At 32.3% G+C, this 56,881-nt stretch carries 60 protein-coding genes (1 of these 60 cut by a window edge); 31 read left to right on the top strand and 29 right to left on the bottom strand.

What is annotated here, in order from left to right; translation table 11 throughout:
* Both B0A81_RS16395 and B0A81_RS16390 read right to left on the bottom strand, forming a co-directional pair.
* Positions 1 to 38, bottom strand: the beginning of a protein-coding gene (locus B0A81_RS16395) for a ZIP family metal transporter (protein ID WP_089059043.1). The gene continues 631 nt to the left of window position 1, outside the view; the window shows 38 of its 669 coding nt (coding positions 1-38); the start codon lies at positions 36 to 38; the stop codon falls past the left edge of the window.
* Positions 39 to 126: 88 nt separating this feature from the next.
* On the bottom strand, positions 127 to 891 hold the full coding sequence (locus B0A81_RS16390; protein ID WP_089059021.1) for a class I SAM-dependent methyltransferase: 765 nt from the start codon (positions 889 to 891) through the stop codon (positions 127 to 129).
* A 155-nt stretch (positions 892 to 1,046) separates the two neighbouring features.
* Here B0A81_RS16390 and B0A81_RS16385 point away from each other — a divergent pair, with 155 nt between their 5' ends.
* Positions 1,047 to 2,210 (top strand): THUMP domain-containing class I SAM-dependent RNA methyltransferase, encoded by a 1,164-nt coding sequence (locus B0A81_RS16385; RefSeq protein ID WP_089059020.1) that lies wholly within the window; start codon positions 1,047 to 1,049, stop codon positions 2,208 to 2,210.
* A gap of 202 nt (positions 2,211 to 2,412) precedes the next feature.
* Complete coding sequence (locus tag B0A81_RS16380; RefSeq protein ID WP_089059019.1) at positions 2,413 to 2,649, top strand: hypothetical protein; 237 nt, start codon at positions 2,413 to 2,415, stop codon at positions 2,647 to 2,649.
* A 122-nt stretch (positions 2,650 to 2,771) separates the two neighbouring features.
* Here B0A81_RS16380 and B0A81_RS16375 read toward each other — a convergent pair whose 3' ends face one another.
* The 3 genes from B0A81_RS16375 to rlmD are packed head-to-tail and all read right to left on the bottom strand — an operon-like array spanning position 2,772 to position 5,537.
* Entirely contained in the window at positions 2,772 to 3,581 is an 810-nt protein-coding gene (locus B0A81_RS16375; protein ID WP_089059018.1) for a DUF6048 family protein, read from the bottom strand.
* Positions 3,553 to 4,110 carry a DUF6452 family protein gene (locus B0A81_RS16370; protein ID WP_089059017.1) on the bottom strand — a complete coding sequence of 186 codons (558 nt, stop codon included), beginning with the start codon at positions 4,108 to 4,110 and terminating at the stop codon, positions 3,553 to 3,555. Before B0A81_RS16370 ends, B0A81_RS16375 begins: the two co-directional genes overlap by 29 nt.
* Positions 4,111 to 4,124: 14 nt before the next feature.
* Positions 4,125 to 5,537 carry a 23S rRNA (uracil(1939)-C(5))-methyltransferase RlmD gene (gene rlmD, locus B0A81_RS16365; protein WP_089059016.1) on the bottom strand — a complete coding sequence of 471 codons (1,413 nt, stop codon included), beginning with the start codon at positions 5,535 to 5,537 and terminating at the stop codon, positions 4,125 to 4,127.
* Between the two features lie 193 nt (positions 5,538 to 5,730).
* On the opposite strand from rlmD, the gene B0A81_RS16360 reads away from it, so the two are divergent.
* Positions 5,731 to 6,744, top strand: a complete 1,014-nt coding sequence (locus B0A81_RS16360) for a sensor histidine kinase (RefSeq protein ID WP_233207084.1) — start codon at positions 5,731 to 5,733, stop codon at positions 6,742 to 6,744.
* 102 nt (positions 6,745 to 6,846) lie between these two features.
* On the opposite strand, the gene B0A81_RS16355 is transcribed toward B0A81_RS16360, so the two are convergent.
* The 4 genes from B0A81_RS16355 to epsC form a co-directional block, all read right to left on the bottom strand.
* Complete coding sequence (locus B0A81_RS16355; protein WP_089059014.1) at positions 6,847 to 7,833, bottom strand: aldo/keto reductase; 987 nt, start codon at positions 7,831 to 7,833, stop codon at positions 6,847 to 6,849.
* 20 nt (positions 7,834 to 7,853) lie between these two features.
* Complete coding sequence (locus B0A81_RS16350; protein WP_089059013.1) at positions 7,854 to 8,393, bottom strand: hypothetical protein; 540 nt, start codon at positions 8,391 to 8,393, stop codon at positions 7,854 to 7,856.
* 104 nt (positions 8,394 to 8,497) lie between these two features.
* Positions 8,498 to 9,385 carry a cysteine synthase CysM gene (gene cysM, locus B0A81_RS16345; protein WP_089059012.1) on the bottom strand — a complete coding sequence of 296 codons (888 nt, stop codon included), beginning with the start codon at positions 9,383 to 9,385 and terminating at the stop codon, positions 8,498 to 8,500.
* 1 nt (position 9,386) lies between these two features.
* Entirely contained in the window at positions 9,387 to 10,178 is a 792-nt protein-coding gene (gene epsC, locus B0A81_RS16340) for a serine O-acetyltransferase EpsC (protein ID WP_089059011.1), read from the bottom strand.
* Between the two features lie 190 nt (positions 10,179 to 10,368).
* Between epsC and B0A81_RS16335 the strand changes: the two genes are divergently transcribed.
* Positions 10,369 to 11,070 carry a DUF1003 domain-containing protein gene (locus tag B0A81_RS16335; RefSeq protein WP_089059010.1) on the top strand — a complete coding sequence of 234 codons (702 nt, stop codon included), beginning with the start codon at positions 10,369 to 10,371 and terminating at the stop codon, positions 11,068 to 11,070.
* Between the two features lie 18 nt (positions 11,071 to 11,088).
* On the opposite strand, the gene B0A81_RS16330 is transcribed toward B0A81_RS16335, so the two are convergent.
* Entirely contained in the window at positions 11,089 to 11,343 is a 255-nt protein-coding gene (locus B0A81_RS16330) for a DUF2752 domain-containing protein (protein ID WP_317044423.1), read from the bottom strand.
* A 136-nt stretch (positions 11,344 to 11,479) separates the two neighbouring features.
* Here B0A81_RS16330 and B0A81_RS16325 point away from each other — a divergent pair, with 136 nt between their 5' ends.
* Both B0A81_RS16325 and B0A81_RS16320 read left to right on the top strand, forming a co-directional pair.
* On the top strand, positions 11,480 to 11,665 hold the full coding sequence (locus tag B0A81_RS16325; protein ID WP_089059008.1) for a hypothetical protein: 186 nt from the start codon (positions 11,480 to 11,482) through the stop codon (positions 11,663 to 11,665).
* On the top strand, positions 11,655 to 12,206 hold the full coding sequence (locus B0A81_RS16320) for a Smr/MutS family protein (RefSeq protein ID WP_089059007.1): 552 nt from the start codon (positions 11,655 to 11,657) through the stop codon (positions 12,204 to 12,206). Before B0A81_RS16325 ends, B0A81_RS16320 begins: the two co-directional genes overlap by 11 nt.
* A gap of 179 nt (positions 12,207 to 12,385) precedes the next feature.
* Here B0A81_RS16320 and B0A81_RS16315 read toward each other — a convergent pair whose 3' ends face one another.
* On the bottom strand, positions 12,386 to 13,360 hold the full coding sequence (locus tag B0A81_RS16315; RefSeq protein ID WP_089059006.1) for a hypothetical protein: 975 nt from the start codon (positions 13,358 to 13,360) through the stop codon (positions 12,386 to 12,388).
* A gap of 87 nt (positions 13,361 to 13,447) precedes the next feature.
* Here B0A81_RS16315 and B0A81_RS16310 point away from each other — a divergent pair, with 87 nt between their 5' ends.
* The gene (locus B0A81_RS16310) at positions 13,448 to 14,572 is read left to right on the top strand and encodes a cysteine desulfurase family protein (RefSeq protein WP_089059005.1); all 1,125 of its coding nucleotides are present in this window, start codon (positions 13,448 to 13,450) and stop codon (positions 14,570 to 14,572) included.
* A gap of 115 nt (positions 14,573 to 14,687) precedes the next feature.
* Here the strand turns inward: B0A81_RS16310 and B0A81_RS16305 are convergent, their stop codons facing one another.
* From B0A81_RS16305 to B0A81_RS16295, 3 genes are all read right to left on the bottom strand, one after another.
* Positions 14,688 to 15,248 (bottom strand): L-threonylcarbamoyladenylate synthase, encoded by a 561-nt coding sequence (locus B0A81_RS16305; protein ID WP_089059004.1) that lies wholly within the window; start codon positions 15,246 to 15,248, stop codon positions 14,688 to 14,690.
* Between the two features lie 100 nt (positions 15,249 to 15,348).
* The gene (locus B0A81_RS16300) at positions 15,349 to 16,500 is read right to left on the bottom strand and encodes an acyltransferase family protein (protein WP_089059003.1); all 1,152 of its coding nucleotides are present in this window, start codon (positions 16,498 to 16,500) and stop codon (positions 15,349 to 15,351) included.
* A gap of 235 nt (positions 16,501 to 16,735) precedes the next feature.
* Complete coding sequence (locus tag B0A81_RS16295; protein ID WP_089059002.1) at positions 16,736 to 17,698, bottom strand: CgeB family protein; 963 nt, start codon at positions 17,696 to 17,698, stop codon at positions 16,736 to 16,738.
* Positions 17,699 to 17,757: 59 nt separating this feature from the next.
* Between B0A81_RS16295 and B0A81_RS16290 the strand changes: the two genes are divergently transcribed.
* Complete coding sequence (locus B0A81_RS16290; protein ID WP_089059042.1) at positions 17,758 to 18,522, top strand: lipopolysaccharide kinase InaA family protein; 765 nt, start codon at positions 17,758 to 17,760, stop codon at positions 18,520 to 18,522.
* Here the strand turns inward: B0A81_RS16290 and B0A81_RS16285 are convergent.
* Positions 18,503 to 19,276, bottom strand: a complete 774-nt coding sequence (locus B0A81_RS16285) for a glycosyltransferase family 2 protein (RefSeq protein ID WP_089059001.1) — start codon at positions 19,274 to 19,276, stop codon at positions 18,503 to 18,505. The genes B0A81_RS16290 and B0A81_RS16285 overlap by 20 nt on opposite strands.
* A gap of 19 nt (positions 19,277 to 19,295) precedes the next feature.
* Complete coding sequence (locus B0A81_RS16280) at positions 19,296 to 20,360, bottom strand: glycosyltransferase family 9 protein (RefSeq protein WP_089059000.1); 1,065 nt, start codon at positions 20,358 to 20,360, stop codon at positions 19,296 to 19,298.
* Positions 20,361 to 20,486: 126 nt separating this feature from the next.
* Between B0A81_RS16280 and B0A81_RS16275 the strand changes: the two genes are divergently transcribed.
* From B0A81_RS16275 to B0A81_RS16265, 3 genes are all read left to right on the top strand, one after another.
* The gene (locus B0A81_RS16275; protein ID WP_089058999.1) at positions 20,487 to 21,233 is read left to right on the top strand and encodes a glycosyltransferase family 2 protein; all 747 of its coding nucleotides are present in this window, start codon (positions 20,487 to 20,489) and stop codon (positions 21,231 to 21,233) included.
* A gap of 275 nt (positions 21,234 to 21,508) precedes the next feature.
* On the top strand, positions 21,509 to 22,222 hold the full coding sequence (locus B0A81_RS16270; RefSeq protein ID WP_089058998.1) for a polysaccharide deacetylase family protein: 714 nt from the start codon (positions 21,509 to 21,511) through the stop codon (positions 22,220 to 22,222).
* A 4-nt stretch (positions 22,223 to 22,226) separates the two neighbouring features.
* The gene (locus tag B0A81_RS16265; RefSeq protein WP_089058997.1) at positions 22,227 to 22,985 is read left to right on the top strand and encodes a glycosyltransferase family 2 protein; all 759 of its coding nucleotides are present in this window, start codon (positions 22,227 to 22,229) and stop codon (positions 22,983 to 22,985) included.
* A gap of 61 nt (positions 22,986 to 23,046) precedes the next feature.
* Here the strand turns inward: B0A81_RS16265 and B0A81_RS16260 are convergent, their stop codons facing one another.
* Positions 23,047 to 23,862 (bottom strand): 2,3,4,5-tetrahydropyridine-2,6-dicarboxylate N-succinyltransferase, encoded by an 816-nt coding sequence (locus B0A81_RS16260; protein ID WP_089058996.1) that lies wholly within the window; start codon positions 23,860 to 23,862, stop codon positions 23,047 to 23,049.
* 288 nt (positions 23,863 to 24,150) lie between these two features.
* Between B0A81_RS16260 and B0A81_RS16255 the strand changes: the two genes are divergently transcribed.
* The 5 genes from B0A81_RS16255 to B0A81_RS16235 all read left to right on the top strand — a co-directional run bounded on the left by B0A81_RS16255 (position 24,151) and on the right by B0A81_RS16235 (position 27,503).
* Positions 24,151 to 24,789 (top strand): PAS domain-containing protein, encoded by a 639-nt coding sequence (locus tag B0A81_RS16255; protein ID WP_089052449.1) that lies wholly within the window; start codon positions 24,151 to 24,153, stop codon positions 24,787 to 24,789.
* A 134-nt stretch (positions 24,790 to 24,923) separates the two neighbouring features.
* Positions 24,924 to 25,169, top strand: a complete 246-nt coding sequence (locus B0A81_RS16250) for a hypothetical protein (protein ID WP_089058995.1) — start codon at positions 24,924 to 24,926, stop codon at positions 25,167 to 25,169.
* Positions 25,159 to 25,440 carry a type II toxin-antitoxin system RelE/ParE family toxin gene (locus B0A81_RS16245; RefSeq protein ID WP_089058994.1) on the top strand — a complete coding sequence of 94 codons (282 nt, stop codon included), beginning with the start codon at positions 25,159 to 25,161 and terminating at the stop codon, positions 25,438 to 25,440. The genes B0A81_RS16250 and B0A81_RS16245 overlap by 11 nt, the downstream gene beginning before the upstream one ends.
* 24 nt (positions 25,441 to 25,464) lie before the next feature.
* On the top strand, positions 25,465 to 25,881 hold the full coding sequence (gene ruvX / locus B0A81_RS16240) for a Holliday junction resolvase RuvX (RefSeq protein WP_089052378.1): 417 nt from the start codon (positions 25,465 to 25,467) through the stop codon (positions 25,879 to 25,881).
* A 125-nt stretch (positions 25,882 to 26,006) separates the two neighbouring features.
* A complete protein-coding gene (locus tag B0A81_RS16235; RefSeq protein WP_089058993.1) occupies positions 26,007 to 27,503 on the top strand; it encodes a malate:quinone oxidoreductase in 1,497 nt (498 codons plus the stop codon).
* Between the two features lie 38 nt (positions 27,504 to 27,541).
* On the opposite strand, the gene B0A81_RS16230 is transcribed toward B0A81_RS16235, so the two are convergent.
* Complete coding sequence (locus B0A81_RS16230; protein ID WP_089058992.1) at positions 27,542 to 29,764, bottom strand: FUSC family protein; 2,223 nt, start codon at positions 29,762 to 29,764, stop codon at positions 27,542 to 27,544.
* Positions 29,765 to 29,962: 198 nt separating this feature from the next.
* On the opposite strand from B0A81_RS16230, the gene def reads away from it, so the two are divergent.
* The 3 genes from def (at position 29,963) to mazG (ending at position 31,976) form a co-directional block, all read left to right on the top strand.
* A complete protein-coding gene (def, locus tag B0A81_RS16225) occupies positions 29,963 to 30,553 on the top strand; it encodes a peptide deformylase (RefSeq protein ID WP_089052375.1) in 591 nt (196 codons plus the stop codon).
* 65 nt (positions 30,554 to 30,618) lie between these two features.
* The gene (locus B0A81_RS16220) at positions 30,619 to 31,104 is read left to right on the top strand and encodes a DUF5606 family protein (RefSeq protein ID WP_089058991.1); all 486 of its coding nucleotides are present in this window, start codon (positions 30,619 to 30,621) and stop codon (positions 31,102 to 31,104) included.
* A gap of 101 nt (positions 31,105 to 31,205) precedes the next feature.
* Positions 31,206 to 31,976 (top strand): nucleoside triphosphate pyrophosphohydrolase, encoded by a 771-nt coding sequence (mazG, locus tag B0A81_RS16215; RefSeq protein ID WP_089058990.1) that lies wholly within the window; start codon positions 31,206 to 31,208, stop codon positions 31,974 to 31,976.
* 1 nt (position 31,977) lies between these two features.
* Here mazG and B0A81_RS16210 read toward each other — a convergent pair whose 3' ends face one another.
* Positions 31,978 to 32,658, bottom strand: coding sequence for a Crp/Fnr family transcriptional regulator (locus B0A81_RS16210; protein WP_089052372.1), 681 nt, complete (start codon positions 32,656 to 32,658; stop codon positions 31,978 to 31,980).
* A 202-nt stretch (positions 32,659 to 32,860) separates the two neighbouring features.
* On the opposite strand from B0A81_RS16210, the gene B0A81_RS16205 reads away from it, so the two are divergent.
* The 8 genes from B0A81_RS16205 (at position 32,861) to B0A81_RS16170 (ending at position 41,483) form a co-directional block, all read left to right on the top strand.
* The gene (locus tag B0A81_RS16205; RefSeq protein WP_089058989.1) at positions 32,861 to 35,248 is read left to right on the top strand and encodes a heavy metal translocating P-type ATPase; all 2,388 of its coding nucleotides are present in this window, start codon (positions 32,861 to 32,863) and stop codon (positions 35,246 to 35,248) included.
* 114 nt (positions 35,249 to 35,362) lie between these two features.
* Entirely contained in the window at positions 35,363 to 35,554 is a 192-nt protein-coding gene (ccoS, locus tag B0A81_RS16200) for a cbb3-type cytochrome oxidase assembly protein CcoS (protein ID WP_089052370.1), read from the top strand.
* A gap of 2 nt (positions 35,555 to 35,556) precedes the next feature.
* A complete protein-coding gene (ccoN, locus tag B0A81_RS16195; RefSeq protein WP_089058988.1) occupies positions 35,557 to 37,743 on the top strand; it encodes a cytochrome-c oxidase, cbb3-type subunit I in 2,187 nt (728 codons plus the stop codon).
* Positions 37,744 to 37,750: 7 nt separating this feature from the next.
* Entirely contained in the window at positions 37,751 to 37,939 is a 189-nt protein-coding gene (locus B0A81_RS16190) for a CcoQ/FixQ family Cbb3-type cytochrome c oxidase assembly chaperone (RefSeq protein WP_089052368.1), read from the top strand.
* A 1-nt stretch (position 37,940) separates the two neighbouring features.
* Positions 37,941 to 38,879, top strand: a complete 939-nt coding sequence (locus tag B0A81_RS16185; RefSeq protein ID WP_089058987.1) for a cbb3-type cytochrome c oxidase N-terminal domain-containing protein — start codon at positions 37,941 to 37,943, stop codon at positions 38,877 to 38,879.
* Positions 38,880 to 38,890: 11 nt separating this feature from the next.
* The gene (ccoG, locus tag B0A81_RS16180; RefSeq protein ID WP_089058986.1) at positions 38,891 to 40,309 is read left to right on the top strand and encodes a cytochrome c oxidase accessory protein CcoG; all 1,419 of its coding nucleotides are present in this window, start codon (positions 38,891 to 38,893) and stop codon (positions 40,307 to 40,309) included.
* A gap of 15 nt (positions 40,310 to 40,324) precedes the next feature.
* A complete protein-coding gene (locus tag B0A81_RS16175) occupies positions 40,325 to 40,774 on the top strand; it encodes a FixH family protein (protein ID WP_089058985.1) in 450 nt (149 codons plus the stop codon).
* A 7-nt stretch (positions 40,775 to 40,781) separates the two neighbouring features.
* Positions 40,782 to 41,483, top strand: coding sequence for a sulfite exporter TauE/SafE family protein (locus B0A81_RS16170; RefSeq protein ID WP_089058984.1), 702 nt, complete (start codon positions 40,782 to 40,784; stop codon positions 41,481 to 41,483).
* Positions 41,484 to 41,523: 40 nt separating this feature from the next.
* Here the strand turns inward: B0A81_RS16170 and hemN are convergent, their stop codons facing one another.
* From hemN to prfB, 8 genes are all read right to left on the bottom strand, one after another.
* Entirely contained in the window at positions 41,524 to 42,888 is a 1,365-nt protein-coding gene (hemN, locus tag B0A81_RS16165) for an oxygen-independent coproporphyrinogen III oxidase (protein ID WP_089058983.1), read from the bottom strand.
* 125 nt (positions 42,889 to 43,013) lie between these two features.
* Entirely contained in the window at positions 43,014 to 43,484 is a 471-nt protein-coding gene (locus tag B0A81_RS16160) for a hypothetical protein (protein ID WP_089058982.1), read from the bottom strand.
* A gap of 110 nt (positions 43,485 to 43,594) precedes the next feature.
* Positions 43,595 to 43,942: a hypothetical protein gene (locus B0A81_RS16155; RefSeq protein ID WP_089058981.1), complete on the bottom strand. Its 348-nt coding sequence runs from the start codon at positions 43,940 to 43,942 to the stop codon at positions 43,595 to 43,597.
* Positions 43,943 to 44,061: 119 nt separating this feature from the next.
* Positions 44,062 to 44,484, bottom strand: a complete 423-nt coding sequence (locus tag B0A81_RS16150; RefSeq protein WP_089058980.1) for a DoxX family protein — start codon at positions 44,482 to 44,484, stop codon at positions 44,062 to 44,064.
* A 120-nt stretch (positions 44,485 to 44,604) separates the two neighbouring features.
* A complete protein-coding gene (locus B0A81_RS16145; RefSeq protein ID WP_089058979.1) occupies positions 44,605 to 46,233 on the bottom strand; it encodes an acyl-CoA carboxylase subunit beta in 1,629 nt (542 codons plus the stop codon).
* A gap of 167 nt (positions 46,234 to 46,400) precedes the next feature.
* Positions 46,401 to 47,399: a UDP-3-O-(3-hydroxymyristoyl)glucosamine N-acyltransferase gene (gene lpxD / locus B0A81_RS16140; RefSeq protein ID WP_089058978.1), complete on the bottom strand. Its 999-nt coding sequence runs from the start codon at positions 47,397 to 47,399 to the stop codon at positions 46,401 to 46,403.
* 340 nt (positions 47,400 to 47,739) lie between these two features.
* Complete coding sequence (msrB, locus tag B0A81_RS16135) at positions 47,740 to 48,186, bottom strand: peptide-methionine (R)-S-oxide reductase MsrB (protein ID WP_089058977.1); 447 nt, start codon at positions 48,184 to 48,186, stop codon at positions 47,740 to 47,742.
* A gap of 61 nt (positions 48,187 to 48,247) precedes the next feature.
* A protein-coding gene (prfB, locus tag B0A81_RS16130) for a peptide chain release factor 2 (RefSeq protein WP_123922200.1) occupies positions 48,248 to 49,346 on the bottom strand; the annotation gives its coding sequence in 2 pieces (ribosomal slippage) (positions 48,248 to 49,282 and positions 49,284 to 49,346; 1,098 coding nt in all).
* 381 nt (positions 49,347 to 49,727) lie between these two features.
* On the opposite strand from prfB, the gene B0A81_RS16125 reads away from it, so the two are divergent.
* Entirely contained in the window at positions 49,728 to 50,747 is a 1,020-nt protein-coding gene (locus B0A81_RS16125) for a threonine aldolase family protein (protein ID WP_089058975.1), read from the top strand.
* 186 nt (positions 50,748 to 50,933) lie between these two features.
* Here the strand turns inward: B0A81_RS16125 and B0A81_RS16120 are convergent, their stop codons facing one another.
* On the bottom strand, positions 50,934 to 51,254 hold the full coding sequence (locus B0A81_RS16120; RefSeq protein ID WP_089052354.1) for a YbaB/EbfC family nucleoid-associated protein: 321 nt from the start codon (positions 51,252 to 51,254) through the stop codon (positions 50,934 to 50,936).
* A 149-nt stretch (positions 51,255 to 51,403) separates the two neighbouring features.
* Between B0A81_RS16120 and B0A81_RS16115 the strand changes: the two genes are divergently transcribed.
* The 3 genes from B0A81_RS16115 to B0A81_RS16105 all read left to right on the top strand — a co-directional run bounded on the left by B0A81_RS16115 (position 51,404) and on the right by B0A81_RS16105 (position 55,856).
* Entirely contained in the window at positions 51,404 to 53,464 is a 2,061-nt protein-coding gene (locus B0A81_RS16115; protein WP_089058974.1) for a S9 family peptidase, read from the top strand.
* A 72-nt stretch (positions 53,465 to 53,536) separates the two neighbouring features.
* Complete coding sequence (locus B0A81_RS16110; protein WP_089058973.1) at positions 53,537 to 54,577, top strand: PLP-dependent cysteine synthase family protein; 1,041 nt, start codon at positions 53,537 to 53,539, stop codon at positions 54,575 to 54,577.
* 370 nt (positions 54,578 to 54,947) lie between these two features.
* Positions 54,948 to 55,856, top strand: coding sequence for a LamG-like jellyroll fold domain-containing protein (locus B0A81_RS16105; RefSeq protein WP_089058972.1), 909 nt, complete (start codon positions 54,948 to 54,950; stop codon positions 55,854 to 55,856).
* Positions 55,857 to 56,158: 302 nt separating this feature from the next.
* On the opposite strand, the gene B0A81_RS16100 is transcribed toward B0A81_RS16105, so the two are convergent.
* Entirely contained in the window at positions 56,159 to 56,635 is a 477-nt protein-coding gene (locus B0A81_RS16100) for a hypothetical protein (protein WP_123922199.1), read from the bottom strand.
* Between the last annotated feature and the right edge of the window lie 246 nt (positions 56,636 to 56,881).

The following is a 56,881-nucleotide window of genomic DNA, read 5'->3' as shown; positions in this document are numbered from 1 at the left end:
CCTAAAAGTACAGAAAATAAGGGTAGTAAATAGTTCATTTCGTTTCGTGTAATCGTTGATTTGTTTAATCGGTTAATTGTTTTTTGTTTAGCGATTAAACGGTTAAACAATTAACGATTCCCCAATTTATTTAAAAATCATGATTAATCGTTCGCTTTCAGTTTTATGGAATTTTTTGAGTTTGTAATCTCCAAAAATATCTAACAGAAAAATTCCTGCTTCATCCATTAAATCTTGAAAGTCTTTCAAAGTTAATGCTTTTACTTTTTCTGTAAAATGATATTTTCTGCCTTGATCTTCAAAGTCAATTTCTTTGAAAATATGTCCATCTTCAACATATCTTTTAATATGAAAATCGATTCCGTCAACTGTTTTTACTTCTTGAGGAACTAAAGTTTCAATAACCTGATTTACGTTCATAAAATCGATTACCGCAAAACCATATTCAGACAAGCTTTCTTTAATAGCTTTTAGCGTAGTCAAATTATCGTCGTCACTTTCAAAATAACCAAAACTGGTAAAAAGATTAAAAATGGCATCAAATTTTTCGTCAAAAGGTTCACGCATATCGTGCACTTTAAAGTGCAGTGATTCATTACTGTTTTTATTAGCTTCAGCAATACTGTTTTCAGATAGATCAGCACCTAATACATTATAACCAAGTTGGTTTAAGTATATGGAATGTCTTCCTTTTCCGCAGGCTAAATCAAGCACCTTAGCTTTTTCAGGAAGATTAAGATAATGAGTAAGATTATCCATAAAAACCTGAGCTTCTCGGTAATTTCGATCTTTATAAAGAATGTGATAATACGGAGTATCAAACCATGAAGAGAACCAGTTTTCTGTATTACGATCCTGATTTGGTGTTGATGAGTTTGGTGCTTCAGACATTTATTCTATTTCATTTAATTTAAAGTACCGCAAATTTAGTGTATTTTTGCCGAAAAATAACTATTTCGCAATGATACCTAAATATTATCATTGCATAATGTAGAGATGCACCACAGTGCATCTTTTAAGATTTAGTTTTTTTAATTTATAGAGAAATGGAAGAAAATTTTAGAATGATTGCCAAATGTTTTTTTGGCTTTGAAGAGATATTAGAACAAGAATTACGTACGCTTGGTGCTCAGGATGTTGAAAAAGGAGTGCGAATGGTAAGTTTTAAAGGTGATAAAGGGTTTATGTATAAAGCCAATTTGTCGCTTAGAACGGCGCTGAAAGTACTAAAACCAATTTACTCTTTTAGAGCTAACAATGAGCAGGCATTATACAAAGGAATTTCGGGCATAAACTGGTCGAAATTGTTAAATGCCAATCAAACTTTTGTAATTGATGCAACTGTGCATTCTACTTATTTTAATCATTCTGAGTTTGTTTCTCAAAAATGTAAAGATGCTATTGTAGATCAGTTTAGAGAAAGAACAGGGCAGAGACCAAGTATTGATAAGCAATATCCAGATTTACGAATCAATGTGCATATCGACAAAGATCAGGTTTCAGTAGCTTTAGATACTTCTGGAAGCTCATTGCATCAGCGTGGGTATAGAACTGCGACAAATATTGCGCCTATAAACGAAGTTTTGGCAGCGGGAGTTCTATTGCTTTCAGGATGGGAAGGACAAAGTCATTTTTTAGATCCAATGTGCGGATCAGGAACTTTTTTAGCAGAAGCAGCGATGATCGCCTGCAATATTCCTGCAAATATTAATCGTAAAGAATTTGCTTTTGAAAAATGGAAAGACTGGGACAACGATTTGTTTGATCAAATTGTAAACAGCTTGATGAAAAAAACAAAAGAATTTCATTATACAATAAAAGGTTTTGATAAAGCACCAAGTGCGGTAAGCAAAGCAAAAGATAATATTAGAAATGCTAATCTTGAGGATTATGTAACAATTTCTGAGGACAACTTTTTTGATTCTGAAAAAGAAGTAGAAGGAAAATTACATATTGTATTTAATCCGCCGTATGATGAGCGTTTAGATATTCATATGGAGAAATTCTACAGCAGTATAGGTGATACTTTAAAGAAAAACTATCCAGGAACAAATGCTTGGTTTATCACGGCAAACCTAGAAGCGTTGAAATTTGTTGGATTAAAGCCATCAAGAAAAATCAAGCTTTTTAACGGAAGTCTTGAAGCTCGTTTGGTAAAATACGAAATGTACGAAGGAAGCAAGAGAACGAAATTTCAGGTTACAGAGTAAATAAAATAGATTCAAAGTTACAAATGTTCATAGTGGCATAGGTTTTAAAGCTTTGTCGTGAAGAGTTTTGTAAAGTTGTATTTATAAGAAGATAAAATTTCAAATAGAATAAAACTTGCAAAGTGGTAAGACTTTATAAACGCAAAGAGTAGATCTTTGTACCTCTGAATCTTTGCTGCTTTGCACCTTTAAAAAGAAAAAAATGACAAAACTACAAATAAGAGCTTTTTTATATCAATTAGGATGTTTTGCAATTCTGTTTATTTTAGGCAGATTTTTAATTGCGACTTATACAGGATTAACTGGATTATGGATTCCGATGACTGCATTTATTGTGTCGACCTTAATTTCTCCAAAATTTCAAGCCGCAAGAACAAAAGATGGCGAGAAGCTTTTTATGAAATGGATTTTTATAAAAGGAATTAAGGAAATAGGATAATTTTTTTAACCTTTAATATCAAGGAAGATTGGATTTATTGAAGGTAAGCAGGACTTCAATTGTATAGTATAAAAAAGCCCCGAATTTTTGAATTCGGGGCTTTTTGTATAATAAGAGAATTTCTATTTTTTAGAAGTTTCTTTTTTGATTTCTGGAAGAACTACTTTTTTCTTATAAATTGGAATAAAATAAGAAACGGTATAGTTAAATCCTACTCCAAAACTTCCATCATAAGTTCTGTTAAAACCAGGAATATAAAGATTGTCAAAGCCAGAAGGTTTGTTGTTCATGACTAAAAGTTTAAGCTGAACACCAAAACCAACAAATACATTATTAAAAACTTTAGCTTTAATTCCGCCCGCAACCTCAATCCAGCCTGCGCTTAATCCGTTGTATTTTTGATTTGCAGCAATATAAGGCTGTTCGCCCCAATACGGATTTGGATTGTAAACTTTATAGCTGTTTAAGTCTTGACTAAAAGAACTGAAACCACCACGCATACCAATAGTTATTAGGTTTTCCATATCTAACCAGTTTTGGTATAAATTGTAGTCGAATCCTGCTTTAATATAAGTTCCCTTCGCAGTAGAATTTAATCGGTCATCGTCAGTTGTTTTGTTTTCAAAACCCAATTCAGCAGCTAAATAGTACGTTTTGGTTAAACGATAATCTCCTACAAACTCAATTCCTTTATAATCTTTATCGTAAAGACCTCTTGTTAATTTGTATAAATCTACTCCAACACGCAAACCATAACGGTCTGTTTTTGTTGAAATACTATCAATTTTTGTTTCCTGAACAGCAGGTTTTGCTGTTTTTTTTGGTTTTTCGGTAACGATTTCCTTTTTCGCAGCTGATGTTTCTTGAGAATGTCCTAAAAACATTGAAAACACTAAGCAAAAACTAAAAATATATTTTAACATGTGTTTCATTTTCTGTTTGAATGTTAGGAGTTAGTATATCAATACTCTGCATCCATTGACCGTCGTTAGCAGGATCTGTTCGTACGATTCCAGCAGTGCTTGAATTATCACTTGGGTTCAATGTGAAATTAGTTTTAAAACCGCAAGCTCTAGATACGTAAATGTTTTGCGTTGCATAATTAAATGTCAATACATCTGTATTTACGGCTGCAGGATTGCTGTTTATAGCATTAAATATAAAGCTGTAAGAAGTAGTTGTGCCAACTGTTTTTAGCGGAATAGAAATAGTGCTTCCGTTTGCTAAATATTTGGTTATCTCAGTTCCGCTTTTATTAAAAATAATCCCATTTGGATCACCTCCGCCAATACCAACAACTTTTAAGTTTGTGACATTTTTTACAACAGATGGATCCGAAATGTTATAAAAGGTAATAACAAGTCGCGGAGTTGTAGGTGTATTTCCATCGCAAATGTCATCTTTTTCACAGCTGGAAAGTCCAAAAGTAAAAAGAAGTAAAAGAGAGACTATTTTTTTCATTTATAATTTTATAATTATCGAAGTTCTAAAAGTACAACATTTTCAACGTGATGTGTTTGTGGGAACATATCAACAGGTCGAACGCGGGTAACTTTGTATTTTTCGTCCATCAATGCTAAATCACGAGCTTGTGTTGCCGAGTTACAGCTTACGTAAACTACTTTTTTAGGAGCAATTTTTAAAATCTGATCGATTACGGCTGCGTGCATACCATCTCTTGGCGGATCTGTAATAATAACATCCGGTTTACCATGCTGAGCAATAAATTCTTCATTGAATACCACTTTCATGTCACCAACAAAAAACTCGCAATTTGTAATATTATTGCGCTCTGCATTTGCTTTTGCATCTAAAATTGCTTCTGGCACACTTTCTACACCAATTACTTTTTTTGCTTTTTTAGAAACAAATTGTGCAATAGTTCCTGTTCCGGTATATAAATCGTAAACCGTTTCATTTCCTGATAAGCCAGCAAAATCACGCGTAATTTTGTATAATTCGTAAGCTTGATCAGAATTTGTTTGATAGAATGATTTAGCATTGATGCTGAATCTCAAACCTTCCATTTCTTCTAAGATATAATCTCTTCCTTTATAAAGTTTGATATCTTGATCGTAGATTGTATCGTTTTGCTTAGCATTTACCACATATTGCAAAGAAGTAATTTGTGGAAATTTCTCGTATAAATGATCTAAAATAAGTTCGCGGTTAGCTTTGTCATTTTCGAAAAACTGAATCAAAACCATAATTTCGCCAGTTGAAGCCGTACGAATCATTACCGTTCTTAATAAACCAGAATGTTCTCTTGGATTAAAGAATGCTAAATTATGCTCCTTTGCAAATGCTCTGATTTCGTTTCTAATAGCATTTGAAGGATCTTCTTGTAAGTGACATTTTTGAATGTCTAGAATTTTATCCCACATTTTCGGAATATGAAATCCTAAAGCATTTCTGTTTCCTAAATCTTCTTTGCTTTCAATTTCTTTTTCTGTTAACCAACGGCTGTTAGAAAATGAAAATTCCATTTTATTTCTATAGAAAAATTGTTTTTCCGAACCTAAAATAGTTTCAAATTCAGGAAGCTCAACTTTTCCAATACGCTGTAAATGATTTTTTACTTCGTTTTGTTTGTAATACAACTGTTGGCTGTATTTCATATTTTGCCATTTACAACCACCGCAAACACCAAAATGATCGCAGATAGGTTCAATACGATGCTCTGATAATTCGTGAAATTTTACGGCTTTACCTTCGTAATAGGCTTTTCTTTTTTTGAATGTCTGTACATCAACTACATCACCCGGAACTACATTCGGAATAAAGATTACTTTTCCGTCAGGTGCTTTTGCTACTGACACTCCTTTTGCTCCAGCATCAAGAACCTGGATTTGATGAAAGACAACTTTGTCTGTATTTTTTCTTCCCATAGCGCAAAAATAAGCGTTTGAAAACTTTTATAAATTTAATTTTCAAAAAAAATTATCAAATTGTTGAATTTATTAGTTTAATTGAGTTTAAAAGTTAACTTTGTTTTAAGCATTAATCTCAAATTTATCAAGTATAACCTATTGTTTGTCGTGTTTTATGAAGTTGTATCACAATCTTTCACAAATCAGCTTTTTGAAAAAAAGTTATGCATTTAAATTCTTATTTGTCGCATTTATAGGAATACATATTCCGCTTATAGGGATTTTGTTTTTTGTACTTTTTTTTGAGCATACCGTCTCGCCAACTTCAATTTTAGTATTTTCTTTAATTATGACTTTGCTGGCAACGGTGATTACGCTTTTGATATTAAAACAATTAATTAAGCCTATTTCGATCGCTTCAAGATCATTGGATGATTATAGAAATAACAGACAGCTTTCAGTATTGCCAACAGAATATACTGATGAAGCAGGACTTTTGATGTGTAATATTCAAGAATCTATTTATGAGGCAGAAAGTTTTATAAACGAAAAACAAGATTTAATTTATATGCTTTCGCATGATTTGAAAAATTTCGCAGGAAATCCGCAAGGTTTAGCCGAGCTTATTTTAAGCGAAAATCCATCCGAATCAGTTAAACATTTGGCAGGTTTAATTTGCGAATCGACTAATTTGCAATTTCGATACATCGAGAATTTTATAAAATTATTAAAGGAACAAGATCAAGTAGTAAAAATAAATCCAGAGTTTAAAACGATTTTAATCTCGAATATCCTGCCTTTTATTAATGAGCAGGTTGAACAGCGTTTGATTGATAAAAAAGTAAACTTAAAAGTAAATGTTGAAATTGACGAGGTGAAACTTAAAATCGACGAAGGTTTATTAGTTCAGGTTTTAGTTAATTTAATCAGCAATGCCGTTAAGTTCTCTTATTTTGACAGTGAAATAAAACTTAGAGTTTTTAAGGAGAATTCGAATATAATTATTACAGTTACTGATGAAGGAATTGGTTTTGACAAAAATCAAATTGATGAATTGTTTAAGAAATTCACAAAAATGAGCCGTTTAGGAACTGCAAATGAATCATCAACTGGAATAGGATTGTATTTATGCAAGAAAATTGTAGAGAAAAATAAAGGAAAACTAACTGCTTTAAGTGAAGGCAGGAATAAAGGTGCCGAATTTAAAATTGAATTCGAACTTTAGTTTTTTAAGAAGTTAAGGTTCTGAAATACTAAGATGATAAGTTTTAAACTTTGGTAAAACCTTAATATTTCAGAACTTCAGAACCTTTGTGTCTGCTAAAAATTACCAGAGCTGATGCACAGATGGTTTTACATATTCTTCGTAAATTTTATTCATAGCTGAGATTTTTTCAGGGCTAAGATTTGGGAGATCATAAATCGATAAATTCGAAAGAACATGTTCTTTTTTTGAAGCTCCGGGAATAATACAGCTCACTTCATTAAAACTCAAAATCCATTGCAAGGCAATAGGAGCAAGGTTTGCTGTTTCAGGAAATAAGGTTTTTAGTTTCTCGACCGCTTTTAAACCTAATTCGTAATCAATACCAGAAAAGGTTTCGCCTTTATCAAAGGCATCTCCGTTACGATTAAAATTGCGATGATCCTGAGTATCAAAAGTTGTTTTTGAATCAAATTTGCCTGTTAAAAGACCACTTGCGAGCGGAACACGCGCAATGATGCCGATATCTTTCTTCTTTGCTTCAGAGAAAAATAATTGCGACGGACGCTGGCGGAATAAGTTAAAGATAATTTGAACCGTAGTTACATTTGAATATTCTATTGCTTTTAAGGCTTCTTCGACTTTTTCGACGCTTACGCCAAGATTCAAAATTTTGCCTTGTTCTTTTAAGCGGTCAAAAAGTTCAAAAATTTCAGGACGATAATAAACTTCTGTAGGCGGACAATGAAGTTGTATTAAATCTAGAGTTTCTAATCCAGTTCTTCTTAAACTGTCTTCAACAAATTTCTGAAGTACTTTTGGCTGGTATTCTTCATTTATATGCGGATTAATATTGCGTCCGCATTTTGTTGCCACATAGATACGTTCAGAACGTGAACGAACAACGCGGCCAACAGCAATTTCGCTTAGTCCGTTTTCATAAACATCGGCAGTGTCAATAAAATTAACACCATTGTCTATGGCAGTATTTATAAGTTCATCGGCAGTTTTATCATTAAATCCTGATCCCCATTTTCCTCCAACCTGCCAAGTTCCCAGTGAGATTTCGGATATGTTGAAGTTTGTTTTGCCTAGTTTTCTGTAGTTCATTTCTTTGAGGTGCTGAGTTGTTATGTTTTTTTGATTGAAAAAGATTTCGATTTAATTTTCTTTTTGTAAAAATTACTGTTTACTAATTCATCGCTTAAGTTTTCTTTTTTCTCTTCATCAGTCAGATCAAAAGGTCTGTAGATTAATGCTAATTGTTTGAATTTTATTTTATCATCAAAATAAACATCGTTTTTGGTAATGTATTTAGTGTCGAAATTGAATTTTAGAGTTGAAAAGGGTTTGCAAATTAAGATGTTGTCAGATGTTAATTTTGCCTTTTTTGTCATTATAGCAGGAGGCGATTCTTCGATAATAAATGCATTATTAGGAAAAGTTTCGATCAGGTAAAAATAATTGAAGCTGTTTGTATTGTTATTTCCAACTGTTTCTACAGGAAGAGGTAAAATTATGGTCTCTTTAGAGTTGTTTTTCAATTCACAAAAAAGAATAAACTCTTTCGAGCCGTTTCGAAGATACTCTTTGGTGTTTAAAATTTTAATTTCTTGTGCATTTATAGTAATGCTGTAAAGAGATAGGAGTGCAAAGGCTAATTTTTTCATTTTTAAAACAGCAAAGGAGTAAGATTTTTTTAAGGTTCTAAGCTTCCTTAGATTCTGAGTTTTTAAACTTAGAAGCTTTGCAGCTGCGAACCTTTGTTCCTCTTTTAATCAAATAAATCAGATGATAGATAACGATCGCCGCGATCACAAATAACGGCAACAATAACACCGGATTCTAGCTGTTCGGCAATTTTTAAAGCTACAGCAACAGATCCTCCGCTGCTCATTCCTGCAAAAACGCCTTCTTCTAAAGCTAATCTCTTTGTCATTGCTCTGGCTTCCTCTTCACTTACATCAACAACAGTATCGACTTTTGAAGCATCGAAAATTTTAGGCAGATATTCTTGCGGCCATTTACGAATTCCCGGAATTTGAGAGCCGTCGCTTGGCTGCGCGCCTACAATTTGAATAGCAGGATTTTTTTCTTTTAAATAAGTAGATGTTCCTATGATTGTACCAGTTGTTCCCATTGCTGAAACAAAATGTGTAACAGTTCCGTCAGTATCATTCCAGATTTCTGGGCCAGTGGTTTTGTAATGCGCTTTCCAGTTGTCGTCATTAGCAAACTGATTCAGCATTAAATATCCGCCTTGGGCGACTTTCTTATCAGCATAATCTCTTGAACCGATAATTCCTTCACTCGCTGGTGTTAAAATAACCGTAGCGCCATAAGCACGCATAGTTTGTGTTCGTTCTTTTGTAGAATCCTCTGGTAAAACCAATTCAATTTCTATTTGAAACAATTGCGCAATCATTGCTAGTGCAATTCCTGTATTGCCGCTTGTTGCCTCAATTAGTTTGTCACCTTTTTTAATATCGCCTCTTTCAAGTGCAGAAGCAATCATGTTGTAAGCTGCTCTGTCTTTTACACTTCCCCCCGGATTGTTTCCTTCAAGTTTTAGTAAAAGTTTTACGTTTTTATTTTTAACCAAATTGACCGTTTCCATTAATGGAGTATTTCCAATAAGGTTTAACAATTTTTGTGGACCCATTTTATCTTTTTTCTTTTATTTTAACGTCAGTTGTAGTAGTGTTCAGTACAATAGAATCTGCAGGAATAGATTTAGTTACCCATGCATTTCCTCCAATGACACTATTTTCGCCTATGATAGTTTCTCCGCCTAATATTGTGGCATTCGCATAAATGCACACATTTGCTTCTACAGTTGGATGTCTTTTTGCATTTTTCATTTCCTTGCTCACACTCAAAGCTCCTAAAGTAACCCCTTGGTAAATTTTAACGTGTTTTTTAATAACAGAAGTTTCTCCAATAACAATTCCAGTTGCGTGATCAATAAAAAACGGCGATGCAATGCTTGCTCCCGCGTGTATATCAGTTCCTGTAATTCGATGCGCATATTCGCTCATTAATCGCGAGAACAATAATAAATCTAGATGATATAATTCATGGCTTAATCTATAAATTGCAATAGCATAAAAACCCGGGTAACCTAAGTAAACTTCATCTAAGCTGTTTGATGCTGGATCATTTTCTAGAATATATGCAGCATCTTGATTAAGTTTTTCTAAAACTCCAGGAAGTTTTTCAAGAAATCTATCCCAAATCGATTCGCATAAGTTTTCAGGTTTTTGACAAGCTAAAACAGCAATTTCTTTAAATCGTATTTCAAGTTCATTTATGCTTTCGTCTAATGCAGCATTCGAATCAAAAAGAGTATAAAACAGCTTTTCAGTAAAAGCTTCCGTTTTGGTTTTGATACCGTAGTTTATTGTAGAATGGCTTTTTAAAGCTTTAATGTTTTGTATGATAGTGTCTTTTGTCACAATTATAAAATTGAATGGATATTTTAAAACGTTAAAAGTAAGGTGTTTTTTGTAAATACAGGCACGAATTAACTAAAGAAATTTTGTGCTGAGGGTCGTATTTGTGATAAATGAAAGATTATTGAAATCTAAAATATTATATGATTCTTAAGAAGTTAATTATGTAAATTAGCCTATAAAATTTACAGAAATGAAAAACAATTCAACGTTCAAGAGTGCAATTTCAAATATAGATTTTCCTGAAAATGATAAAGTCTATGGAAAATCAATTCACGACCCAATTCTGGGTTTAATAATCAAAGATCATCCTTCTTTTTGCGATGATGATTGTATAGCTGTCGAGGAATTGAATGAATATCGTCAGAGATACATTTCGAATTATTTATCTACTGAAATTGGCGCACTTTCAGATCTTGAAAAAAATGTTATCTCTTCCTTGAAAGAAGATAAATCAATTGTAAGTACTGTTGAAGATGAAGCTGAGACAAGAAATTTTGGTCAGAAGATTGCGGATCAGGTAGCAGATTTTGGCGGAAGCTGGACTTTTATAATTTCGTTTCTGGCTTTTATTGTTATTTGGATTGGCTCAAATGTTTATATTTTGGTTAATAAAGGCTTCGATCCATATCCGTTTATTTTGCTGAATTTGATCTTATCTTGTATTGCAGCTTTGCAAGCGCCGGTGATTATGATGAGCCAAAATCGTCAAGAAGAGAAGGATCGAAATCGTGCCAAAAAAGACTATATGATTAACTTAAAATCAGAATTAGAAATTAGAATGATTCACGATAAAATTGATCATTTAATTATGCATCAGCAGCAAGAATTAATCGAAATTCAGAAAGTGCAAATTGAGATGATGAATGATATTTTGAACAAGATTAAGAAGTAAAAAAAAGGACCAAAATTATCAAAGATAAAAGTGTTTGTAAAAGTAACCGGCGAGCATAAAAATGATGTTCAGGCTTGCCGCTTTCCAAATTATTTTTTTATAATTTCTCGACTTATCTACAAAATATAAAACGACTAAAAGTAAAAATAAAAGGGTAGTGTAAACTGCCGGATACATATTAAAAGCCGCTAAAAATTCACCTTGAAAAAGTAAGAATAATGATCGCTGAAAACCGCAGCCTAAACACTCAATTCCGAAGAGCGTTTTGAACATGCAGGGGATCATATATTTTTCTAAAGACACGGTGATTTTTTTTTACAATTTTACGAAAAAAAAATAAGATAACATTTCAAGAGGAGGGAACTGTTATTTTAAAGTTTGTTACTTTTGAATTCTTAAACTTTAAAATATGAAAACGTTTAAAATTTTAATTATGATTCTTGCCATTTCGGTTGCGTTATATGAGCAGGTTTCAGCCGAAAAAAATATCTATATCATAGTAATTGCAATTGCAGTTTTTATGTATGGAATGATGCAGCTGAGTGCAAAAACACCAAGTAAAAACCAAGATAAAGAAGAGAAGGATGTTGACTAAAGGAGATAAGGTTTCTGTCTTAGACGAAGCCATAAACGGAACGGTGGTTTCAGTGAAAAACAATGAGGTTTTGATTGAAACTGAGGACGGATTCATGATGACATTTTTTGTCAATGAATTGCTTAAGATTCAAGAAACCAGTAATTTAATGAATTCTATTAAAAGAATTGATTTAGATGAGATTTCAAAAGAAAAAACAGAGCCAAAACCACGTAGTTTTGTCAAAGAACGCAAAGATAAACGTGAAATTTCGGCTCCAGAATTTGATTTGCATATTGAAAAACTGGTTCCAAATAAACGCGGAATGTCGAATTATGACATCTTAACTTTACAGACTGAAACAGCAAAAAGACACATTGAATTTGCGATCAAAAACCGCATTCCAAAAATTGTTTTTATTCATGGTGTCGGCGAAGGAATTTTAAAAGCGGAATTAGATTTTTTGTTGGGTCGTTATGATGGTATAGATTTTCAAGACGCCAATTATCAAAAATATGGACTAGGTGCCACCGAAGTTTATTTTAGACAAAACAACAAATAAACACGTTTTGAAGTCTTAAATAAGCTCTTTTAAAAGTATAAAAAAACGTCCGTTTTTCGTCTTGATTTCCGATTGAAATCAGTCTTGAAAAATGGACGTTTTTTGTAAGAATAAAAAAAGAAGCAAAGACTGTTTTTGAACAGTGTCTTTGCTTCTTTTTCGTTTTGTTTTTTTACTTTTTACTTGGTAATTTTTCCTAGAATGAAACTGGTTCCAAGTCTAAATTTACTGTTTCCTTTTACTAGCGAAACGTTTGCAAGAACAACAGTGTGAATAAAGTTTGTACCTACTTTTTCTGTTGTTACTTGTACTTCAGCTTTTAAATCTGCGTTTGTGTTTTCACCTACCCAAGTTTCATTTACTGCAGGTAAAGAAGGAGTGGTTTTTTGACAAAAATAGCCTGAAGAAATACTTCCGGTTCCGCTTAAAAAAGTTCTGTAAAAAAGCTTATTTGTAGTTGCTCCAATTGCTCCTGTTCTTGGCTTTCCTGGAGGGGTAACTACATTTTCAAGTAAGCTTTGATCGAAGTTTTCAATTGTTAAAGTAAAGGACGTATTGTAATTGTAAACAGTTAAGTTGTCAGGGCAAATAAATGCTTCGCCGCTCGCGGCATTTTGAAACGTTAAATTAGCTGGAGTAACCGTAGTTTTATAATCTCCAAACGTAAATTCAGCTTCAACTTGATCTCCCGCAGGTTTTGAAAATGTAATATTTTGAAAAACGATATTATGGTTGTAGCCATTAATTCTTGTTGCTCCATTTACATCAGGATCAGTTGCTATTTGTGTAGTTGTAATTACAATTTTACCAGTTTTTCCAAGCCACTCTTCAGTAACATTTGGAGTTCTTGGTGGTATAGCGCCGCAAATATTTGTAGTTTCTACTTTACCATCATAAGCTCTGTATACAACGCGATATTGGTTGTTGTCTATGTCATAGATGTAAACTTTAGGATCATTTACAATTCCGTTTGCCTGCGGTAATTGAAGTAATAATGATTCTTGTGTTTTAAGTTTGTAAAGTAAAGTATTTGTTGCGGGATCACAACTTGCAGCTGTAACATTATCAAAATCGATTGTATCCACTGTAAGGTCGCCATCGTCACAGCCGTTTAGCAAAAACGCCAATAATACAAGGCTTGCATATTTTTTCATCGTAAATTTTATTTGGGTCAAAAATAGTGAAAAATTTGGCAAATGATATTTAAGATTAGACAATTGATATTTCATAACTTTGCAGTAATGAAAAAAGTATACCTCGATAACGCCTCAACAACTGCGATGCGTCCTGAAGTTATTCAGGAAATGACTAAAGTAATGACTGAAGATTTTGGTAATCCATCGTCGACACATAGTTTTGGGCGAAATGCAAAAACAGTTTTAGAACTTTCTAGAAAAAGTATTGCTAAACATTTAAATTGTTCAGCTCAGGAAATTATTTTTACTTCAGGAGGAACTGAGGCTGATAATTGGATTTTGAGATCGGCAGTAGAAGATCTTAAGATAGAACGAATTATTACTTCAAAGATTGAACATCATGCCGTTTTGCATGCTGCTATGGCTTTAGAGGAAGAATATGGTGTTCAGGTCGATTATGTAAAGATAAATGCGGATGGAAGTATTGATTTGACGCATTTGTCTAATTTATTAAGCGACGAGAAAAAAACAATCGTTAGTTTAATGCATGTAAACAACGAAACAGGAACTATTTTAGACTTGGATAGAGTTGGGGTTATTTGCAAACAATATAATGCCTTATTTCATTCAGATACGGTTCAGTCAATTGGGAAAACTGAGATTGATCTTCAAAAAACTTCGGTAGATTTTATTTTAGCCAGTGCGCACAAATTTCACGGACCTAAAGGTGTTGGTTTTGCTTTTGTTCGAAAAAATTCCGGATTACAGCCTTTGTTTTTTGGAGGTGAACAAGAAAAAGGACTTCGCGCAGGCACAGAAGCTGTACATCAAATTGCTGGAATGGCAAAAGCTTTGTCTGTTTCTTATGAGAACTTAACAGAAGAACGCGAGTATATTTCTGAGCTTAAGAAATATCTTATTGAGCAATTAGAAACTCATTTTTCAGGTTTTAAAATTAATGGGAGAAAAGATGATTTTTATAATATCATCAATATCACACTTCCGTTTTCTTCAGATAAAACGTCAATGCTTTTGTTTAGTTTAGATATGAAAGGAATTGCTGTTTCTAGAGGAAGCGCTTGCCAATCTGGTAGTATAAAACCGTCGCATGTTTTAAAAGAAATGCTTTCGGAAGATGATTTGCAACTGCCAAATCTCCGAATTTCATTCAGTCATTATAACACAAAAGAAGATATTGATTGGCTGATTGAGTCTTTGAAAGTTGTTTAAAGGTACAAAGGGTCAGAGTCGCAAAGGCTCAAAGGTTTCTTTAGTGTGAAAAGTCCTTCGACTTCGCTCAGTCAGACAGATCTTTTATGTCATCCTGAGCGAAGTCGAAGGACTTTTATTTTCTAATCACTTTTACCTGAGAATCGTTTGTCAGTTTTATAATTGTCGAAGGTTTTCCCGCAACTTTATCGTGATATAAATTAACCACATAGTCAACTCCGTTGATGATTTCTGGATTAATATCTTTAAAAGCAATTGGAGTAGGCTGCCCTGAAATATTTGCCGATGTTGAAACCAGTGGTTTTTTCATTCGTTCTAGTAATTTAAAACAAAAAGGTTCTTTTACTAATCGAACTGCAAGTGAGTTATCTGCGGCGATAATATTAGCTGCAACATTTCTAGGCTCATCTAAAATTAAAGTTGTTGGTTTTTCAGATAAATCTAAAATTTGCCAAGCTACTTCAGGAATGTTTTTAAAAACATTGTACATCATTTTTTCGCCATTCATTAAAACAATCATGCTTTGCGTTTCGGCACGTTGTTTCAGCTTGTATATTTTGGCAACAGCTTCAGGATTTGTAGCATCGCAGCCAATTCCCCAAACAGTATCAGTTGGGTATAGTATAATGCCGCCTTCTTTGATTACTTCGTATGCTTTTAGTATTTCTTCGTTCATTTTGTAAAATGTAATTGGCTATTAAGATTGCAAAGGTAGCAATAAAAAAAAATAATAAATTACCATTTTATTTACTTGGTTTGCTGGAATATTCGATAGATTATGCTTTGTTTTTTCTTTTTGCTAAAGACATTAAAGGCAGTTCGATATATTTAAAAGTCAGCTGACAAATCAGTATTAAAGGGAAAACAGATACCGTAATAATCGACCAAAATTCAACATCAGTTAATGTTTTTGCTTTTTCAAAGCCAACTATGTAATGAAATATAACAAACAGTAAAATACCATGAAGTAAATATAGACTGTAGGTAATTTGACCAAATTTACGCGAAAAAGCACTCGATAAAACTCCGAAAAAATTGTTTCCAGATGCTATAATCAAAAATACAATAGACGCCGCTATCAGCGGATAAGGTTTTCTGCCGCTGTTGAAAAAATAGACTGAAACAGCTAATAATAACAGTGCTAATATGGTGTACTTTTTCTGTTTTAAAATCGTATTAAGCTTTTTTGTGTTTATTAATAATGCAACACAAATTCCGCCAATAAAAGGCATAAAATGTCTTAATGACGATTTGTTTATAACCATAATTATTGCAGCGGTAATTGTAAAACCGATTAACGCTTTGTAGTTGATTTTTATTTTAAAGAACAATGCAATAAGAGGCAATAAAAAGTAAAAAATCCATTCGTAAGGCAATGTCCAAGTAATTCCGGCATTAAGAATAAAAGTGTCTTCTAAGCCATTTAAGTTTGAGTTTTTCTTGCTGACGTTAAAAAATATCCAAGAAAGAATGCTTTTTAAGTTTTCTAAAAACGGAACTCTAATAGTAAAATTAGTCAAGCAGGCAGCCAGAATAAAAATGATAATTACGGAGAAAAAATACATTGGAAAAAGCCTGAAAAATCTTGATTTAAGATAGTTTGACCAATCAATTTCTCCCGTTTTATTATTGAGTAATTTGGTTGTAAACAAAAAAGCAGTAATTATAAAAAAGAAAACAACAGTAGTTTCTCCAAATTGATTGAACAAGTTAGATTCTGGATCTTCCCAATTTTCAGTTTTTAAATATACCTGCCAGATATAACTGTGGTGTAAGAAAACAAAAAAGGCTAAATAACCTCGCAGTCCATCAATTTCGGGATAACTAACATCAGTTAACTTTATTTTTACTAGCCGATTAATTGCTAAAACAGATAGTACTAAGGCAATTAAAGCGGTAATTATAATCAGAGAAAAGGTGAAATTCATTTTGTTTTACATATTGAATAACACCAAAGTTTGACAATGAAAGTGAGGTGGTATTTTTATTTTTGTGCAAACATACAGAATGATTAATTAAAATTGAACGAATTACAGGGTGTTTTTTTATGTATTTAAGAAGTATAAATTGGTTAATTAAAGTATAAAAGAAATAAACAATACAGTATGAGAACGCCAAATACGCTCAGTTTTTAATATTGAAAAGCTGCAAAAAGTAAAGGATTTACTTGAGATTCTTAAAAATTACATTCTCGCACCATCCTTCGATAGTATATTGATGTAAGATAGAATCAGGAATTTTTTCGTATTCATTTTTAAAAAAATCGGGAGAAATTACAGGATTCTTTTCATCTATAATAAGAATGTTATTAGGATTATAAAAATCGTAATTTTTGATGTCAGAGTTCGTAGTAATTAACTTTTTATCCAAACCTAAGCTTTCAAAAACTCTAAAAGTTAATCCAATCTGACCAATTCTGTTAATGTCCAAAAGTACTTTTGAGCGGCCGATATAATCGTTTACTTCAGATAATGGCATATGTTTGTTGATATAAGTAATAGTATTATCAACAGGTTTTCGTTTTTTATCGTAAACAATAAATTTAAATTTTATTGATTTAGATTTTAACTCATCAGCGATTCGAGCTAAAATTGGCAGTCTTTTATCGATTGAGCTAATATTGAAAACATCGTATTCAAAAGCAGTATTGCTGCTTAAAGAAACATTGTTATTGTAGATCCAATTTGGAGCAAATTTTAGATTAAATTTCGCACAGTCATCTTTTTCAAACGAAAAAACGTCATCAAAACAATGCAGAACACGTTTAATTTTTGGACAACGATAGATATTGTCGTTAAAAAATCCAATAGACTTGTTAGTGTATTTTTTAAACTCAAGAATACTTTTAGGATCTATAAAATCACCTTTTATAGTTAGAATTACATCTTGAATTTCCTTATTTTCCTCTAACCGTTTTAAAATTTCTTTACCAAAATGCTGATGCTTTAGGTTTGGTTTGTTTAAAGCTTTTAAAATAAAATTATAAGCCTTGTGCAGTACAGATGGATATTTGTATTTGAAGGTGTTGAAATCGATATGCTGAACTATATGTCCTTGTTTTTCTAGAGTTGAAGCAATATGTTTATTGAGTCCCCAATTGTCAAGACTTATTAGTGTAATACGCATTATCGATATTTTTTTTTTATTAGATGGTAAAACTAACTAAATTTGCTGAAACATTTTTTATGATCTTAAGATTAAATCGAGGGTATGAAAAATTCGAAAATGAGATTGTCGAATTTATTCAGTTTTTTGACACCAAAGGAGAAGACTTCGTTATTGGTCAGCGTAATCAGATAAAACTTTTTGATTTTAACAATCAAAAAATAAATATCAAATCGTTTAAGGTTCCACATCTTATTAATAAAATCGCCTATAAATATTTTCGAAAATCAAAAGCAAGACGTTCTTACGAATTTGCAAATAAATTATTAGAATTAGGCGTAGGAACACCAAAACCAATTGCTTATGCCGAGTTTTCTTCGATCGTAGGTTTAGAGAAAAGTTTTTATATCAGCGAACAGCTTCAATGTGATCTGACTTATAGAGAACTGGTTGAAATTCCTGATTTTCCGGATCGCGAAAATATTTTAAGACAGTTTACCAGATTTAGTTTTGATCTTCATGAAAAAGGAATTGAGTTTTTAGACCATTCGCCTGGAAATACTTTGATTAAAAAGAACGCTGAGGGAAATTATGATTTCTTTTTAGTGGATTTAAATAGAATGGAATTTCATAAGACAATGACTTTTGAAATGCGTATGAAAAATTTATGCCGTTTAACTCCTCTTGAAGAAATGGTTGCGGTTATGAGTAATGAATACGCTAAATTATATTCAGAATCTGAAGAAAGAATTTTTGAGGTATTATGGAAATATACTTCTGATTTTCAGGAGAAGTTTTACAGAAAAAAGCGCTTAAAAAAGAAACTTAAATTTTGGAAGAAGTAAGTTCTTGCAGTTTTTTGTAACGAACAAAAACGCTATAAGCATTTAGGTAACAAATGGTAACGCCATTGAGACCGTCGAGAAAGCCAAGACGAATTAAAAATTGGTATAAAAAAGTATATAAAGGGTGAAGAATCATTAAAATATAAGATGATTTTTGCCCTTTTTTTAGTTTTTCATTCGCCTTCAAAATTCCGTAATTATACATTTTTGACTTGTAATCTTGATACGAAGTATAAGAAAAGTGAATGATTTTGTTCTTTAAAATCGAAGTTTTACCGTTTACGATTAACTTTTCATGAACCATTCTTTCGGCATTGTATCTGCAATCTGATTTTTTAAAAAGCCTGAAAATCTTGTCAGTCTGCCAGCCGCTGAAGTTTAACGGCTTATTTTTGAACATAAAAGTTCGATATATTAAATAAGCACTTGCAGTGTTATTGCTGTTTATTGTCGAGATAATTTCAGTTTTTAATTCTGAAGTCAATCGTTCATCGGCATCAATAAATAAAACCCAAGAATTTCTAGCTTGATCTAAAGCAAAATTACGTTGAGCAGTATAGTTTGTAAAATGATTCTGAATCAATTTTACATTCGGAAATGATTTGACTATAGCAACAGTTTGATCAGTGCTGTAGGAATCGATTACGATAATTTCATCAGCAAAATCAATGTCTTCGAGCAGAGATTTTATGTATCGTTCCTCGTTGAGTGTAATTATTAGAACCGATAATTTTTGCTCTTTATTAATATGCATAATGGTATCCTGAATATTCTCAGTTTTTGTACTCTTGAAAATAAGTTTCTAATTTTTCAAGCATTAATGGCAAAGGATACTCTGCATAATACTCAAAAGTATGTTCTTTTATGTATTGCTCAGTATGCTGCTCGTAAATTTCAGGTTTTAAGTCTTTCAAGTGAATAGAAGCATTTTTAGCCTCATTTTCAAATATTTGCCAAGTTTCTTTTCTAACAGAAGGTGTGAATATAGAAAATGTTGGAATTTCAAGTGCTTTTGCCATGTTTACCGCGCCGCCTTCATTTCCTATAAGCATTTCGCATTGTGATAGAAGTGCTAAAAAAGAACGTAATTCAGTACAATATAAATCAAAAGCAATGTGTTTTTTTGTTTCCTCACTACAATAATTATAAACTTCCATAGCAAGATCTTTTTGATCTGGAACATAATTAAAGATGATCGAAGCATTAGTTTTGGCAACCGTAAAATCAATTATTTTCGCCATTCCTTCAAGCGGATAAGTTTTATAAACCTCGCTTCCTAGAATTCCAAACATGATTAAGGGTTTGCTGGTGTCAATGTTATGACTTTTTAAAAGACTTTTGGCATCATTAATTTCAGATTCTTTTAAAAAGATTTTTGGTTTTACATCTGTAATTTTTTCAGATATAAAAGGTTTTAAAAGTAACAATCGGTTTTCGATTGCAAGACCGTGTTCTGATTTTACAGCATCAAAACGCTCGTAACTGTGATTGTAAAAAACGCTTGAATACCATTTATGATAAGAAACTTTATATTTTGCTCCAGAGAACAACGTAATTAAATTTGTTTCTAATTTGCTGTAAACATCAATTACAGCATTGTATTTTTTTCTTCGAATTTGAAAAATAAACTTAAATAAGGAAGGAATTGACTTTCTAACCTTATTTGTTAATACAATAACATTGTCAATATTAGGATTTTCTTTTAGAACATCAACAGAATTAGGATAGCACATATAATCTATTGTGGAATCTGGATATTTTGTTTTTAGATTATTACAAATTATTGTACTCGTTAATACGTCTCCAATTCTTTTTTGCTGAATGACTAATATTTTCATTTATTTCTTTAATTCAATTTGAGGCTAAATTACAAACTATTTTATAATGTGTGCAAGCTGATCGTTAAGAATAGGATAAAACTAATCTAAAAGTTATCTTTGCATTAAAACAAATCGAATTTTAGAATGGAAATAAGCGGCTTAGTTATTACTTTTAATGAAGAGAAAAACATAGGAAAATGCATTGATGCTTTATTAAAAGTTTGTAATGAAGTAATTATTGTAGATTCTTTTAGTAAAGATCGTACAGTAGAAATTGCCAAAGAAAAAGGTGCAATAGTTATTGAGCAGGCTTTTTTGGGCGACGGACCACAGCGTACTCATGGTTTGCCATACTGCAAAAATGATTGGATTTTAAATCTTGATGCGGATGAATTTTTAGATAAAGATGCTGAAGCATTTATTTTGAATAAAAAATATCTTGAAGGAAATTATGATGCATTTAGTTTTCGAGTAAAAAATTTCTTAGGCGATAAATTGATTAATTTTTCTGGATGGTATCCAGATCATAAAGTTCGTTTTTTCAATAAACAAACAGCGCATCCTTCTGATTCAAAAGTACATCAGAAAATAATTACTCAAAATGAGAAAAAAGTTGCGGTTCATATTTTGCATTACGGCTGGGATTCTTTAGATCAGATAATTGCCAAAAAGAATCAATATTCTGGTTGGCATGCACAGCAATTATTCGATCAAGGAAAAAGAATAAATACTTTTAAACCAGTACTTAATGGCGCCGTTGCATTTATTCGTTGTTACTTCTTTAAAAAAGGTATTTTTAATGGTATTGACGGACTTACAATTGCAATGATTCAAAGCTTTTTCTCTTATATAAAATATGCAAAGCTTTTAAAACTACAAAAAAAGCAATAATTAAAGAGCATCAAGATTAAAATTATTAAGAAAGATGCTCCATAAATATTTTAACTATAATTTATTGCAGACAATCTCAATGTCTGCTTTTTTTGTTTATAAAAATTAGGTTTACAGTTATTATAAACGTACGGAATCTTCTGTAAATCAACTTCGATTATTGCCTAATTTTACATTGGTTTACTAGTTGGATTCTTATTTTTAGGTTAAGAAATATTTTTTTTGTGAATAATAATACTATTAATGTTAGATTTGCAAAAAAAATGCAAAAGTAAATGTCAAAGCTGCCAATTTTAATGTACCATAATGTTGTTGAAGATGAAGCAAAATCTTTGAATTTATCTATTTCTGTGTCAAAGTTAGAGGCACAGTTTAAATTTCTTTGCGATAATAATTACACAACATTTCATTTTAAGGATCTAGACAATTTAAAAGAATTGCCATCAAAAAGCATTATTATTACTTTTGATGATGTTACCGAATGTCAGCTTTTATATGCTGTGCCTTTGCTCGAAAAATACCAATTAAAAGCTTCTTTCTTTATACCTTTTACTTACGTTGGAAATTTTGATTATTGGATAGAAGGAAAAGAAAAGATAATGAGTGCAGAACAATTAAAAGGATTAGACAGTAATCTTATTGAGTTGGGATATCATTCTTTTGAGCATAAAAAATACAGTTCATTATCTAAAGAAGAACTGGAAGCCGACTTTATTAAATCGAATAATTTTATACTTGAAAATCAATTAGATATAAAACCTGTTTTGGCATATCCTTTTGGAAATTATGCTAAGAAAGATACCGAATTTGCTGTTTTTGAAAAAATAATGCGCGATAATGGTATCAAATATGGTTTACGAATAGGGAACAGGGTGAATAAATTTCCTTTTAAGAACAACTATTTAGTAAAAAGAATAGATATAAAAGGAGAAGATAGTTTGTTGAAATTTAGATTGAAACTGAAAATAGGAAAGCTTAAAATATTTTAAGGAAATGGAAATTAGTGGGTTAGTAATTACCTATAATGAAGAAAAGTGTATAGGTAAATGTATTGATGCTTTGTTTAGAATTTGTGATGAAGTAATTGTTATAGATTCATTAAGTGTTGATAATACGGTTAAGATTGCAGAAGAAAAAGGGGCTAAAGTTATCTCGCAAGCTTTTTTAGGCGACGGACCCCAGAGAATTCACGGACTGCCTTATTGTAAAAACGATTGGATTTTAAATCTAGATGCTGATGAGATTTTGGCAGAAGATGCTGAAAAATTTATCTTATCAAGAAAATATGAAGACCAGCATTTTGATGTTTATGCTTTTAGTCTTTATAACTATTTAGGAAATAAGTTAATAAATTTTTCTGGCTGGTATCCTGATAAAACATCTCGTTTTTTTAATAAAAAAACAGCATCACCATCAAAAGACAGTGTTCATCAAAAGGTTTCAGGAAACAATAAAACCCATTTAAAAGTTCATGTCCACCATTATGCATGGGAGGATTTTGATCAGCTTATCAGGAAGAAAAATCTATATTCGACTTGGCATGCACAACAGCTTTTTGAACAGAATAAAAAGATTAATAGTTTTAAACCGATATTAAACGGTTTGGTTGCTTTTATAAGATGCTACTTTTTTAAAAAAGGCTTTTTAAATGGATTGGATGGTCTTACATTCGCAATGATTCAGAGCTTTTTTTCTTATATGAAATATGCTAAGCTTTTAAAGCTTCAGGAAGCAGGCAAGAAGCAGAAATAACAATAAAAAAGGAATGAGTTTTTGAAATTCATTCCTTTTTTCTTATTTATAAAGCTATAAATTAAACAGCAACATCGTATTCACGAAGTGCATTGTTTAGGGAAGTTTTTAAATCTGTAGAAGGTTTACGAGTACCAATGATTAAAGCACATGGAACTTGAAATTCGCCGGCAGCAAACTTTTTAGTATAACTTCCAGGAATTACAACTGAACGAGCAGGAACAAAACCTTTCATTTCAATAGGTTCATCGCCAGTAACGTCGATAATTTTTGTTGAAGCAGTTAAACACACATTAGCACCAAGAACAGCTTCTTTACCTACATGAACTCCTTCGACAACAATACAACGAGAACCAATAAAAGCACCGTCTTCGATAATAACTGGAGCAGCTTGCAATGGCTCAAGAACACCGCCAATACCAACACCACCGCTTAAGTGAACGTTTTTACCAATTTGAGCACAGCTTCCAACAGTTGCCCAAGTATCTACCATAGTTCCTTCATCTACATAAGCACCAATATTTACATAACTTGGCATTAAGATTACACCGCTTGAAATATAAGCTCCGTAACGTGCAACAGCATTTGGTACTACACGAATTCCTTTTTCAGCATAATTTCTTTTTAGTAACATTTTATCGTGGTATTCAAAAATACCAGACTCCCATGTTTCCATTTTTTGAATTGGGAAATACATTACAACAGCTTTTTTTACCCATTCGTTTACCTGCCATTTATCGCCAACTGGTTCAGCACAACGTAATTTTCCAGCATCAATTAATTCGATAACCTCTCTAATAGCGTCAGTTGTTGTAGTTTCTTGTAATAAAGCTCTGTTTTCCCAAGCTTGTTCAATTATAGTCTGTAAAGAATTCATAGTGTTTAATTTTTGGCAAAGATAAGGTATTTGGGCAAATGCAAAAAAGAGAAAGCCTTTTGAAGATGTTATATATTTAACTTTTTGTTTGTATTTTGATAAATAATAAAGAAGCAATAATATAAAAATTGAAATTAAGAGCCATTAAAAGTTTTTTTAATATCAAAATATGACAAAAATCAGATTTTGCTTTTTTTCTTCTGTCTAATTTCGCGACATAATTCCAGAGCAATTTTGTAAGGAAATTAAGCGTACAATCCAAAACAAATAATATAAGCAGAAAAAATGATGAATCAAGAAAATCAACTTCAAAATCGAATTCCAGTTATAGATAAAGAGGTTACGTGGGACAAGACACAAGTAATTATGAGTAAAACAAATGCGTTTGGTATTATTGAATATGCCAATGAAGTTTTTGTTGATGTTTCTGGTTATGAAGATTACGAATTAATGGGACAGCCGCATAATATTATTCGTCACCCAGATATGCCAAAAGTCATTTTTAAAGTTTTATGGGAAAATCTTAAAGCTGGAAAAAACTTCCATGCAATTGTAAAGAATTTAGCGAGATCTGGACGTTATTATTGGGTTATTACCGATTTTGAGATTGCAAAAGATGAAAACGGAGTCATTATGAACTATTTTGGAAGAAGACAAGCCGTTCCGCAAGAAGTTATTTCTCTGCATATTGAACCGTTGTATAAAAAACTGCTGCAAATAGAAGCTGCAAGCGGTGTTGAATACAGCGAGAAATATTTAATTGGATTTCTAGAGGAGAAAAAGAGAACTTATGTAGAGTATATAAAAGAGTTGATATACGAACATGAAAAAACACAGTCTAAGTTTGCGAATTACGAAGAGAAGGAAAAAGAAGACGAGGAGGAAGAGGAAGAAAGAGGCTTTTTTAGAAGACTGTTTAATAGATAGATATATTTTTTTAGTTTTAAATATTTTTGGTGAGGTCCGTTCTGAGTTTTTCAGAACGGATTTTTTATTAGAAAGTTAAACCTAAATGAGTTTACATAGAAAAGGTCTATATTTGTATGGTAAATGATAGTGTTATGGAAGCGATCAGATTAGAGTTTCAGCCGGAAATTAAAGAGAAAATCTTAAAATTATTAAGTTCATTTTCTTCAGATGAATTGAAAATAGTTGAGGAAGATAGCTTTGTTGATCCTAATTTTGTTAAAAATAAAAGAAAATTTGAGGCTACAGCAGCTAAAATTGATAATGGTACCGCAAAATTCTATACGTTTGAAGAGTTAGATGAAATTTTAGAAAAAACAATTTCTAAATATGAAGATTAGTTTTACGGAAGATTTTGCGTTACAACTTAAAGAATTAGTAAAATATATAGCTAAAGATAAACCAAAAGCTGCGAAAAAATTTAAACAAGATCTGCTTAAAAACATTAAAAAAGATTTAATGAATCCTTTTTATTTTAAAAAGTCTATTTACTTTAAAGACGAAAAGTATAGAGATTATGTTTTTAAAGGTTATACTACAATTATAAGAATCGAATCTGAAATAGAAATAGTTTATATTATTGGTATTTTAAAACATAAAGCATTATTTTAAAGTAAATTTGCTAAAAAAAATAAAATGCCTAGAATCCTCTCATTAGATTACGGACAAAAACGTACAGGAATTGCTGTTACTGACGAAATGCAGATTATTGCATCAGGATTAACTACGATTCCAACTCATACTTTAATTGATTTTCTAAAAGATTATTTCGCTAAAGAAAAAGTAGAAGCAGTTTTAATAGGCGAGCCAAAACAAATGAACGGCGAACCATCTCAGAGTGCATCGATAATTAAAGGTTTTGTAACTCACTTTTCAAATATTTTTCCCGAAATGAAGGTAATTCGTGTTGATGAACGATTTACTTCAAAAATGGCATTCCAGACCATGATCGACAGTGGTTTGAGTAAAAAGCAAAGACAGAATAAAGGTTTGATTGATGAGATTTCGGCAACAATTATGCTTCAGGATTATCTTTCTTCAAAGCGTTTTTAGGTTTATTTCTGATTAATTTCACATTTTTGGAAAAATTTATAATTTTCTAACTTTTATCATGTAAAAATTAGTTTTTTTTTGCGATTGAAAAAGGTACCTTTGCACTTTAAAAACAAATTACTGTTATGCCTGACAATACAATACGTTCCAATAGTGAAGTAGTGCTTATTGGAGCTGGAATTATGAGTGCAACTCTTGGATTAATTTTAAAAGAGCTGCAACCAGATATTAAAATTGAAATTTATGAAAGATTAGATGTGGCTGCTGCCGAAAGTTCCGATGCTTGGAACAATGCAGGAACCGGACACTCTGCTTTTTGTGAATTAAATTATACCCCAGAAAAGGCTGACGGAAGCATTGATCCAAAAAAAGCAATTAGTATTGCTGAATCTTTTGAAATTTCCCGCCAGTTTTGGTCTTATTTGGTACAACAAAATAAAGTACCTTCTCCAGAAAATTTTATAAAAAGTGTTCCTCATATGAGTTTTGTTTGGGGAGATAAAAATGTAGAATACCTTAAAAAGAGATTTAAAGCACTTCAAAGTAATCCTATTTTTTCTGAAATGACATTCAGTACTGATTTTAATCAGTTAAAAGAATGGATGCCATTGGTTATGGAAGGCAGAGCGGCTGATGAAAAATTAGCAGCTACTCACATGGAAATTGGTACCGATGTTAATTTTGGTGCGCTGACAAGAAGCATGTTTAATTATCTTGAAAAATTAGATGGTGTTAATTTATACTTTAACCACGAGGTTAAAAAATTAAAACAACGCGAGGATAAATCTTGGAGAATTAAAATCACTGATTTATCTACTGGTCAAAAGCGAAAAGCATATACTAAATTTGTGTTTATTGGAGCTGGTGGAGGTTCGTTACCTTTATTAGAAAAAGCAAATGTTCCTGAAGGAGCAGGTTATGGTGGATTTCCAGTAAGCGGACAATGGTTAAAATGTACAAATCCAGACGTTATTGCAAAACATCAGGCTAAAGTTTATGGAAAAGCAAGTGTAGGAGCACCGCCAATGTCAGTTCCACATATCGATACACGTGTAATCGATGGTGAAAAAGCATTGTTGTTTGGTCCTTTTGCAGGATTCTCAACACGATTCTTGAAAAATGGTTCGTATTTAGATCTTCCACTATCGATTAAAGCAAACAATTTAATTCCTATGCTTTCTGCAGGATATCATAATATTCCTTTAACAAAATATCTAATTGAGCAAGTTCGTCAAACTCCGAAAGACAGAATGAAAGCACTTCGTGAATATTTGCCAAGCGCTCGTTCTAAAGATTGGAAATTAGAAAAAGCAGGACAACGTGTGCAGGTTATTAAAAAAGGTGAAGATGGAGGCGGAGTTCTAGAGTTTGGTACAGAAGTTATCAGCACACACGACGGAAGTTTAGCAGTTTTATTAGGGGCTTCTCCTGGAGCATCTACTGCAGTTGCCATTATGATTGATTTGATTGGAAGATGTTTTACAAATCAGATTAAAACACCAGAATGGGAAGCAAAAATGAAAGAAATGATTCCTTCTTATGGAAAAACGCTTAATGACAAACCAGAACTTTTAGCAGAACTTAGAAAAGAAACTGCCGAGGTTTTGAAATTGAATAATTAAAGTCAATATTTATATAAAAAACAACAAATCCAGATCAATTAATCTGGATTTGTTGTTTTTAGTTCTTTTGTAATTTTTAATATTTTTTCTGCAAGATTGCTCATCCAAATTAATTGCTCAATAACCATTTGAGCTTCCTGCATTTTTGCTTGACGTGTTTCCTTGTCCAGTTCATCATCAGCAGCAAGACGCGAAAAATTTCGGCGTTTAAGCTCTTCAAATTGCAGTGTAACATCTTCTTTGTCAAAGAAAGTATCTGTTATAATAGCTTCATTTCTTAAAATTGAAATAGAATGCTCTAAATTTTGAAGAATAGTTTTTATGATGTAATTGAATGATTCTGAGGCCGATGTTGTTTGATGTGACTGTATGTAAGTTGACAAAGAAGCTAAAGCTGATAAAAAAGAATGATTTAAAACCACTAACTTGTTTACCAAAGGCATAGTTTTTTGCTTAGATTTTGGTTCTTGCATCATCCTTTGAAAAGAAGTCATTAAATTTCCAGTCTCAACAAAAGCGTTTTTTCTTGCTAATTTATAAGAGGTAGGAACTTCACCTTTTTTATTATAGAAATCAGCAATTTCTTTAAGATAATTTCTATTTGCTCTAATCGAATTTTCGATATGAATTGGTGTATTTAAAAATTCCCAAGCCGGCCATAAAAATTGATTGGCGATAAAAGCCAAAGTGGCGCCAGCAAGCGAATCGAGTATTCTAAACTGAATTACTTCAACAACATTTGGCGTCAAAATTCCGTAAATAAACACAACATACATCGTTACAAATGTGGCGCTTATTTTATAGTTAATTTGAGTAAACGAGATTCCGAGAAGCATACAAACAATCGAGAAAATACTCAAAGCAACATGGTTTTGAATAAGTGATACAATTCCAAACGCTAAAAGGCCTCCTAGAATAGTTCCGAAAATTCTATTATACGATCTTTCTTTAGTTAAGCCATATCCAGGGCGCATAATTACAACTATAGTTAACAGAATCCAGTAATTATTTTGAAGATGTAATAATTGACCAAGAATTAAACCGCACAAAATAGTTACCGTTAAGCGAATCGAATGTCTGAATATTGACGACGAATAGCTTAGATTTTCAATTAAAGTTCGCAGTGGATAATATTGCGGTGTTAAGAATTTTTCTAATTCCTTGTCTTTATCTTTTAATTTATAAGACTGCATTGCCAGTGATAATGCACGTTGAATAGTTTTGATTTTTCCAACTTGATTTTTGGCGTATTTCAGCATATTAGTAAGCATTAATACGCCTTCTGCAGCTTCTTCTTTACCTAGACTCTTTTCATAATCAAAAATTGCAAACTCAAGAGCATCAAGTTCATCTTTCAAATCATTTTTGTCAACATAAACAGCAATATGTTGTACGTTTTTAGAAAGCTTTTTTAAAGTTGATGCCAGTTTATAAGCTACATTTTGATAGCTGCGTAAAACTTCAGGATGTTTATTAAATTTTTCATGAATCTTATTATGATCAAAAGAAGTATACAAAGCAAGCTCTTGAATTTCTACTAAGGTTATAAAAACCAACAGCATTTTTCGATTTTGACTTGTTGTTCCTGATGTATTTTGATTTCCAATCAGCATTTTTCTCAAATCTTCATGAATCAAATTAAGATCAACTTGTATTGCGAGTTGTTTTTCGATTATCTTTTCTCGATTTGCTTCAGGATTCCATAAATCGCCTCTAAGTTTTAAGTATTTAGACGTTAGCTTTATACCTTCGGCAATTTGCAGTTCTATATATTTATAAGGCTGTACAAAGTGAAAAACAAGAGAAACTACTAAATATAAAATTCCTCCGACAAAAATAAAACCAGAGTATTGAAAAGCTTCCCAGCCTTCATGCAAGTGACCAAATGATAATGAAATCGATAATAAAGCAGAAAATGAAACCAATGTTGCTCTCTGGCCATATACCGAAATCATTGAGCATATAAACAATAGAAAGCCCAAAAAAGGATAAAATAAGTAAGGATGCGGATAGGCAAGATTTACTAACAAATTTACACCCGAAACAATAAAAGAAGCAACAATAAGACCTTTTATTTTATGACTTAAAGAACTTGGAATATCACTGGGATATGTATAAAATGCACCTAATGCGATTGTAAAACCTATTTCGAAATGTCCTAAAAAATTTAAAATTAAAACGGGTACAACTGAGGCGATGGTTACTTTTGACGCATTTAAAAAAGAAGTACTATTTGTGAATTTCGAGATACGTTCAAACATAAAGTGAGGTTTACTAGCAAAGGTAAGAATTGTACGAGCTATTTTGGCATAATTATAGCTGAGTTTTTAGAAGCATGCAAAATATATCATAAATATAGGTTTAAAATTATTCATTGACTATTTTTTACTATTTTTGCCAGCTGAAATATAAGAACCCAATATAGGGTTTTTGTTAGATAAAACATTAAACAAGAACAAATGATTTTACCAATTGTAGGATATGGTGACCCAGTTTTAAGAAAAGTGGGTACGGCAATTACACCAGATTATCCAAACTTAAAAGAGACTTTAGCAAACATGTATGAAACCATGTATAATGCATATGGAGTTGGGCTTGCTGCACCGCAGGTTGGCCTTCCAATTCGTGTGTTTGTTATTGATACAACTCCTTTTAGTGACGATGAGGATTTATCATCAAATGAGCAGAAAGATTTGAAAGGCTTTAAAAAGACTTTCATCAATGCAAAAATCATTAAAGAAGAAGGTGAAGAGTGGAGTTTTAATGAAGGATGTTTAAGTATTCCAGATGTTCGTGAAGACGTTTATAGAAAACCAACCGTTACTATCGAATATTGTGAAGAAGATTTTGTAATGAAAACGGAAGTTTTTGATGGTTTAATCGCCAGAGTTATTCAGCACGAATACGATCATATCGAAGGCGTTTTATTTACAGATAAAATATCATCTTTGAAAAAACGTTTGATTCAGAAAAAATTGAAAAATATTACTGAAGGTAAAACATTTCAAGAATATAGAATGAAATTTGCTGCTGCTAAAAAAGGAAGATAAATGTTCGGAATAATTTAGAACATAAAAAAAATATAATAAAATTCTTAATACTAATTTTAATAAACATGAATTTAGACAAAATTTTAGCCATTTCTGGGAAACCAGGTTTATATGTATTGAAAGTACAGACTCGTACAGGTTTTGTGGCAGAATCATTATTAGACGGAAAAAAAATTACTGTAAACTTAAAAAGTAATGTAAGTTTATTATCAGAAATTTCAATTTATACATACGAAGGAGAAAAACCATTGACTGAAGTAATGCAAAAAATTGCTGCTAAAGAAAACAAAGGTCAAGCTATTTCGCATAAAGAAGATAACGCAACATTAAGTGCTTATTTTAAAGAAATTTTACCAGAATATGACGAAGAAAGAGTTTATCCTTCTGATATTAAAAAAGTATTAAACTGGTATAATTCACTTCAAGCTAAAGGTTTAGTTACTGATTTAGCACCAGCTGCAGCAGAAGCTCCAGAAGAAACTCCAGCAGTAGAAGAAAAAGTGAAAAAAGCTCCAGCTGCTAAAAAAGCAAAAGCTCAGAAAGAAGAATAATAGTTTTTCTGAATTTAAATATATTAATCCTGTTGAGATGTTTTCTTGACAGGATTTTTTACTTTTACAATCACTTGCCTGAAACATAAAAAATATAAAAAATGAGCAAAGAACTTCAATTAAAAGCTTTTGAAAGATTATTAATTATAATGGATGAACTTCGTGAGCAATGCCCGTGGGATAAAAAACAGACATTGCAAACGCTGAGACATTTAACGATTGAAGAAACTTACGAATTGGGTGATGCTATTTTAGATAATGATTTGAATGAAGTAAAAAAAGAACTAGGTGATTTACTGCTTCACATTGTTTTTTATGCAAAAATAGGTTCAGAAACAAATGATTTTGATATTGCTGATGTATGTAATGAAATTTGTGGTAAATTGATTCATCGCCATCCTCATATATACAGCGACACAGTCGTGAAAGATGAAGAAGAAGTAAAACAAAACTGGGAAAAGCTTAAACTTAAAGAAGGTAAAAAATCAGTTTTAGAAGGTGTACCTAGAAGTCTTCCTGCATTAGTAAAAGCAAGCCGTATTCAAGATAAAGTAAAAGGTGTTGGTTTTGATTGGGAAGAACCGCATCAAGTTTGGGATAAGGTTCAAGAAGAATTAGAAGAACTTCAAGTAGAAGTTAGATCCGGCGATCAAGATAAAATTGAAGCCGAATTTGGAGATGTTTTATTCTCCATGATAAATTATGCGCGTTTTTTAAATGTTAATCCAGAAGATGCCCTGGAACGCACTAATAAAAAATTCATCAAACGCTTTCAATATTTAGAAAGTAAAGCAGGTGAATTAGGGAAACCTTTAATGGATATGACTTTAGCCGAAATGGATGTTTTCTGGAACGAAGCAAAAAAGCAATAAACTATTCGGCCATTTTTTTTAGAGCCTTAATATTTTTCAGCATAATTTTTTTTCCAACAAGTTCAATCAGGTCCAGTTTATTAAAATCAGATAATAAACGGATACAGCTTTCTGTTGCTGTACCTATTATTCCCGCCAATTCCTCTCTTGTAAGTTGTACTTTTAAGGTTTTGTCTGTGTTTTCACCAAAACCTTCATGCAACTGTAATAAAGTTTCAGCTAAACGCTGTTTTACTGTTTTTTGAACTAAAGCAATTTTATCATTTTCAGATTCTTTTAAATCTTCGCAGACAGACTGCATTAAATTCAAAGAGAATTGATTGTTTGTATTGAAGAAATGTATGATTTCGTTTTTAGGAATAAAGCAAACCTCCATATCTGCAACCGCTTTTGCAGTTAAGTTTGCAGGTTCATTGCTGATCATTGAGCGTTGTCCTAATAATTCACCAGATTTTACCAGTTTTACAATCTGATCTTTTCCGTTAGCGCTTAACTTAGAAAGTTTTCCAACACCATCTTTAACACAAAATACACCATTGGTAACTTCGCCTTCTTCAAAAATAGCTTCGCCTTTTTTAATTGTATAGGTAGTTTTGCTGCTAGCCAATTTTACAACTTCATCTTTACTGAGGGCTTTTAGAGAAGAAAGTTGTCTTACGATACATTGATCACATTTACTCATGGCAAAAAAATTTAGTGCAAAATTAACCAATATTGACGTTTAATACTAGTAATATCGCTTAAAATATCTATAAAAAAGAGGATGATGCAATTTGGCAGTTTTATTTTCATTAAATTAGAATTCTATTTCATTTTAATATGATAATTGTCATAGTTAAAAGTGGTACTTATTTTGAATATTTGTTGCATTAAAAAAACAAATTATGATTGAGCAGAGTTGTTTTCATTGCGGATTAACTATTCCTAAAAATGAAGAAATCAATTTTGATGAAAAAAAGTTTTGTTGCACCGGTTGTAAAACGGTTTATGAAATTTTCAGTTTTCATGATTTGACCTGTTATTACGATTTTCAAAAATCACCGGGAGCGACACCGCAAGATATTCAGGGGAAATATGATTTTTTAGATAATGAAGCAATCCTTTCAAAAGTTTTAGAATTTCAGGAAGGAAATACCGCTATAGTTTCATTAAGTATTCCGCACATTCATTGCAGTTCATGTATTTGGATTCTAGAAAATCTTAACCGTCTTGAAACGGGAATAAGTACTTCGCAGGTTAATTTTCCAGAGAAAAAAGTTCGAATTACCTTCAATTCAGACGTGGTTTCACTAAAATCAATAGCTTATTTATTAAGTTCAATTGGTTATGAACCTTATATAAGTTTAGAAAATTACGAAACAGGAAAAAACAATGTTGACAGAAGTTTGACGTATAAACTGGGTGTTGCCTTTTTTTGTTTCGGAAATATTATGCTTCTTTCATTTCCTGAGTATTTTGAAATAAAAGAGTTTTGGCTGGATAATTATAAACCGTTTTTTAGGATATTGATTTTTGTTTTGGCACTGCCAAGTTTCTTATATTCTGCAAGTGGTTATTACGTTTCAGCTTATAAAAGCATAAAATCAAAAATGCTTAATATAGATATTCCAATTGCTTTAGGAATCATCGTAATGTTCATTCGCAGTACTTTTGATATGGTGATGAATTATGGTCCTGGCTTTTTTGATAGTCTAACAGGGTTAGTATTCTTTATGCTCCTTGGAAAAATGTTTCAAATTAAAACGTATAGCTTTTTAAGTTTTGAACGTGATTTTAAATCTTATTTCCCTATTGCAGTTACTCGTATAAATCCTGATTTATCAGAAGAAAGCGTTCCTATTTATGATGTTTTAAAAGGAAATCGTTTGTTGATACGAAATCAGGAGTTAATTCCTGTTGATGGAATTTTAATAAGCGAAAAGGCTGAGATTGACTATAGTTTTGTAACAGGAGAAGCAGATCCTATTATTAAGAAGTCTGGAGATAAAGTATTTGCCGGTGGAAAACAGATTGGAAAAGTCATTGAAATGGAAGTACTGCAATCTGTTTCACAAAGTTACTTAACGCAATTATGGAGTAATGAGATATTTCAGAAAAAAGTACTTCAAAAGCATAAAACGATTACCGATGCAATAAGTCGTTATTTTACTCCTATTTTATTATTGATAGCCTTTGCAGGTTTCGGTTATTGGATTTTTATAGATGCAACTACAGCATTTAATGTTTTTACGGCGGTTTTAATCGTTGCCTGTCCTTGTGCGCTTGCGTTAACTGCACCATTTACTTTTGGTAATATACTGCGTATAATGGGGAAACAAAAAATGTACTTGAAAAATGCATTGGTTATTGAGCAATTAGCAAAAGTTGATACTATAGTTTTTGATAAAACAGGAACTATTACGACCAATAAAAAGTCTAATATTTTATATGAAGGAAAAGAGATTTCGAAAGAAAATTATATCCTGATAAAAAACGTTCTTCGTGGTTCAAACCACCCTTTAAGCCGTATGCTGTATGATTTTTTACCTGATGAGGATCGCATTAAAATTGACGAATTTACGGAGATAACAGGAAAAGGAATTTTGGCAGAAGTTAATAATCGAACAATAAAAATCGGGTCAGCTTCTTTTGTAGGAAATCCAAGTTTAAATACGTCAGAAATAGAACGAACTGCACTGCATATAAAGATTGATGATTTGTATTATGGACAGTTTGTGTTTCAAAATAAGTATAGGGAAGGTTTGGAGAAACTTTTTGCAACACTCAGCAGGGATTATAATATTAAAGTCCTTTCGGGAGATAATGATGGTGAAAGAGCTAATCTGGAAGCTATTTTACCTAAAAACACAGAATTGGTTTTTAATCAAAAACCCGAACAAAAACTTGATTTTATTAAAAAACTGCAAGATGCAGGAAAGAATGTTATGATGGTTGGTGATGGACTGAATGATGCTGGAGCATTAGCGCAAAGTAATGTAGGAGTATCAGTTTCTGAAAATGTCAATGTTTTTTCTCCGGCTTGTGATGCTATTTTGGATGCAGGAGAGTTTTACAGATTAGATTATTTTTTAAAACTGTCGCATAAATCCATATTAATCATCAAAATGAGTTTTGGATTGTCGCTGCTGTATAACATAGTCGGGCTCTCATTTGCTGTAACAGGAAATTTACTACCTTTAGTTGCGGCCATTATAATGCCATTGAGTACAATTACAATTGTCAGCTTTGTAACTGTCATGTCTAACTATTTTAGCAAGAGTAGTTTAGAATGATTTTAAATAATTCAAAGAGTAAATTTTATAAATTTAACATTATTCTTTGATTATGATAATTATCATATTTTACACGCAGGTAACCTATTAATTTTGTTAACATAAATTTACGGTATGAGTGTTATTTATCTATTAATTTCAGTAAGTATTTTCGTAGCAATATGTTTCTTTATTGCTTTCATCGCAGCGGTCAAATCTGGGCAGTACGATGACGATTATACGCCTTCGGTCAGAATACTTTTTGACGACGAAACCAAAATTACTTCCCAAAATAATAATTCACCAATAGAAGAAAAACAAGTATAATTATGGAAATGGAACAGTTTTATTACGACAACAAAATTGTAAAAAAATTCATTTACGCCACCATCCTTTTTGGAGTAGTGGGTATGTTAGTGGGGCTGACCTTAGCGGTCATGTACCTTTTTCCCAATTTGACAGATGGGATATCGTGGTTAAGTTATGGTCGCTTAAGACCGTTGCACACCAACGCCGTTATCTTTGCATTTGTTGGAAATGCCTTTTTTGCGGGGATGTATTATTCCATGCAAAGATTGCTTAAAGCCAGAATGTTTAGTGACTTTTTAAGTAACTTACATTTTTGGGGCTGGCAGTTAATTATCGTAGCCGCCGCAATTACATTGCCATTAGGCTATACTTCTTCAAAAGAATATGCTGAGCTTGAGTGGCCTATAGATATTGCCATAGCGCTTATTTGGGTGGTAATGGGGATCAATATGATAGGTACAATGCTGCGACGTAGGGAACGTCACTTATATGTAGCTATTTGGTTTTACTTGGCTACGTTTGTAACTGTTGCAGTTCTTCATATTTTTAACAATATTGAAATTCCAGTTTCAGCATTAAAAAGTTATTCAGTTTATGCTGGAGTACAAGATGCTTTGGTACAATGGTGGTACGGTCACAATGCAGTTGCATTTTTCTTGACGACTCCATTTTTAGGATTAATGTATTATTTCGTGCCTAAAGTAGCAAATCGTCCAGTTTACTCTTATAGACTGTCAATTATTCACTTTTGGTCTTTAATCTTTATTTATATCTGGGCAGGACCACACCATTTATTATATTCAGCATTACCTAACTGGGCTCAAAATTTAGGTGTTGCATTCTCTGTAATGTTAATTGCTCCATCATGGGGAGGTATGATCAACGGATTGTTAACATTAAGAGGAGCGTGGGACAAAGTTCGTGAAGAACCAGTTTTAAAATTCTTTGTAGTAGCTATTACAGGTTATGGTATGGCGACTTTTGAAGGACCAATGTTATCTCTTAAAAATGTAAATGCTATCGCGCATTACACGGACTGGATCGTTGCTCACGTGCACGTAGGTGCATTAGCATGGAATGGATTTATGTCTTTTGGTATCATTTATTGGTTGATTCCTCGAATGACAAAATCAGATTTATTCTCTAAGAAATTAGCAAACTTCCATTTCTGGATCGGTACATTAGGTATTATAGTATATACAATTCCATTATACGTAGCAGGTTTTCAACAAGCTTCAATGTGGAAACAGTTTAATCCAGATGGTACATTAACGTATGGAAACTTTCTTGAAACAGTAACTGCAATTATGCCAATGTATTGGATGAGAGCAATTGGAGGAAGTTTGTATTTGATAGGTATGTTGACTTTGGTTTACAATATCATTATGACTGTAAAAGCTGGGCAGACAATTGAAGATGAATTGGCTCAAGCTCCAGCCTTGCAAAAAATCAGCAGTGGAAGACTTAATGGAGAAAAATTCCATTCTTGGTTAGAAAGAAAACCAATTCAATTAACCATTTTAGCTACAATAGCAATTTTAATTGGAGGGATTATTCAAATTGTACCAACCATTATGGTAAAATCTAATATACCAACAATTTCAAGTGTAAAACCATATACACCGTTAGAACTTGAAGGACGTGATTTGTATATCAGAGAAGGTTGTGTAGGTTGTCACTCACAATCAGTTCGACCATTTAGAAGTGAAGTTGAGCGTTATGGAGTACAATCAAAAGCAGGAGAGTTTGTTTATGATCATCCGTTCTTATGGGGATCAAAACGTACAGGTCCAGATTTATTAAGAGTTGGTGGTAAGTATAATGATAACTGGCACTTTAATCATATGTGGAATCCGCAAAGTACATCTGCAGGATCGATAATGCCAGGTTATAAATGGTTGTTTGATAATGAGCCAATGGACATTTCATTAACTCAGAAGAAAATGAAAGCAATGATTTCACTTGGTGTACCTTACACTGAAGAAGAAGTTGCAAATGCACAAAGAACTTTAAGAGATCAGGCAGTTAAAATTGAAAAAAGCTTAGAAAGTGATCCTGATTTTGTAAAAAGTTATGAAGACAGCAGGAAAAAAGCAGAAGCTAAAGGCGAGAAATTTATTCCTATGAATGAAAGAGAAATCGTTGCTTTGATTGCTTACATTCAAAGACTTGGTACTGATATTAAAGTAAAAGAAACTTCTAAATAACAGCATTATGTTTGAACAAATAAAACACAATATGGAAACGATATCGGGTATAGAAATTTACCCGATTCTTTCTCTCTTGATTTTCTTTTTCTTTTTCGTAGGATTAGGCTTTTGGGTATTTTCTTATAAGAAAGATAAAATTCAAGAAATGAGCCAAATACCTTTAGAGGATAATTTAATTTCAAAAGATAGATAAAATGAAAAAGTTTTTCCCAGTATATGTTAGAGTACCGTTGATTTTTTTCATCGTTTTTGCTTTGATGGAGTATTTTATAGATTCAGGTGATAAACCGGCATTTATTAAATATCCAATGGTATCTGTCTTTTTGTTTGTATTTCTATTTATTTTGATTGCAATCGAAATTACGCTTAGCGCAGTAAATCGTGTTATGTATCAATTAATGTCTCCCGAAGAAAAGGCAAAAGCTGAGTATGAAAGCAGTTTGAGTCTTCAAGAGAGTACTTGGTACAAAGATTTAATGCATAAACTTACTAAGACAGTGCCAATGTCTAAAGAAGCAGATTTATTACTGGACCACGATTATGACGGTATTAAAGAGCTTGATAATAATTTACCGCCATGGTGGGTTTATTTATTCTACATCTGTATCATTTTTGGTGTAATCTATGTAGTTCGTTATGATGTTTTAGGAGCTGATGATCAGGAAATGGAGCTTAAAAAAGAAATGGCTCAGGCAAAAATTGATGTCGAAGAATATATGAAAACTGCTCCAGATTTGATGGATGAGAAAACAGTTGTTTTACTTACCGATGCACCAAGTTTAGATGCCGGAAAAGAAATATTTACAACTAATTGTGCAGCTTGCCATAGAGCAGATGGAGGAGGACAAATTGGTCCAAACTTAACAGATGATCATTGGATTTTAGGAGGTGGAATCAAAGAAATATTCCATACTATTACAAATGGAGGTCGTGATGGTAAAGGGATGATCGCTTGGAAAGGAACCCTTAAACCGAAAGAAATTCAAAAGGTTGCCAGCTACATTTTATCATTGCAGGGAAGTAATCCAAAAGACCCAAAAGAAGCCGAAGGTGAAGTATGGGCAGGAGAAGGTGCTCCTAAAGCAGATACTGCAGCAAACACACCAAAAGATACTACAGAAGTTAAAAAATAATTTAGAATATCATGTCAAATTTACCAGACGAAGCTTTTAGAGATACCATTGGAACTATAGATGAAGGCGGTAACAGGAAATTTATATTCCCTAAGAAACCGTCTGGTAAATTTTATAACTACAGAAAAATAGTCAGTTACATTTTACTGACTATTTTAATTGTTAATCCGTTTATCAAAGTAAACGGAAACCAATTTATGATGTTCAATATACTTGAACGTCGTTTTAATATTTTCGGATTTCCCTTTTGGCCCCAGGATTTCTACCTTTTCGTTATTTCAATACTTGTCGGCGTTGTATTTGTTATTTTGTTTACAGTTGTTTTTGGACGGATTTTTTGTGGATGGATATGTCCTCAAACCATTTTTTTAGAAATGGTATTTCGCCGAATCGAGTATTGGATTGACGGAGATCGAGGTGCACAGTCTCGTTTAGCAAGGATGGAGTGGAACGCAGAGAAAATTAGAAAAAGAGTTGTTAAATGGACAATTTTCTTTTTAATATCCTTTGGTATAGCAAATGTATTTCTTGCTTATTTAGTTGGCAGCGACGCCTTATTTTTAATGGTTGAGCAAGGACCTGTTAAACAAGCAAGTAATTTTATCGCACTTCTTATTTTTACCGGAGTTTTTTATTTCGTTTTTGTTTGGTTTCGTGAACAGGTATGTATTATTGCTTGTCCTTACGGACGATTACAAGGTGTTTTATTAGATAATAAATCAATAAACGTCGCGTATGACTTTGTACGTGGTGAAAAAGAAAAAGGCAGAGCTAAGTTTAATAAAAAAGAAGATAGAGCACTGACAGGAAAAGGCGATTGTATTGATTGTCTTCAATGCGTGCATGTCTGCCCAATGGGAATTGATATTAGAAATGGAACACAACTAGAATGTACAAACTGTACAGCTTGTATAGATGAGTGTGATCACATTATGGAAAGTGTAGGATTACCAAAAGGACTTATTCGTTATGCTTCTGAAGATGAAATCGCTAAAAAAGAGCCTTTTAAGTTTACCGCAAGAATGAAAGGCTACACAGCTGTATTGTTCATTTTATTGAGTATTTTTGTTGGAATGCTGTTTTTAAGAACAGATGTTCAGGCAGTTGTTTTACGTTTACCTGGTCAGCTTTTTCAACATAAAGGAGATAAAATCAGTAATGTTTATACCTACAAGATTGTTAACAAAACAATGAAAGATTACAATGATATTCATTTTGAGTTAATAGATCAAAAAGGAGAAATTAGAAACGTAGGAAAACAACATTTTAAAGTTCCAAAAGAAGGAATTTCGCAAGGAACACTATTTATTGAAATAAATGAAGTATTGTTAGAAAGTGACAAAACCAAAGTAAAAATTGGTGTCTATAATGGTACCGAATTACTTGAAACAACGAATACAAATTTCTTAGGACCAAGAAGTTTTAATTAAATAAACACAAGTATCATGAAAATTAATTGGGGAACTGGAATTGTCATTGCATTTGCATTGTTTATGACATTTATTTTATATTTTGTTTTCGAAGTACAATCAAATAGTAAATATGATAATGATTTGGTTGTTGAAGAGTATTATAAGCATGATACTCATTTTCAGGAAGAAATGGCAAGAATTCAAAATGCACATGATTTACAGCACAAACCATCAATCAAATATAGTCAAGAGGGTGTACAAGTTACTTTTCCTGCTGACTTTGAAGGCAGTAAAGTAAAAGGAAATGTTTTATTGTATAGACCTTCAAATAAGAAATTTGATTTTGATACTCAAATTGCTTTAACAAATTCTTCATTACTGATTCCGCAGAAAAAATTAATAAAAGGACGTTGGGATGTTAATATGGAGTGGCAGTACGAAGGAAAAAAATACTTGACAAAAGAAGTTATCTACGTAAATTAATTGTAAAATGTTATTTTCTGCTCTAATATTTGGCCTTATAAGCAGTCTGCATTGTGTTGGAATGTGTGGACCAATAGCTATGATGCTTCCAGTAGACCATAATAACGAAACCAAGAAGGCAGCTCAGATTATTACCTACCATTTAGGCCGATTATCTGCTTATGCGTCAATTGGATTGATTTTCGGACTATTAGGGAGAGGTTTTTTCCTTGCCGGAATGCAGCAAAATATGTCAATTTTTATTGGCGTTGCCATGATTTTAGTTGTTCTAATTCCGGAAAAAGTATTCGCTAAGTACAATTTTTCGAAACCAGTATATAAAATTATTTCAAATATAAAATCGAGCCTGGGAAGCCAGTTTAAAAAGAAAAGTTACAAGTCTCTTTTTACAATTGGTTTATTAAATGGCTTTTTACCATGCGGAATGGTTTATGTTGCCTTGTTTGGTGCAATTGCCATGCAGAGCGCAGGACTTGGTGTTCTGTATATGCTTTTGTATGGATTAGGAACTATTCCTTTAATGACAGTTGTAGTATATATTAATTCATTGCTTAAATTACCTTTTAGAAACAAAATTCAAAAAGCAATTCCTTATGTTGCAATAATAATTGGAGTGTTGTTTATTTTGAGAGGTTTAGGATTAGGAATTCCTTATTTATCTCCTTCTAATATGAATTTGTTTGTTCAAGCAACTCCAAATTGTCATTAAAACTTCGACTATTAAATTGTCTTTAAATTTTGACCGTTTTTTAAACCGTCATTGAGAATAAATTAGTCTCAGGAGATTTTCTTTTTAAATGCAAATCAAAAGCCATACAAATATTACGAACAAATGGTCTTCCAGCTTCTGTAATTTTGAGTTTATCTTCTTCAATTACAATTAGTTTGTCTTTCTCAATTTCTTCAAGATCTAATAATACTGACGGTAATTCTTTAAAGTACAGTGATTCATTACTCCAAGAAGTTTCAAGATCGCAAGTAAGATTTAAGATGTGTTTTCTAATGATTAAATCTTCCTCATCTAAAATATGCCCTTTTACAATTGGCAGTTGATTTTCTCTTAAAATTCTATAATATTCTTCAAGACTCTTCGTGTTTTGAGCAAAACTATACCAGCTGTCGCTGATAGATGAAACACCTAGACCAATCATAAGCTGCGTTTTAGAAGCGCTGTATCCCATAAAGTTTCGATGCATTTTTTTATTATGCGCGGCATGATATAAACTGTCAGAAGACAAAGCAAAGTGATCCATGCCAATTTCATGATAACCGTTGGCAGAAAGCAATTGTTTTCCTGTTTCGTACAGTTTTCTTTTCTCAGCGTCTTTAGGAAGGTTTTCTTCATTAAAGCCGCGTTGTCCGTTTCCTTTTATCCAAGGCACATGAGCATAGCTGTAAAACGCTAAACGGTCAGGTTTTAATGAATTTGTTTTTTCGACAGTATCAATAACATCTTCAACAGTTTGAAAAGGCAAGCCGAAGATAATATCATGTCCGATAGATTTATAACCAATTTCTTTTGCCCAAAAAGTAACTTTTGCTACATTATGAAAAGGTTGTATACGATGTATTGCTTTTTGTACTTTTTCGGCATAATCTTGAACACCAAAACTAACTCGGCGGAAGCCTAAATCATATAGTTTTTTTAATTGTTCGTAAGTAGTATTATTAGGATGTCCTTCAAAGCTAAATTCATAATTATCTGCTTTATCGGCTAATTTAAAAATACCATTAATTAAATGTTCTAAATTTTCGGTAGAAAAAAAAGTTGGAGTACCGCCGCCTAAATGAATTTCCTTTATGGAAGGTTTTTTAGGAAGTAATTCACAATATAATCTCCATTCTTTTAAGATTGCACATATGTATATCTCCTCAACAGAATGATTTTTTGTGATTCTTTTATTACAGCCGCAAAAGGTACACATGCTTTCGCAGAATGGCAGATGCAGGTATAAACTAATTCCGTTTTGTGAATTACTCTCCGAGAAGGATTTTTGAAAAGACGACTTCCATTGCTCTACAGTGAAGGCAGACTCGTTCCAGTATGGAACAGTTGGATAACTTGTATATCTTGGGCCTGGTACATTGTATTTTTGGGTTAGTGAAATTTCCATAAGACAAATTTATTTTCCCCCAAAGTTAGTTATTGATGTTAAGATGTAAAATGACAAATGTCATGTATCGATCAAAAAAAAGAGACTCATAGTGAGCCTCTTTTTACTGAATTAAATAACTAACATTAAATAGAATCCTGAATGATTTTAAGCCATTTTTTCGCAAACATATGATCTTGGTATACACTTATCTGTTTGATGCGGTCATCATCAAAATCATAGAATGGGATTGTAATTTTTTTAGAAGTTTCTTTATCTTGAAATTCAAAATCAATCTTCACTATAGTATCTGAATTGCTTTCAGTAGTTAAAGTTAATTTGCAAGACGATACACTTTTTAAGTCTACAAATATCGATTCCTGCTGATTAGGATTGAAATTCATTAAAATGAATTTTCTGTTTTTTTGATCTATTGTAAGTGTTTTGTTGTTTTGTGATTCTGTTAAATCAAAATCTTCAGGATGTGTTGGATTAAACTTCTTTTTGATGTTTAAAATTTTTGATTTGTTTGCAGCGCTTGATCGTGCTGAAAAATATATTGGTACGGCAACTATGATCGCAATCACAACGCCAATTATCGTAATACTTGTGTCCATTTCTTTTTAAATTTGATAAATACATGAAATTATAAACGGTTTTTCGGAAAGAAAAACGGCTTAAGAGTGTGAGAAGAAAATATAATCTTCCTTAAAGTTTCATAGGTATACTACCAAAAAAAATGGAAAGGGTAGAGCATTATTAAGATTTTATTGCTCTGAGTAGAAAATTGATTGACAAAGTTTGAAGCTGTTTTTTCAATTCTATATTGCGGAATAGTAAGCAATAAAGAATCAAACCACTTTATTACGCCAGAATTGGTGTGCTTAATGTTTGCAGCCAATTGATAACCTGCTTGCGGTTGAATAAATGCAGATGAATCTGGTGTTTCTTTGCCGAAATTGGTATTCGTTTTTTGAGTTTCGATTTTTTGTACCACAGAGCCTTCTGCTTGAGCAGCAAAAACTCCAATAATTAAGAGTGATATAAAAAATACAATTTTACGAATCCAATTCATGCGGGCGAAATTAGTTCATAAAATACAATAAAAGAAATTTAGAGTGCTAATTACTTCTTAAAAAACGTTTTATTAAATTATCCTCAATTTATTTTGATTAAACTGAGGATAATAAAACATTATTGCTGCATTTTAAAATAATAGTCAGCAGAGTGTTTTCCACCGCCATAAAACAAGAAAAATATGCAGAGTAACAATACGATGATTGCTAAAGCTAAGCTTTCAGAATGCATGTGCCCCATGAAATTGATAAGTACAGCTCCAAATAGTATTGGTAATTGAGCCGCGATCGCCCAGCGGGTCAGCAGTCCAAAAAAGATCATTATGCCTCCAATCATGTGAGCCGGTGCGATATAATGCAAAAGAAACATTCCGCCTCCGAATCGATCAATTGGAGAAATCAAATCATGCAAATACTGAACATTGGTTACAAAAGAAACCCCTTTCATAAATAAGAAAACCCCCAATATTATGCGTACTAAATCTACTGGTAAATAAGTATGCGAATTTGCCCACTTATTTAAGCTTTTTACATTTTCCATGATACAACGAGATTAAAAATTATACACTAAGTTACTAATTTTTAATGATATATTTAATTTAAGTATCTGGAAATAAGTTTTTTGATATTATTTTAACACGTTTGAAAAGAGGTACATAATTTAAACCTGAATTACTCCCAAGTTAAATGGTTTTTGAATAGGAGCGTGGTTTGCCGCTTCGATTCCCATAGAAATCCATTTACGTGTGTCCAATGGATCAATTATAGCATCCGTCCATAATCTAGATGCAGCATAATAAGGAGAAGTTTGTTCGTCGTAACGAACTTTTATTTTATTAAAAAGTTCAGTTTCTTTTTCTTCGTTGATAATTTCTCCTTTAGCTTTAAGTGAAGAAGCTTCAATTTGCGCTAAAACTTTTGCGGCTTGAGTCCCGCCCATAACAGCAAGCTCAGCGCTAGGCCATGCAAAAATTAATCTCGGGTCATAAGCTTTACCGCACATTGCGTAGTTTCCTGCTCCATAAGAGTTCCCTACAATTACCGTGAACTTAGGTACAACCGAATTACTTACGGCATTGACCATTTTAGCTCCGTCTTTAATAATTCCGCCATGTTCAGATTTTGATCCAACCATAAAACCAGTAACGTCTTGCAGAAATACTAAAGGAATTTTCTTTTGATTACAATTGGCAATAAATCGGGTTGCTTTGTCGGCACTGTCAGAATAGATAACGCCGCCAAACTGCATTTCGCCTTTTTTTGTTTTAACTACTTTTCGTTGATTAGCAACAATCCCTACAGCCCAGCCGTCAATTCTAGCGTATCCAGTAATTAAGGATTGACCATAACCATCTTTGTAAGCTTCAAATTCTGAATTATCAACGAGACGATTAATTATTTCCATCATATCATACTGCTCATTTCGGGCTTTTGGCAGAATTCCGTAGATATCAGTAGGTTCTAATGCTGGTTTTTCGGCTTTGATTCGACTATAACCTGCTTTATCAAAATCACCAATTTTATCGACTATATTTTTAATCTTGTCTAGAGCATCTTTGTCATCTTTTGCTTTATAATCGGTCACGCCCGAAATCTCGCAATGTGTTGTTGCTCCGCCCAAAGTTTCATTGTCAATTGTCTCTCCAATAGCAGCTTTTACTAAATAACTTCCAGCAAGGAAAATACTGCCGGTTTTATCTACAATTAAGGCCTCATCGCTCATAATTGGAAGGTATGCTCCGCCTGCAACACAACTGCCCATTACAGCTGCGATTTGGGTAATACCCATGCTGCTCATTTGTGCGTTATTTCTAAAAATTCGGCCAAAATGTTCTTTATCTGGAAAAATTTCATCTTGAAGCGGTAAATAAACACCTGCACTGTCAACTAAATAAATAATAGGAAGTTTGTTCTCGATAGCAATTTCTTGCGCTCGCAGATTTTTTTTTGCAGTTATAGGAAACCAAGCTCCTGCTTTTACAGTGGCATCATTTGCAACAACAATACATTGTTTGCCTTTTACATAGCCAATTTTAACAACTACACCACCAGAAGGACATCCGCCATGTTCTTTGTACATTCCTTCGCCTGCAAAACCTCCAACTTCAATACTATTTGAATTTTCATCCAATAAATAAGCGATTCGCTCACGAGCCGTCATTTTTCCTTCGGCATGTAATTTTTCAATTCGTTTTTCACCGCCGCCTAGTTTTACTTTGGCAAATTTTTGTTTTAATTCAGAAAGGAGTAGTTTATTATGATCTTCGTTTTTATTGAAGTTTAAATCCATGATATAGTATTGATTTTATAAAATAGTGTTGGCTAATTTACAAAATCAATTGAAATAAACAGAGTATTTCAAATTTGTCTGAACTTTAATTTTAGAGGATTTTATTTTCTTAAATAAAAAAGCAGAAGCGGTTGGCTTCTGCTTTTTCTATAGCTGTTTAAATTGTATTATTTTTTAGGATTGCAAGCCATTCTTTTTAGTGTTGCCCATTGTTTTAAAGCATCACGAGCTTCAACTGCTGGATAGCCTAACATTGTTTTTCCTGCAGGAACATCACCTATAACACCAGATCCTGCACCTATAACAGCACCGTCACCAATTGTCGTGTGGTCTTTTATAGAGGCGCTTCCGCCAATAATAACTCCGTTTCCTAAAGTTACTGATCCAGCTAAGCCGCTGTTTCCAGCCATAATACAAAATTTACCTAATTTACTATTATGCCCAATTTGAACTAAATTATCAATCTTACACCCATCGCCTAAAATTGTAGAGCTGAATTTCCCACGATCGACGCAAGAGTTTGCTCCAATTTCAACTCCGTTTCCTATAATAACATTTCCAATTTGCGGAATTTTAACTAAACCTTTTTCAGAACATGGACGAAACCCAAAACCGTCGGCTCCAATTGTAGCATTTGGATGAATAATGCAATCGTTACCAATATGGCAGCGCTCGCGAACTACAGATCCTGACCAAACAACAGTATTTTTTCCAATTGTACATTCGTCTAAAATTGTTACATTTGGATATAAAGTTGCATTTGCTCCTATTACAACCTTTGGACCAATATAACATCCAGCACCAATTTTAGCACCTTCTCCAATTATTGCAGTCTCATCTACAGTCGCAGTTTTGTGAATGTTTGTATGAAATATTGGAGCAGGAGGAGCGAAAAGATTTAGAATTTGAGACATTGCTAAATCAGCATTTTTTACTTTTATAAAAGCACGATTTTCTCCTGGTTCAATCGAAATGTCTTCGTTAACAACTGCAATTGAAGCATTTGATGCTGACCAATATTTTTCATATTTTTTGTTTCCTATAAACGAAATTTCAGAAGTGGTGGCTTTTTCTAATTGCTCGGTTGCGGTTATGCTTTGTGAAGTTGTGCCGTAGATTACACCATTTATTACTTCATTAATTTCTTGAATAGAATAGGATTTCATTGATAAGTTTAATTGACTAAGGGTTTATTTTTTGCCAAATAAAATGAAATAGATTTTAATTACCTAATAAAATTTTCAAGTTTTTTGATAAAAGTTTATAATAATAGTTTAAATATTACAAAATTAACATTTTACCTATTAATTTAATGAATGTATTCTAATTTTGCATGCTGATTTTTCTAGTGTTATTGATATTTGATTAATTATATATTGCAAAATATACAATCGTAAAGAGAATCATTTTATTGATAGGTAGTGACTTACATTTTTAATGTTAATTATTGTTTTGGCATTAAAATCAAAAAAGCGATTTCTTTTTTGAGTAAGAAATCGCTTTTTGTTAGTCTTTAATTTTAGAGAGTGAAATTGCATTGATGCAATATCGCAAGCCGCTTGGTTGTGGTCCGTCTGGAAAAATATGTCCTAAATGTGCGTCGCATACATTACAGACAACCTCAACACGAATCATTCCGTATGATTTGTCTGCATGATAAGCAATTGCATTTTCTTTTATTGGCTGTGTAAATGATGGCCAGCCTGTTCCTGATTCAAATTTTTCGGAAGCATCAAAAAGTAAAGTGCCGCAGCATTTACACTCATAAATTCCAGGATCGAATAAACTGCAAAGCTCAGAACTAAAAGATCTTTCAGTTCCTTTTAAGCGAGTTACCTGAAACTCCTCAGGAGTTAAAAGCTGTTTCCATTCGTCTGCTGTTTTTTCAACTCTTTTTTCAGGAGCTGGATTTCCTTTATTTGTAAAATGAATTACATCTGCCCATTTTATCATGATTTTTTCTTTTTAGTTTAAAGTTTACTGCAAACTGAAACTTAACACTGACCACTTTTGACTATTCTTCTTCTTTTTGTCCCATCATCATTAAAAATGCTTTTAAGAAAGGGTCAATATTTCCGTTCATAACGCCGTCAACATCGCTGGTTTCGTAACCGGTACGAACATCTTTTACTAATTTATAAGGCTGCATTACGTAATTACGAATTTGTGAGCCCCATTCGATTTTCATTTTTCCAGCTTCAATATCGGCACGTTGTGCTTGTTGTTTTTTTAATTCAATTTCGTATAACTGAGAACGAAGCATTTGCATAGCGCGCTGTCTGTTATCTTGTTGAGATCTTGTTTCAGAACACTGAATTTGGATTCCGGTTGGTTTGTGTACCAATTGAACTTTTGTTTCAACTTTATTCACATTTTGTCCTCCGGCACCACTCGAACGAGAAGTTGTAATCTCAATATCAGCAGGATTAATATCAATTTCGATACTGTCATCAACCAACGGATAAACATATACAGAAGCAAATGAGGTGTGACGTTTTGCATTGCTGTCAAAAGGAGAAATTCTTACCAAACGATGTACACCATTTTCTCCTTTTAAATACCCAAATGAATAATCTCCTTCAAACTCTAAAGTAACCGTTTTGATTCCTGCAACATCACCAGCTTGAAAGTTAAGCTCTTTTATTTTATAGCCATAACTTTCTCCCCACATCATATACATACGCATTAACATTCCTGCCCAATCACAGCTTTCGGTTCCACCGGCTCCAGCGGTGATTTGAAGAACAGCGCTTAAGCTGTCGCCTTCATCAGAAAGCATGTTTTTGAATTCGATGTTTTCTATATGCGATTGTGTAATGTTGTATTGTTCGTCAAGTTCCTCTGCAGAAAGCTCGCCTTCTTTATAGAAATCATACGCCAGCTGTAATTCCTCTGTAAGTGAAACAGCTTTGTCATAATCTTCAATCCATTTTTTTTTGTTTCGAAGATTCTTTACAATATTTTCTGCTTCCTTAGGATTGTTCCAGAAATCTGGAGCAAAAGTCTTTTCTTCTTCGTTTGCAATTTCGATTAGCTTGGCATCGACGTCAAAGATACCTCCTCAACGCACCAAGGCGCTCCACAATACCTTTTACTTGTTCGGCTGTTGTCATAAATTAATAAGTGTTTTTTGTTTGTTTTTTGCAGTTATTACGTTTGTACTGTTTTAAAAATTCACAACGTAATTTCCTTGTACAAAAATAAGATATAGTTTTTAGAATTTGCATTAAATCATCAAGGATAATACAGGTAAATAGCGTTTGTCTGAGAATGACTTGTTTAGACTTTATAATGATGTGTTGTGGACGAAGCAAAAGCTTTTAAAAATAACAGATTATTTTTTGAATTATTAAGGTCTGAATTATATGTTTTTTATAAATATTACGTTAATTTGGTTCTATAGTTATTAGGCAAGTTAAAATTTATTAAAACTTGCGATCAAAAACTAACAGTAATACGTAATTTTGCTGTCCAAAAAAAAGATATAGTTTTATATGGAAATAAATTTAATTAGCGATACCATAACTAAACCTACACACGAGATGCTTCAGTATATGTTTAACGCTCATGTTGGCGATGATGTATACAAACAGGATCCTACGGTTATCGAATTAGAAACAAGAGTGGCTGAGTTTTTTGGTATGGAAGCTGGACTTTTTTTTCCGTCAGGAACTATGGCAAACCAAACAGCAATAAAACTACATACGCAGCCGGGTGAGCAGTTAATTGCTGATAAATATGCGCATGTTTATCATTATGAAGGAGGAGGAGTTTCTTTTAACAGCGGAGTTTCCTGCTGTTTATTAGATGGTCATCGCGGAATGATAAATGCGAGACAGGTTGCTGCGGCGATCAATGATCCTGAATTTTATCACAGTCCTTTAACAAGTTTAGTTTGCGTAGAAAATACGACAAATAAAGGCGGTGGTGCTTGTTACGAATTAGAAGATCTAAGAGAAATAAAAAAAGTCTGTGATGCAAATAATTTAAAATTCCATTTAGATGGAGCTAGGATTTGGAATGCATTAGTAGCAAAAAGACAAAATCCAAAAGAATTTGGGGCGATTTTCGATACTATATCAGTTTGTTTGTCAAAAGGATTAGGAGCGCCAATTGGTTCTGTTTTGCTTGGAAGCAAAGCTGATATTCATAGAGCGTTGAGAATCAGAAAGATATTAGGTGGAGGGATGCGTCAAGTTGGTTATTTGGCAGCAGCGGGATTGTATGCTTTGGCAAATAATATTGAACGCTTGGCAGAAGATCATAGAAGAGCTAAAGAAATTGGGGCTATTTTAAGTACAAAATCATGGGTTGCCTCAGTGGAGCCTGTAGAAACTAATATTTTGATTTTTTCTTTAGCAGAAGGATACAGCGATCAGCTTTTGATTGAAAAATTAAAACAAAAAAATATTATAATAAGCTCTCTAGGACACAATAAATTACGAATTGTAACGCATTTAGATTATAAAGAGGTTATGCATAGTTATGTAGTGGAAATGCTTTCGAAAATTTAGTTTTTTTCAAAAAGGTTCAAAGTTGCAAAGATTCAAAGCAGCAAAGGCTTAGAGAATAAAGGTTAGACAAAAAAAAAGACGCAATGCGTCTTTTTTTTTTTGTTTAAAGAATTGAAGTTTTGTGCATGAAGTAAAGAAAACCTCTGAATCTTTGGGCCTTTGCAGCTTTGAACCTTTAAAAAAAAACTATTTAAAAAGATTATCCATTCCTGGAATCATTGGCATATCCATTTTTGCAACAGCATCCAATTCTCTTTCGTTAACGCTTGTTGCTTTTTCAATTGCTTTGTTTAAAGTTACAATTAAATAGTCTTCAAGCTGTTCTTTGTCTTCTAATAAAGAATCGTCTATAGAGATTGTTTTTATTTTTCTATTGGCAGTTAATGTTACTTTTAATAATCCATCAGCGCTTTGTTCGTCAATTAAAACAGTATCTAGGCGTTTCTTTGTATCTTCAATTTTTTGTTGGGTTTCTTTAAGTTTTCCCATCATTCCCATTAAATCCATTTTTTGTTGATTTTTAAATTATTTCATACAAAATTAGTATATTGCTTTATGATTACAATAGAATATTTTATGAAAAAATTAATTCCCGTTCTGTTCTGTTTGTAGTATTTTTGCCTTTCCGTATTTAAAAACTAATGCTTAATTAAATAATGCAAAACGATATATTGGCTCCAAAGGCTAAAGAAATTCCAAAAACATTAAAGAAACATAAAGAATCTAGGATAGATAATTATTTTTGGCTTAACGATCGCGAGAACCCAGAAGTTATTGATTACTTGAATAAAGAGAATGAATTTTATCAAAAAATGACCGCTCATACAAAAGACTTGCAAGAGTCATTGTATGAAGAAATGAAGGGGAGAATTAAAGAAGATGATTCATCGGTTCCTTATTTTTACAACGGATATTTTTATATTACAAGATTTGAAACAGGTCAGGATTATCCAATATTCGCCAGAAAAAAAGGCAGTCTATCAGCAGATGAAGAAATTTTATTCAACTGTAATGAATTAGCAAAAGGGCATGCTTATTTTAAATTGGGAGGTTTAAGTATAAGTCCAGATAATAAATTTGTCACTTTTGGAGTTGACATTGTTGGAAGAAGGATTTACACGATTCAAATCAAAAACCTTGAAACAGGAGAAATATTATCAGATAAAATCGAAAATGCTACTGGAGGATCTGTTTGGGCAAATGATAATAAGACGATTTTTTATACCAGACAAGATGAAGTTACTTTAAGAGCAGATAAAATTTTTAGACATAAATTAAATACAGATTCTAAAAATGATGTTTTGGTTTATGATGAAGTTGATGATACTTTTAATGTTTCGGTAAGTAAAGAAAAATCAAGAAAGTACATTGTAATAAGTTCTGGAAGTACTTTGACGACTGAATATAGAATTTTGAAATCAGATAATCCTGATGGTGAATTTGAAGTTTTTCAGCCTCGTGTTCGTGGATTAGAATATAGTATTTCGCACTACGAAGATTCCTTTTATATCTTGACGAATAAAGATAAGGCGACTAATTTTAAATTAATGAAAACGCCTGAAAATAAAACAGGAAAGAAAAACTGGGTAGATCTTATTCCGCATCGCGAAGATGTTTTATTAGAAGATATTGAGATTTTTAAAAACTTTTTAGTTGTAGAAGAACGCTCAAATGGTTTGAATCATATCCGAATTATGCCTTGGGGTGATGATCAGGATTATTATCTGCCATTTGGAAGCGAAACTTACAATGCTTATACCACAACTAATATTGATTTTGATACAGATGTTTTGCGATACAGCTATCAATCGCTTGCAACACCATCGTCTGTAATTGATTTTAATATGAAAACCAAAACCAAAGAGATCTTAAAAGAGCAGCAGGTTTTAGGAGGTAAATTTGATAAAGAAAATTATATCGAAGAACGTGTTTGGGCAACTGCAAGAGATGGTGTAAAAGTGCCAATTTCGATGATTTATAGAAAGGGATTAGAGAAAAATGGAAAAAATCCGTTGTTATTGTACTCGTATGGCTCTTACGGAATTACAATGGATACTTATTTTTCGTCTACAAGACTTTCTTTGTTAGACCGCGGTTTTGTTTATGCGATCGCGCATATTAGAGGTGGAGAAGACTTAGGAAGACAATGGTATGAAGATGGAAAACTGTTAAAAAAGAAAAATACCTTTACAGATTTCATCGATTGCTCTAAATTTGTAATTAACGAAAACTATACATCTCCTGAACATTTATATGCTGAAGGAGGATCTGCAGGAGGACTTTTAATGGGAGTTGTTGTTAATGAAGCTCCAGAATTATACAACGGAGTTATTGCTCAGGTACCTTTTGTAGATGTCATTACAACGATGCTGGATGACAGTATTCCGCTTACAACCGGAGAATATGACGAATGGGGAAACCCAAATAATAAAAAGTATTACGATTATATGTTGTCGTACTCACCGTATGATAATGTAAAAGCGCAAAACTATCCTAATATGTATGTATCAACGGGATTGCACGATTCTCAGGTACAATATTGGGAACCAGCCAAATGGGTGGCTAAATTGAGAGATTTAAAAACAAATAATAATTTTTTGTTTTTAGATACCAATATGGATGCTGGTCATGGCGGGGCTTCAGGGCGTTTTGAGGCTTTGAGAGACTTAGCAAAGGAATTTAGTTTTTTATTAGATTTAGAAAAAATTAAAAGCTAATTAAAAATTTTTTGTTAAATTTGCAACCTATCGAGGTTATTTTAAAATACCACCTCGATTAACTATTTTTTTATGAAAGAAGAAATAAACGCTTATAATAATGTTTTAGAGTTAATAGGTAATACCCCTCTTATTAAGCTAAATAAAATCACCGAAGAGTTAGAAGGAAATTTCTACGCAAAGGTAGAAGCTTTTAATCCAGGTCATTCCTCAAAAGATAGAATAGCGTTATATATTATCGAAGAAGCCGAGAAAAAGGGAATTTTATCACCAGGTGATACTATTATCGAAACTACATCAGGTAACACAGGTTTTAGTTTGGCAATGGTAAGCATTATAAAAGGTTACAATTGTATTTTGGCTGTAAGTTCAAAATCATCCAAAGATAAGATTGACATGTTGAGGAGTTTAGGAGCTAAAGTATATGTTTGCCCTGCTCACGTTTCTGCAGACGATGAAAGATCATATTACAACGTAGCTAAACGACTTCACGAGGAAACTAAAGGTTCAGTTTATATCAATCAATATTTTAATCAATTAAATATTGATGCTCACTACAACACTACAGGTCCTGAAATTTGGGAACAAACAAAAGGAAAAATTACACATCTTATTGCTTGCAGCGGAACTGGAGGAACAATTTCTGGAACAGCAAAATTCTTAAAAGAGCAAAATCCGAATATTAGAATTTTAGGTGTTGATGCTTTTGGATCAGTATTGAAAAAATATCACGAAACAAAAGAGTTTGATAACAAAGAAATTTATCCATACCGTATTGAAGGTTTAGGGAAAAATTTAATTCCATCAGCAACAGATTTTGATATCATCGATAAATTCATGAAAGTGACCGATGAGGAGAGTGCACACTCAGCTAGAGAGATCACTCGAAAAGAAGGTTTGTTTGTTGGTTATACTTCGGGAGCGGTAATGCAGGCTATTAAACAATATGCAGAAGAAGGTGAGTTTACAAAAGACAGCAATATTATAGCAATTTTTCCAGATCATGGTTCACGCTATATGAGTAAAGTGTTCAGTGATGACTGGATGAACGAACAAGGTTTCTTTGATAGTGTTAATGAAGAAGAAGCTCAAAAAATTGAATTTGTAAAGTAGATAGCTGCTTTTTTAGATATTAGAACTCCATTCGTATTTGCGAATGGAGTTTTTTTATGGAACTGTTTTACTGTAATCTTAGGATTGAGCTTAAATTCAGGTTTTTTATATTGCTGATATTTTGGTTTCAAATAAGAATACCGTATTTATACGTAAGAAATTTTTAGTTTAATTGTGAGATGTTTAAAAATTTAATATAATAACATGTAGTATAAATAATTCCAATTGTTGGTTAAAAATCATCAATTTTGGTTATTTGAACGATTATTTAGGTTAGTTGTCGGATAAATTTCAGCTCAAAAACATAATAATCTAGTTTAGCAGTGTTAAAATGACACAATGTTTTTTTTAATCCCTAAATCTACATATCATGAAAAAATTACTACTCTCATTTTTGTTTGTAAGTTATTTGAATGCGACTGCTCAAAACCCAATTCAGGAGTTTAATTTCAATGGAACTTTAAATAATACAGCAAATACAACTTCTTTTATCGGAACAAATAATTTTGTTGCTGATAGAGCGGGAGTTGCTGCAAGTGCACAAAGATTAAATGGCAAGGCTATGGAAGCTGTTATTGATAATCTGCCAATGGCAAATAATGCAAGAACAGTAAGTATTTGGGTTAAGTTTAATGATATAGCTTCGGCGAATTATATTTGGGGCTACGGTACAGCTTACAATGCGCAGTATTGCGGATTATTACAGCAAGGTACCTCATCATCAAATTCAGATTTAAGTTTAGCAGGCTGGGGTGCTTCAAATGATGTTATTGTTTCAACCACTTTAAGCAAGGATATATGGTATCAATATACAATAACGTATGATGGCACAGCTTCTAAAATATATAGAAACGGAGAATTATTGAAATCGTTAAGCGGTATAACACGCTCAACCAAAGGAAATATTTTTAGATTAGGAGAAGTGAATACAACGGTTGGAATTAACGCTGATATCGACGATTTAAAGATCTATGATACTGCTTTGACAGATCAACAGGTTGCGGCTCTTTATAATAGCTCTAAAGCAGTTGCTGTGGTTATAGCAGCAACGTTGACAAAACCGGCAGTTCTTAAACCTAAAGTAAATACAAAACCTGCAGCATCAGGTTCTATAATAACGAATAGTGATGTAAATGCAGGAACAAAAAATATTGAAGTGTTTTCGCAAGGACAGAAAGTGTTAGGAAGTACCAGTTCACTGAATGTTAATGATCTTCCGGAGGGAACTTATCTGCTGAAAATTACAAATTCACCAGCCAAGAAAATTACTTCAAAATAAGGCATTACGTTATTTTTAAAATAGTTAGTTAGTTTTTTATATTTTTAGTAGCACTCAGGTTTTGGAATAGTAAAAAAGCCTTCTGAATTTTCAGAAGGCTTTTTGTTTTTTAGCTTATTACGCTTAGAACCACAAATAAGATTACCAGAATGATTACGGCATATCTTGTATATTTTGATGTTTGCATGATTGTTTCGTTTTTAAATTATTTCACTTTTGAGAAAAACAAATATAATAGTTTTTTTGATTATGGGTTTCTTTTTTGATATTTTGAGATGACGGTATAATATGTTAAAATAGATCTAAGTAACGGGTTTATGTTTTTCTTCTTTTCGCCTTATGTTTAAATAACAAAATAGTGCCGGCAGTATTGCAATCATAAATAATGGAGTAGCCCAATATTGACGCATTTCATATGAAAAAGGACTATTGATTACATTATTCTGTCTTCTATAAAGGATTTTATCTTTTACCGTATTAATTCTCCAAATCGGAATCTGGCTTGTGTTTAAACTTCCACTTTCAATAATATTTATTGGTATTGTGATTCCGCTTTTTAGTTTATCAGATTTGCAATAACCATAAAACACCCACGAAGTTTTGTTGCTCCCGCTATTTGACGGAGGTATTTTTTCATTTACTACCAGTATGTCTTTAGAGTAATTTTTCTCGGGATTCAACGATGCATAAAAGATTTTAGTTTTTGAGAAATCATTTATTGCTTCTATTCCAATTATTGATAATCCCAAAAATATAAGAATTAAACAAAGTGTTTTCATTAGGTTAATAGTGTTTTATTGGTGTTGTTTTATCTATTTGTTAGTGTTATTCAATAAATTTATTTAGTTTTCAGAATACAAAATATAATGATTTTACTCGATTATTGATTTCTTTTAAAAATTAAATAAATTATTGAAAATATAGCAAATAAAAAGAAAAAAGGTTCTAGGAAATATTTTAAGTCTAATTTTTTTTTGGTTTACGTGTTTTCGCATTAATTATATAAAAAAAAAACTCCAGATTTC

The organism is Flavobacterium plurextorum (assembly GCF_002217395.1).
In the GTDB taxonomy this organism is placed as follows: Bacteria; Bacteroidota; Bacteroidia; order Flavobacteriales; family Flavobacteriaceae; genus Flavobacterium; species Flavobacterium plurextorum.
Note: the sequence above shows the minus strand (reverse complement) of the source record. Positions and strands in the feature narration are given on the sequence as shown.

Coding starts and splice junctions, on each gene's coding strand:
- B0A81_RS16390 (WP_089059021.1), bottom strand. CDS start 891: ATGTCTGAAGCACCAAACTCATCAACACCAAATCAGGATCGTAATACA.
- B0A81_RS16385 (WP_089059020.1), top strand. CDS start 1,047: ATGGAAGAAAATTTTAGAATGATTGCCAAATGTTTTTTTGGCTTTGAA.
- B0A81_RS16380 (WP_089059019.1), top strand. CDS start 2,413: ATGACAAAACTACAAATAAGAGCTTTTTTATATCAATTAGGATGTTTT.
- B0A81_RS16375 (WP_089059018.1), bottom strand. CDS start 3,581: ATGAAACACATGTTAAAATATATTTTTAGTTTTTGCTTAGTGTTTTCA.
- B0A81_RS16370 (WP_089059017.1), bottom strand. CDS start 4,110: ATGAAAAAAATAGTCTCTCTTTTACTTCTTTTTACTTTTGGACTTTCC.
- rlmD (WP_089059016.1), bottom strand. CDS start 5,537: ATGGGAAGAAAAAATACAGACAAAGTTGTCTTTCATCAAATCCAGGTT.
- B0A81_RS16355 (WP_089059014.1), bottom strand. CDS start 7,833: ATGAACTACAGAAAACTAGGCAAAACAAACTTCAACATATCCGAAATC.
- B0A81_RS16350 (WP_089059013.1), bottom strand. CDS start 8,393: ATGAAAAAATTAGCCTTTGCACTCCTATCTCTTTACAGCATTACTATA.
- cysM (WP_089059012.1), bottom strand. CDS start 9,385: ATGGGTCCACAAAAATTGTTAAACCTTATTGGAAATACTCCATTAATG.
- B0A81_RS16335 (WP_089059010.1), top strand. CDS start 10,369: ATGAAAAACAATTCAACGTTCAAGAGTGCAATTTCAAATATAGATTTT.
- B0A81_RS16330 (WP_317044423.1), bottom strand. CDS start 11,343: ATGTTCAAAACGCTCTTCGGAATTGAGTGTTTAGGCTGCGGTTTTCAG.
- B0A81_RS16325 (WP_089059008.1), top strand. CDS start 11,480: ATGAAAACGTTTAAAATTTTAATTATGATTCTTGCCATTTCGGTTGCG.
- B0A81_RS16320 (WP_089059007.1), top strand. CDS start 11,655: ATGTTGACTAAAGGAGATAAGGTTTCTGTCTTAGACGAAGCCATAAAC.
- B0A81_RS16315 (WP_089059006.1), bottom strand. CDS start 13,360: ATGAAAAAATATGCAAGCCTTGTATTATTGGCGTTTTTGCTAAACGGC.
- B0A81_RS16310 (WP_089059005.1), top strand. CDS start 13,448: ATGAAAAAAGTATACCTCGATAACGCCTCAACAACTGCGATGCGTCCT.
- B0A81_RS16305 (WP_089059004.1), bottom strand. CDS start 15,248: ATGAACGAAGAAATACTAAAAGCATACGAAGTAATCAAAGAAGGCGGC.
- B0A81_RS16300 (WP_089059003.1), bottom strand. CDS start 16,500: ATGAATTTCACCTTTTCTCTGATTATAATTACCGCTTTAATTGCCTTA.
- B0A81_RS16295 (WP_089059002.1), bottom strand. CDS start 17,698: ATGCGTATTACACTAATAAGTCTTGACAATTGGGGACTCAATAAACAT.
- B0A81_RS16290 (WP_089059042.1), top strand. CDS start 17,758: ATGATCTTAAGATTAAATCGAGGGTATGAAAAATTCGAAAATGAGATT.
- B0A81_RS16285 (WP_089059001.1), bottom strand. CDS start 19,276: ATGCATATTAATAAAGAGCAAAAATTATCGGTTCTAATAATTACACTC.
- B0A81_RS16280 (WP_089059000.1), bottom strand. CDS start 20,360: ATGAAAATATTAGTCATTCAGCAAAAAAGAATTGGAGACGTATTAACG.
- B0A81_RS16275 (WP_089058999.1), top strand. CDS start 20,487: ATGGAAATAAGCGGCTTAGTTATTACTTTTAATGAAGAGAAAAACATA.
- B0A81_RS16270 (WP_089058998.1), top strand. CDS start 21,509: ATGTCAAAGCTGCCAATTTTAATGTACCATAATGTTGTTGAAGATGAA.
- B0A81_RS16265 (WP_089058997.1), top strand. CDS start 22,227: ATGGAAATTAGTGGGTTAGTAATTACCTATAATGAAGAAAAGTGTATA.
- B0A81_RS16260 (WP_089058996.1), bottom strand. CDS start 23,862: ATGAATTCTTTACAGACTATAATTGAACAAGCTTGGGAAAACAGAGCT.
- B0A81_RS16255 (WP_089052449.1), top strand. CDS start 24,151: ATGAATCAAGAAAATCAACTTCAAAATCGAATTCCAGTTATAGATAAA.
- B0A81_RS16250 (WP_089058995.1), top strand. CDS start 24,924: ATGGAAGCGATCAGATTAGAGTTTCAGCCGGAAATTAAAGAGAAAATC.
- B0A81_RS16245 (WP_089058994.1), top strand. CDS start 25,159: ATGAAGATTAGTTTTACGGAAGATTTTGCGTTACAACTTAAAGAATTA.
- ruvX (WP_089052378.1), top strand. CDS start 25,465: ATGCCTAGAATCCTCTCATTAGATTACGGACAAAAACGTACAGGAATT.
- B0A81_RS16235 (WP_089058993.1), top strand. CDS start 26,007: ATGCCTGACAATACAATACGTTCCAATAGTGAAGTAGTGCTTATTGGA.
- B0A81_RS16230 (WP_089058992.1), bottom strand. CDS start 29,764: ATGTTTGAACGTATCTCGAAATTCACAAATAGTACTTCTTTTTTAAAT.
- def (WP_089052375.1), top strand. CDS start 29,963: ATGATTTTACCAATTGTAGGATATGGTGACCCAGTTTTAAGAAAAGTG.
- B0A81_RS16220 (WP_089058991.1), top strand. CDS start 30,619: ATGAATTTAGACAAAATTTTAGCCATTTCTGGGAAACCAGGTTTATAT.
- mazG (WP_089058990.1), top strand. CDS start 31,206: ATGAGCAAAGAACTTCAATTAAAAGCTTTTGAAAGATTATTAATTATA.
- B0A81_RS16210 (WP_089052372.1), bottom strand. CDS start 32,658: ATGAGTAAATGTGATCAATGTATCGTAAGACAACTTTCTTCTCTAAAA.
- B0A81_RS16205 (WP_089058989.1), top strand. CDS start 32,861: ATGATTGAGCAGAGTTGTTTTCATTGCGGATTAACTATTCCTAAAAAT.
- ccoS (WP_089052370.1), top strand. CDS start 35,363: ATGAGTGTTATTTATCTATTAATTTCAGTAAGTATTTTCGTAGCAATA.
- ccoN (WP_089058988.1), top strand. CDS start 35,557: ATGGAAATGGAACAGTTTTATTACGACAACAAAATTGTAAAAAAATTC.
- B0A81_RS16190 (WP_089052368.1), top strand. CDS start 37,751: ATGTTTGAACAAATAAAACACAATATGGAAACGATATCGGGTATAGAA.
- B0A81_RS16185 (WP_089058987.1), top strand. CDS start 37,941: ATGAAAAAGTTTTTCCCAGTATATGTTAGAGTACCGTTGATTTTTTTC.
- ccoG (WP_089058986.1), top strand. CDS start 38,891: ATGTCAAATTTACCAGACGAAGCTTTTAGAGATACCATTGGAACTATA.
- B0A81_RS16175 (WP_089058985.1), top strand. CDS start 40,325: ATGAAAATTAATTGGGGAACTGGAATTGTCATTGCATTTGCATTGTTT.
- B0A81_RS16170 (WP_089058984.1), top strand. CDS start 40,782: ATGTTATTTTCTGCTCTAATATTTGGCCTTATAAGCAGTCTGCATTGT.
- hemN (WP_089058983.1), bottom strand. CDS start 42,888: ATGGAAATTTCACTAACCCAAAAATACAATGTACCAGGCCCAAGATAT.
- B0A81_RS16160 (WP_089058982.1), bottom strand. CDS start 43,484: ATGGACACAAGTATTACGATAATTGGCGTTGTGATTGCGATCATAGTT.
- B0A81_RS16155 (WP_089058981.1), bottom strand. CDS start 43,942: ATGAATTGGATTCGTAAAATTGTATTTTTTATATCACTCTTAATTATT.
- B0A81_RS16150 (WP_089058980.1), bottom strand. CDS start 44,484: ATGGAAAATGTAAAAAGCTTAAATAAGTGGGCAAATTCGCATACTTAT.
- B0A81_RS16145 (WP_089058979.1), bottom strand. CDS start 46,233: ATGGATTTAAACTTCAATAAAAACGAAGATCATAATAAACTACTCCTT.
- lpxD (WP_089058978.1), bottom strand. CDS start 47,399: ATGAAATCCTATTCTATTCAAGAAATTAATGAAGTAATAAATGGTGTA.
- msrB (WP_089058977.1), bottom strand. CDS start 48,186: ATGATAAAATGGGCAGATGTAATTCATTTTACAAATAAAGGAAATCCA.
- B0A81_RS16125 (WP_089058975.1), top strand. CDS start 49,728: ATGGAAATAAATTTAATTAGCGATACCATAACTAAACCTACACACGAG.
- B0A81_RS16120 (WP_089052354.1), bottom strand. CDS start 51,254: ATGGATTTAATGGGAATGATGGGAAAACTTAAAGAAACCCAACAAAAA.
- B0A81_RS16115 (WP_089058974.1), top strand. CDS start 51,404: ATGCAAAACGATATATTGGCTCCAAAGGCTAAAGAAATTCCAAAAACA.
- B0A81_RS16110 (WP_089058973.1), top strand. CDS start 53,537: ATGAAAGAAGAAATAAACGCTTATAATAATGTTTTAGAGTTAATAGGT.
- B0A81_RS16105 (WP_089058972.1), top strand. CDS start 54,948: ATGAAAAAATTACTACTCTCATTTTTGTTTGTAAGTTATTTGAATGCG.
- B0A81_RS16100 (WP_123922199.1), bottom strand. CDS start 56,635: ATGAAAACACTTTGTTTAATTCTTATATTTTTGGGATTATCAATAATT.